Source organism: Pseudarthrobacter sp. NS4, assembly GCF_024758005.1.
Classification (GTDB): domain Bacteria; phylum Actinomycetota; class Actinomycetes; order Actinomycetales; family Micrococcaceae; genus Arthrobacter.
In genome coordinates, this window is sequence record NZ_CP103288.1 from 4,155,234 (window position 1) to 4,212,904 (window position 57,671).

At 63.5% G+C, this 57,671-nt stretch carries 37 protein-coding genes, 1 tRNA gene, 6 rRNA genes and 1 pseudogene (2 of these 45 cut by a window edge); 22 read left to right on the plus strand and 23 right to left on the minus strand.

All coding sequences use genetic code 11. From position 1 onward, the window contains the following. Nucleotides 1-2,175 carry the 5' portion of a Na+/H+ antiporter subunit A gene (locus NXY83_RS19540; RefSeq protein WP_258803855.1) on the minus strand. The gene continues 852 nt to the left of window position 1, outside the view, so the window shows 2,175 of its 3,027 coding nt (coding positions 1-2,175); it begins with the start codon at nucleotides 2,173-2,175; its stop codon lies beyond the left edge, outside the window. 192 nt (nucleotides 2,176-2,367) lie between these two features. Between NXY83_RS19540 and NXY83_RS19545 the strand changes: the two genes are divergently transcribed. From NXY83_RS19545 to NXY83_RS19570, 6 genes are all read left to right on the plus strand, one after another. Further along, nucleotides 2,368-3,771, plus strand: coding sequence for an MFS transporter (locus tag NXY83_RS19545; protein WP_258803856.1), 1,404 nt, complete (start codon nucleotides 2,368-2,370; stop codon nucleotides 3,769-3,771). A gap of 155 nt (nucleotides 3,772-3,926) precedes the next feature. Next, nucleotides 3,927-5,027 (plus strand): Gfo/Idh/MocA family protein, encoded by a 1,101-nt coding sequence (locus tag NXY83_RS19550; RefSeq protein ID WP_258803857.1) that lies wholly within the window; start codon nucleotides 3,927-3,929, stop codon nucleotides 5,025-5,027. Continuing rightward, nucleotides 5,024-5,992 (plus strand): PmoA family protein, encoded by a 969-nt coding sequence (locus NXY83_RS19555; RefSeq protein ID WP_258803858.1) that lies wholly within the window; start codon nucleotides 5,024-5,026, stop codon nucleotides 5,990-5,992. The genes NXY83_RS19550 and NXY83_RS19555 overlap by 4 nt, the downstream gene beginning before the upstream one ends. 134 nt (nucleotides 5,993-6,126) lie before the next feature. Next, nucleotides 6,127-6,756 carry a cupin gene (locus tag NXY83_RS19560; RefSeq protein WP_258803859.1) on the plus strand — a complete coding sequence of 210 codons (630 nt, stop codon included), beginning with the start codon at nucleotides 6,127-6,129 and terminating at the stop codon, nucleotides 6,754-6,756. A gap of 10 nt (nucleotides 6,757-6,766) precedes the next feature. Beyond that, nucleotides 6,767-7,249 carry a cation:proton antiporter regulatory subunit gene (locus NXY83_RS19565; RefSeq protein WP_258803860.1) on the plus strand — a complete coding sequence of 161 codons (483 nt, stop codon included), beginning with the start codon at nucleotides 6,767-6,769 and terminating at the stop codon, nucleotides 7,247-7,249. A gap of 5 nt (nucleotides 7,250-7,254) precedes the next feature. Further along, nucleotides 7,255-8,439, plus strand: a complete 1,185-nt coding sequence (locus NXY83_RS19570) for a cation:proton antiporter (protein WP_258803861.1) — start codon at nucleotides 7,255-7,257, stop codon at nucleotides 8,437-8,439. A gap of 16 nt (nucleotides 8,440-8,455) precedes the next feature. Here NXY83_RS19570 and dcd read toward each other — a convergent pair whose 3' ends face one another. Then, the gene (dcd, locus tag NXY83_RS19575; RefSeq protein WP_258803862.1) at nucleotides 8,456-9,031 is read right to left on the minus strand and encodes a dCTP deaminase; all 576 of its coding nucleotides are present in this window, start codon (nucleotides 9,029-9,031) and stop codon (nucleotides 8,456-8,458) included. 145 nt (nucleotides 9,032-9,176) lie between these two features. Between dcd and NXY83_RS19580 the strand changes: the two genes are divergently transcribed. After that, entirely contained in the window at nucleotides 9,177-10,886 is a 1,710-nt protein-coding gene (locus tag NXY83_RS19580; protein WP_309484105.1) for a CAP domain-containing protein, read from the plus strand. Between the two features lie 59 nt (nucleotides 10,887-10,945). Here the strand turns inward: NXY83_RS19580 and NXY83_RS19585 are convergent, their stop codons facing one another. Continuing rightward, entirely contained in the window at nucleotides 10,946-11,407 is a 462-nt protein-coding gene (locus NXY83_RS19585; protein ID WP_258803863.1) for an SRPBCC family protein, read from the minus strand. Nucleotides 11,408-11,645: 238 nt separating this feature from the next. Here NXY83_RS19585 and NXY83_RS19590 point away from each other — a divergent pair. From NXY83_RS19590 to NXY83_RS19600, 3 genes are all read left to right on the plus strand, one after another. Then, nucleotides 11,646-11,716, plus strand: a tRNA-Gly gene (locus tag NXY83_RS19590). A 104-nt stretch (nucleotides 11,717-11,820) separates the two neighbouring features. Further along, nucleotides 11,821-11,961 (plus strand): hypothetical protein, encoded by a 141-nt coding sequence (locus NXY83_RS19595; protein WP_167344651.1) that lies wholly within the window; start codon nucleotides 11,821-11,823, stop codon nucleotides 11,959-11,961. After that, nucleotides 11,958-13,112, plus strand: a complete 1,155-nt coding sequence (locus NXY83_RS19600; protein WP_258803864.1) for a N(5)-(carboxyethyl)ornithine synthase — start codon at nucleotides 11,958-11,960, stop codon at nucleotides 13,110-13,112. The genes NXY83_RS19595 and NXY83_RS19600 overlap by 4 nt, the downstream gene beginning before the upstream one ends. Here the strand turns inward: NXY83_RS19600 and NXY83_RS19605 are convergent. After that, nucleotides 13,091-14,521, minus strand: coding sequence for an MFS transporter (locus NXY83_RS19605; RefSeq protein WP_258803865.1), 1,431 nt, complete (start codon nucleotides 14,519-14,521; stop codon nucleotides 13,091-13,093). The genes NXY83_RS19600 and NXY83_RS19605 overlap by 22 nt on opposite strands. Nucleotides 14,522-14,664: 143 nt before the next feature. Between NXY83_RS19605 and NXY83_RS19610 the strand changes: the two genes are divergently transcribed. Then, nucleotides 14,665-15,519 (plus strand): LysR family transcriptional regulator, encoded by an 855-nt coding sequence (locus NXY83_RS19610; protein ID WP_258803866.1) that lies wholly within the window; start codon nucleotides 14,665-14,667, stop codon nucleotides 15,517-15,519. A gap of 165 nt (nucleotides 15,520-15,684) precedes the next feature. After that, nucleotides 15,685-15,999: a hypothetical protein gene (locus NXY83_RS19615; protein WP_258803867.1), complete on the plus strand. Its 315-nt coding sequence runs from the start codon at nucleotides 15,685-15,687 to the stop codon at nucleotides 15,997-15,999. Nucleotides 16,000-16,142: 143 nt separating this feature from the next. Here NXY83_RS19615 and NXY83_RS19620 read toward each other — a convergent pair whose 3' ends face one another. Then, a complete protein-coding gene (locus NXY83_RS19620) occupies nucleotides 16,143-19,649 on the minus strand; it encodes a bifunctional proline dehydrogenase/L-glutamate gamma-semialdehyde dehydrogenase (protein WP_258803868.1) in 3,507 nt (1,168 codons plus the stop codon). Nucleotides 19,650-20,014: 365 nt separating this feature from the next. Then, the gene (locus NXY83_RS19625; RefSeq protein WP_258803869.1) at nucleotides 20,015-21,478 is read right to left on the minus strand and encodes an amino acid permease; all 1,464 of its coding nucleotides are present in this window, start codon (nucleotides 21,476-21,478) and stop codon (nucleotides 20,015-20,017) included. A gap of 155 nt (nucleotides 21,479-21,633) precedes the next feature. On the opposite strand from NXY83_RS19625, the gene NXY83_RS19630 reads away from it, so the two are divergent. The 4 genes from NXY83_RS19630 (at nucleotide 21,634) to NXY83_RS19645 (ending at nucleotide 25,252) form a co-directional block, all read left to right on the plus strand. Beyond that, the gene (locus NXY83_RS19630) at nucleotides 21,634-22,548 is read left to right on the plus strand and encodes a LysR substrate-binding domain-containing protein (protein ID WP_258803870.1); all 915 of its coding nucleotides are present in this window, start codon (nucleotides 21,634-21,636) and stop codon (nucleotides 22,546-22,548) included. A gap of 104 nt (nucleotides 22,549-22,652) precedes the next feature. Beyond that, a complete protein-coding gene (gene panD / locus NXY83_RS19635; protein ID WP_258803871.1) occupies nucleotides 22,653-23,078 on the plus strand; it encodes an aspartate 1-decarboxylase in 426 nt (141 codons plus the stop codon). Between the two features lie 53 nt (nucleotides 23,079-23,131). Beyond that, nucleotides 23,132-24,058, plus strand: coding sequence for an AEC family transporter (locus NXY83_RS19640; protein WP_258803872.1), 927 nt, complete (start codon nucleotides 23,132-23,134; stop codon nucleotides 24,056-24,058). A 63-nt stretch (nucleotides 24,059-24,121) separates the two neighbouring features. Continuing rightward, a complete protein-coding gene (locus tag NXY83_RS19645; RefSeq protein ID WP_258803873.1) occupies nucleotides 24,122-25,252 on the plus strand; it encodes an FAD-dependent oxidoreductase in 1,131 nt (376 codons plus the stop codon). A 9-nt stretch (nucleotides 25,253-25,261) separates the two neighbouring features. Here the strand turns inward: NXY83_RS19645 and NXY83_RS19650 are convergent, their stop codons facing one another. The 3 genes from NXY83_RS19650 to NXY83_RS19660 all read right to left on the minus strand — a co-directional run bounded on the left by NXY83_RS19650 (nucleotide 25,262) and on the right by NXY83_RS19660 (nucleotide 30,629). Beyond that, on the minus strand, nucleotides 25,262-26,725 hold the full coding sequence (locus NXY83_RS19650; RefSeq protein WP_258803874.1) for an MFS transporter: 1,464 nt from the start codon (nucleotides 26,723-26,725) through the stop codon (nucleotides 25,262-25,264). 89 nt (nucleotides 26,726-26,814) lie between these two features. Then, nucleotides 26,815-29,445, minus strand: a complete 2,631-nt coding sequence (locus tag NXY83_RS19655) for a trehalase-like domain-containing protein (protein WP_258803875.1) — start codon at nucleotides 29,443-29,445, stop codon at nucleotides 26,815-26,817. A 194-nt stretch (nucleotides 29,446-29,639) separates the two neighbouring features. Continuing rightward, nucleotides 29,640-30,629 carry an LLM class flavin-dependent oxidoreductase gene (locus NXY83_RS19660; RefSeq protein WP_258803876.1) on the minus strand — a complete coding sequence of 330 codons (990 nt, stop codon included), beginning with the start codon at nucleotides 30,627-30,629 and terminating at the stop codon, nucleotides 29,640-29,642. Between the two features lie 141 nt (nucleotides 30,630-30,770). Between NXY83_RS19660 and NXY83_RS19665 the strand changes: the two genes are divergently transcribed. Continuing rightward, nucleotides 30,771-31,643 (plus strand): aldo/keto reductase, encoded by an 873-nt coding sequence (locus NXY83_RS19665; protein WP_258803877.1) that lies wholly within the window; start codon nucleotides 30,771-30,773, stop codon nucleotides 31,641-31,643. A gap of 24 nt (nucleotides 31,644-31,667) precedes the next feature. Further along, a complete protein-coding gene (locus NXY83_RS19670; RefSeq protein WP_258803878.1) occupies nucleotides 31,668-32,366 on the plus strand; it encodes a type 1 glutamine amidotransferase domain-containing protein in 699 nt (232 codons plus the stop codon). A gap of 92 nt (nucleotides 32,367-32,458) precedes the next feature. Here NXY83_RS19670 and NXY83_RS19675 read toward each other — a convergent pair whose 3' ends face one another. Further along, nucleotides 32,459-34,330, minus strand: a complete 1,872-nt coding sequence (locus NXY83_RS19675; RefSeq protein WP_258803879.1) for a PxKF domain-containing protein — start codon at nucleotides 34,328-34,330, stop codon at nucleotides 32,459-32,461. Between the two features lie 592 nt (nucleotides 34,331-34,922). Between NXY83_RS19675 and NXY83_RS21175 the strand changes: the two are divergent. From NXY83_RS21175 to NXY83_RS19695, 4 genes and pseudogenes are all read left to right on the plus strand, one after another. Beyond that, a pseudogene (locus tag NXY83_RS21175) lies at nucleotides 34,923-35,237 on the plus strand (ABC transporter substrate-binding protein); the annotation flags it as partial. Between the two features lie 170 nt (nucleotides 35,238-35,407). Next, entirely contained in the window at nucleotides 35,408-35,806 is a 399-nt protein-coding gene (locus tag NXY83_RS19685; protein ID WP_258803880.1) for a hypothetical protein, read from the plus strand. Between the two features lie 337 nt (nucleotides 35,807-36,143). Continuing rightward, nucleotides 36,144-37,862 carry a DUF853 domain-containing protein gene (locus tag NXY83_RS19690; protein WP_258803881.1) on the plus strand — a complete coding sequence of 573 codons (1,719 nt, stop codon included), beginning with the start codon at nucleotides 36,144-36,146 and terminating at the stop codon, nucleotides 37,860-37,862. 137 nt (nucleotides 37,863-37,999) lie between these two features. Then, nucleotides 38,000-38,992, plus strand: a complete 993-nt coding sequence (locus tag NXY83_RS19695; protein WP_258803882.1) for a hypothetical protein — start codon at nucleotides 38,000-38,002, stop codon at nucleotides 38,990-38,992. 131 nt (nucleotides 38,993-39,123) lie between these two features. Here NXY83_RS19695 and NXY83_RS19700 read toward each other — a convergent pair whose 3' ends face one another. From NXY83_RS19700 to NXY83_RS19760, 13 genes are all read right to left on the minus strand, one after another. Further along, nucleotides 39,124-41,130, minus strand: coding sequence for an NHL domain-containing thioredoxin family protein (locus tag NXY83_RS19700; protein ID WP_258803883.1), 2,007 nt, complete (start codon nucleotides 41,128-41,130; stop codon nucleotides 39,124-39,126). Next, entirely contained in the window at nucleotides 41,130-43,292 is a 2,163-nt protein-coding gene (locus NXY83_RS19705) for a bifunctional copper resistance protein CopD/cytochrome c oxidase assembly protein (protein WP_258803884.1), read from the minus strand. Before NXY83_RS19705 ends, NXY83_RS19700 begins: the two co-directional genes overlap by 1 nt. A gap of 115 nt (nucleotides 43,293-43,407) precedes the next feature. Continuing rightward, nucleotides 43,408-43,695, minus strand: coding sequence for an HU family DNA-binding protein (locus tag NXY83_RS19710; protein ID WP_258803885.1), 288 nt, complete (start codon nucleotides 43,693-43,695; stop codon nucleotides 43,408-43,410). A gap of 600 nt (nucleotides 43,696-44,295) precedes the next feature. Beyond that, nucleotides 44,296-44,412, minus strand: a 5S ribosomal RNA gene (gene rrf, locus NXY83_RS19715). Between the two features lie 213 nt (nucleotides 44,413-44,625). Continuing rightward, nucleotides 44,626-47,754: ribosomal RNA gene (locus NXY83_RS19720) — 23S ribosomal RNA — on the minus strand. 506 nt (nucleotides 47,755-48,260) lie between these two features. Next, nucleotides 48,261-49,786: ribosomal RNA gene (locus NXY83_RS19725) — 16S ribosomal RNA — on the minus strand. The 16S, 23S and 5S rRNA genes sit together here, the layout of an rRNA operon. Before the next feature lie 545 nt (nucleotides 49,787-50,331). After that, the gene (locus NXY83_RS19730) at nucleotides 50,332-50,577 is read right to left on the minus strand and encodes a hypothetical protein (protein WP_309484147.1); all 246 of its coding nucleotides are present in this window, start codon (nucleotides 50,575-50,577) and stop codon (nucleotides 50,332-50,334) included. A gap of 57 nt (nucleotides 50,578-50,634) precedes the next feature. Continuing rightward, nucleotides 50,635-50,949, minus strand: coding sequence for a hypothetical protein (locus NXY83_RS19735; RefSeq protein WP_258803886.1), 315 nt, complete (start codon nucleotides 50,947-50,949; stop codon nucleotides 50,635-50,637). Between the two features lie 47 nt (nucleotides 50,950-50,996). After that, nucleotides 50,997-51,389: a DUF4981 domain-containing protein gene (locus NXY83_RS19740; protein WP_258803887.1), complete on the minus strand. Its 393-nt coding sequence runs from the start codon at nucleotides 51,387-51,389 to the stop codon at nucleotides 50,997-50,999. Between the two features lie 165 nt (nucleotides 51,390-51,554). Then, nucleotides 51,555-52,562: a LacI family DNA-binding transcriptional regulator gene (locus tag NXY83_RS19745; RefSeq protein WP_258803888.1), complete on the minus strand. Its 1,008-nt coding sequence runs from the start codon at nucleotides 52,560-52,562 to the stop codon at nucleotides 51,555-51,557. A gap of 121 nt (nucleotides 52,563-52,683) precedes the next feature. Then, nucleotides 52,684-52,800: ribosomal RNA gene (rrf, locus tag NXY83_RS19750) — 5S ribosomal RNA — on the minus strand. Between the two features lie 213 nt (nucleotides 52,801-53,013). Next, a 23S ribosomal RNA gene (locus tag NXY83_RS19755) occupies nucleotides 53,014-56,143 on the minus strand. 504 nt (nucleotides 56,144-56,647) lie between these two features. Continuing rightward, a 16S ribosomal RNA gene (locus NXY83_RS19760) occupies nucleotides 56,648-57,671 on the minus strand; it runs 502 nt beyond the window's last position.

Genomic DNA, 57,671 nt, shown 5'->3' on the forward strand with positions numbered 1-57,671 from the left:
TGCAGTCCGTGCACCCATGGCGAAGATCGCGGCGAAGACCATGGTGGTACCGAATGCGAGCCCGATGATGACGCGGACAACCCGGTACTTTCCGCCGGTCCGGTCCCGGAGTTCGGGCGGCAGGCTGCGCATCGCCAGGACGAACGCCACCAGGATGATGGTTTCCACCAGCATCTGCGTCAGGGCCAGGTCCGGGGCGCCCTGCAGCGCGAACATCAGCGCAATTCCGTAGCCGCTTACCGCCACCATCAGGACCGCCAGGAAGCGCTTGTTCGCCTTGACCGCGGCCAGGGCGCCTATCACGATGCCGGCCCCCACCACGAGCTGAAGCGGCGAGCCCGGGTCCACCAGGTAGATGCCCTCCGGCAGCGGCTGGCCGGCCGCCAGCATGGCGGCCAGGGGCAGCACGAACGCCACGCTGAGGATGACGGCCAGGTAGTAGTACAGGGAACCGCGCTGGGTACGGCCGGTGACCCATACGGCAACGTCGTCGAGCGCACCGATGGTCAGCTGGTAGGCGCGATCGGCGTCCAGCCAGTCCGGCACCAGGGCCTGCAGCCGGGCCACTCCGTTGCGGGCGAAGTACATGGCCGCACCCAAGGCGAACGTGAGCGCTGTCAGGCCCAGGGCCGGGGTGAAGCCATGCCACAGGGCAAGGTGGCCGGCCTGCTCACCCGGAGTGCCGGCGTCGGACGCGGTGGAGGCGAACAGCGCCGCGTACGGCTGGATCCAGGCATCCACTGCGACGGGCCAGATTCCGTAGGCGACGGTGAGCAGGCTGAGGATGGCCGGGGCAGCCAGGAAGGAGGGCTTGATGGCCTTGAAGGGGGTCTGCTCCACGCCTGGCTTGGTGGCGAAGGCTCCCCACATAAAGCGCGCACTGTAGGCGAACGTCAGGACTGATCCGAGGACCAACCCGGCCAGGATGACCATTCCCCAAGGCCCGGCTGCGGGATCCGCGGCATGGTGCACGAAGGCTTCCAGTACGGATTCCTTGGCCACGAAGCCGGCCAGCAGCGGAACCCCGGCCATGGACGCGGCGCCAACGCCGGCCACGATGCCAAGGGCGCGTGCCGAGCTGAAGACGCCGGAAAGCTTCCGGACATCACGGGTTCCGGACTGGTGGTCGATGATGCCCACTACCAGGAACAGCGTGGCTTTGAACAGCCCGTGCGCCAGCAGCATCGCGAGGCCGGCCAGGGCGGCGTCCGGCGTGCCGAGCCCTACCACCATGGTGAGGAAACCGAGCTGGCTCACGGTGCCGTAGGCGAGGATGAGCTTGATATCCGTCTGCCGCAGCGCCCGGTAGCCGCCCACCAGCATGGTTGCCAGCCCCAGGCCCAGCACAACAGGCTGCCAGTACGCCGTCTCGGAAAAGCCGGGAGCCAGCCGGGCCACCAGGTAGATGCCGGCCTTGACCATCGCCGCGGCATGCAGGTACGCGCTGACCGGGGTGGGCGCGGCCATGGCGCCAGGCAACCAGAAGTGGAACGGGACCAGCGCGGATTTGGTGATGGCGCCGGCCAGGATGAGTACGACGGCGGCACTCACCATGGCGCCGGACGCGCCGCTGGCCAGCGCCGGTGCCTGCTCCAGGATGCTGGATATGCGGTAGGTGCCGGCGGTGTGGCCCAGCATGATCAGGCCCACGAGCATGGCCAGGCCGCCGGCCGTGGTGACCATCAGCGCCTGCAGCGCCGAGCGCCGTGCTGCCAGCCTGGTCCGGGCGAAACCAATCAACAGGTAGGACAGGATGGTGGTCAGTTCCCAGAAGATGAACAGGAGCAGCAGGTCATCAGCAACTACCAGGCCGAACATTGCCCCGGCGAAGGCCAGGAGCTGCGCTCCAAAACCGCCCAGGTCCTGGTCAGTCCGCTTGAAGTACCGCGCACAATAGATCAGCACCAGGGAGCCGACGCCCAGCACCAGCAGGGACATCACCCACGCCAGGGCATCCAGTCGGAAGGCGAACTCCAGGCGGAGGCCGGGAACCCAGTGAATGACCTCCGCGACTGCCCCGGATCCCGAGTAGACCGGGGCGTGCTGGAACAGGAGCCAGGCAAAGGAGGCGGCGGGAACTGCTGCCAGCGCGTAGAACGCGTTGCGGCCCCAGGTCCTGAACAGGAAGGGCGCCAGCACAGCCACCGTAAAGTGCACGGCAAGGACTGGGATCACTGGTATCTCCGCAACGTCAGGAATTCGATTGTCAAAAGTTGGAGCAGGCGGCAAAAAGTTGGGTTCGGGAGCCCACAGTTTATCAAGTGTCTTTAACCGTTGCGCACCTTCCGGAGCTGTCGCCGCCGCTCTCCCCGGGCGCCCCGGGGACAATGTCCTTTCCTGTTCGCCACCGGCGGATACGATGCACCTATGAACAGCGCCAGCGCCCAGGGAGCCATGCAGCCGGCTTCCGAACTCGAATCCGGCCAGCTGCCATCAAGCAAGGGCCGGATCGTGGCCTGGGCTTCCTGGGACTGGGGCTCCGCCGCTTTCAACGCCGTGATGACAACGTTCGTTTTCACCGTCTACCTGACATCCAACGCCTTTGGCGGTAAGGACCAGGCCTCGGCAGTCCTGGGCGGCGCCTTGGCGGTTGCCGGGTTCGCCATAGCGCTGTTGGCCCCGGTGACCGGCCAGCGCTCGGATGCCGGCGGACGGCGGAAGCTGTGGCTGGGAATCAACACGGCCGCCGTCGCCGTCCTTACCGCCCTGTGCTTTTTTGTGTTTCCGCGGCCCGAATTCCTGCTCCTCGGAGTGTCCCTGATCGCCCTGGGCAACGTCTTCTTCGAATTCGCCGGAGTCAACTACAACGCCATGCTCGCCCAGATCTCCACTCCCCGGAACATCGGCAAGGTCAGCGGGTTCGGCTGGGGCGCAGGGTACCTGGGCGGCATCGTAGCGCTGCTGATCGTCCTGCAGTTGTTCGTGCAGCCCAGCTTCGAATGGGCCGGTGCCTCCACCGAGGAGAGCCTGAACATCCGGCTGGTTGCTGTGTTCTCGGCCCTGTGGTTCTTCGTCTTCGCACTGCCGGTGCTGTTTGCGGTCCCCGAACTGCCGAGAACCACCCAGGCCACGCGGCTCGGCTTCCTGGCCAGCTACGGACTGCTGATCCGGCGGATCAAGGCCATCTACGCCACCAGCCCCCACACCATCTACTTCCTGTTGGCCAGTGCCGTGTTCCGCGACGGGCTGGCCGCCGTCTTCACGTTCGGCGGGATCATCGCCGCCGGCACCTTCGGCTTTGAACTGTCCGAGGTCATCTTCTTTGCCATCTTCGGAAACGTGGTGGCGGCCGTTGGCGCCATGATCGGCGGGTTCCTGGATGACAGGGTGGGTCCCAAGGCGGTGATCATCGGATCCCTGGTGGGCCTGCTGATCGCCGGCATGGTCATCCTGGTCCTCGGCAACGGCGACTACGTCTTTTTCGGCATGGCCTGGGCCGGCAGCACCACCTTCTGGGTGTTCGGCCTGTTCCTCTGCCTGTTCGTGGGGCCAGCCCAATCGTCTTCCCGCGCTTACCTGGCCCGCCTTGCTCCGCACGGCGAATCGGGCGAACTCTTTGGCCTTTACGCCACCACCGGCCGGGCCGTCAGTTTCCTCGCACCGGCCCTCTTCACCCTCTCCATCGCCTTGGCCACGCCGCTGGTTGCCCCCGGCGAGGCCCAGCGCTGGGGAATCCTCGGCATCATGGTGGTGCTCCTCGCCGGCCTCCTGGTCCTGCTCCCCGTGAAGTCGCCGGACAAGGCGCCCATCGCCGTCGTTCCCACCGCATGACAGCCCCGTAACGCCAGGGGAGCGCCCTTCGGGAGCGCCTCGTCTGTAGCCTTGGCGCGGATCCTGCGCTGCGAGGGCATTGACTAGTTTTGTTATCGATCACATAATTGGTTGAGATTGATTTGAATGCTTTCAATGACGAAGGAGCACTGCCAATGGAAAGCACGCAATTGCGCCCCCGGGCAGGGATTATCGGCACCGGCGGGATAGCACATGCCCATGCCGAGGCCCTCAAGCTGGCCGGCGCCGACCTTGCAGTCGCCGTAGACATCGACCCCGACCGTGCGGCCACGTTTGCGGCGGAGATGGGCGTCGCCCGGACTGCCCCTACCCTGGGGGCCGCAGCCGAAGCCGGACTGGACCTGGTCGCCGTCTGCACACCGCCGTCGTCGCACGCTACCCTCGCCCTGGAGGCACTCACACTTGGCCTGAACGTGGTCCTGGAAAAGCCGCCGGCCCTGTCGCTGCGGCAAATGCGTGAGCTGCAGGACGCGGAACGTGCATCGGGCAAGCATGTCAGCTGCATTTTCCAGCACCGCTTTGGCACGGGTGCCCGCAAACTCGCCGCACTGCAGGAATCAGGGACCCTCGGAAACCCGCTCACCGGGTTCTGCAACACGCTGTGGTTCCGCAACCAGGAGTACTTCGACGTTCCGTGGCGAGGCCAATGGGATGTTGAAGGCGGCGGACCCACGATGGGTCACGGCATCCACCAGTTCGACATGCTGCTCCACCTTTGGGGCCCGTGGCAGGAAGTCACCGCGTTCGCGGGACGCCTGGCACGGCGCACGGAAACCGAAGACGTCTCCACGGCCATCGTCCGGTTCGAATCCGGCGCCCTGAGTACGGTTATCAACTCGGTCATCTCACCGCGGGAAACCTCTGAGCTCCGGTTTGACTACGAAAACGCCACCGTGGAGCTCGAGCACCTCTACGGTTACGACGACTCACACTGGCGCTTCACCCCGGCTCCGGGCCAGGAGCACTTGGCAGCCCAATGGGCTGACGGTTCCGGCGTGATCCCCAGCGGCCACCCCGCCCAGTACGCGCACATCGTGGAGGCCATCAGCGCCGGAACGGTTCCGCCGGTCACCTTGGCCGAGGCCTATCCCACCATGGAGCTGGCAGCCGCCATCTACGCCTCGGCCATCACGGGCAAGACCGTGCGCCGCGGCGACATCACCGACGGAAACCCGTTCTTTGACCGAGCCGACGGCCGGCTGGAACCCTGGAAACTCGAAAAGAGCAACGCATGAGCACCACCTCCCCAGCCGCCTCCGCCTCCACCACCGGAAGCCCGTTCAGCTGGACGGACGACGGCACAGCCGTTGCTGTTTCGCTGGACGGCGTCCCCGTCCTCACCTATACCTACGCGGCGGACGACCCCCAGGAGGAGTCGCCGCGGCCGTATTTCCATCCCATCAGGACCAGGACCGGAGACCTGGTCACCGCCTACCGTCCCCACGACCATGTGTGGCACAAGGGCATCGCCTGGTCCCTGCCGCACCTTGGCCCGGACAACTTCTGGGGCGGACCAAGCTACCGGCGTGGGCAGGACTACCAGTGGCTGCCGAACAACGGCGCCATGCGGCACCGGGAACTCCGCCAGTCAGCGGACGACGGCGGCAGGTTCCGTTTTGCCCACGCGCTGCAGTGGGTCACGCAGCAGGGCTCCCTGGTGGTTGAGGAGGAGCGTTCCTTCCAGGTTGTGCCCGGCACGGACAGCAGCTACACCCTGCTCTTTGAAACTGCCATGACCAACGTGTCCGGCGAAGCCATCCACATCGGCTCGCCCACCACCGAGGGCCGTGAAAATGCAGGCTACGGGGGCCTCTTCTGGCGCGGGCCGCGGTCCTTCACCGGCGGAGCCATCATCGGTCCGGGCGGCGCCGGCGGCGAAGAGCTGCGCGGCCAGCGGGCACCCTGGCTGTCCTTCGTTGGCCAGCACGACGAAACCTGCAGTTTCTCCACTCTGGTCATGGTTGACGATCCCGCCAGCGAGCACCCCGAGCCCGAATGGTTCGCCCGCTCGGAGCCGTTCGCATGCATGGGGCCCGCCCCCTTCTTCAGCGAAGAAGTCCTGTTTGAGGCGGGCGCTACGCTGCGCTACCGGTTCGGCGTAGTAATCGCCGACGGCCAGTCCGACGCCGCCCGTTCCGAATCACTGGCGACGACGGCCCGGGAACTGCTTGCCGGCCTTCCGCGGCGGTCACAGCAGTGAATGCCGCCGCCGGCGTTCCCGGGTTTCCTGGCGGGACCGCCGTCAGCAGCCTTCGGGTGTATGACTGGGAGGCCTCAGACGGGCTCTGCGGGGGGTCGCCCCACCTGCACACCGTGTCCTCAGAGGCATACCTCGTGACAGGCGGCACCGGGCAGGTCCACACCATCTCAATGGCGGGCGCGGCGGAACACGACCTCGCCGCCGGCTCGCTGCTCTGGTTCAGCCCGGGTACTGTGCACCGGCTGGTGAATGCAGACACGCTCACGCTCAACGTGATCATGTCCAATGCGGGCCTGCCGGAAGCGGGTGATGCCGTCTTCACGTTTCCGCGGGCAATTCTGGAGGATGCGGAAGAGTATGGCCGGCATGCGGTCCTCCCCTCCGGCGCGGATGACCATGGCGTGGCCGCTGCCGCCCGGACACGCCGGGACCTTGCATTGGAAGGATACGCCGAACTGCATAAAGCAGTAGGCAGGGACGGCACGGAAGCGTTGCAGGAGTTCCACCGCCTGGCGGCAGCCCTGGTCCGCCCGCGCGTGGAGCGCTGGAAGCACGTCTGGCAGGACACTGTCCGCAGGCAGGTGGACGCCGCGGAGCAGGCCCTGGCAGACCTGGCCAAGGGTTCAGCGGAGCCCATGGCGGGAGCTGCTGTGGCAACTGCCACCCAGCGTCAGGGCGAGGGATATGGCATGTGCGGCAGGCTCACCACTTGGGCGACTCCCGCCTTGTGTGAGTCCCACGCCAACCGGGTCCCGGGCGACTAGGCTGGGGAGCATGAACGTGGATGAGACCAACCTTCCCGGCCTGGGCCGGCGGAAGGATTTCATGACAGCCTCCGGCCGCCGGATCGGCGTGGTGGAGCGGCGGGAGGGCCAGACGGAGCTCATCATCTCCGCCTGGGACGATCCCGATACCTGCCAGGCCTCGATTCCGCTTAACAGCGAGGAAGCAGCCACCCTGGGCAACCTCCTGGGCGGGCAGCATCTGACCATGAAGCTGACGGAGGAGCACAAAGACGTCCCGGGGATCGTCACCCGGCAGTTCTCCATCACTCCGGATTCCCCGTTCCAGCACCAACCCATGGGAAAGGCATGCATCCGCACGCGATGCGGCGTATCCATCGTCGCCATCATGCGTGAAGGCGAGGTCCTCCCCTCGCCCGGGCCCGACGTCGTCCTTCACACCGGTGACCTGCTGATCGCCGTTGGCACCCAGGAAGGCCTCGACACCGCGGCCGATATCCTGCGCAACGGATAAGCCCGGTGGACCCGTTGGCCCTGACCCTCATTGAACTGGGGGCCGTTGTGTTCTGCCTCGGCCTTTTGGCCAGGTTGGCCGGACGGATCGGAATGTCACCCATACCGCTCTACCTCCTGGGTGGACTCGCTTTCGGTGCAGGAGGCATCGTCGAGCTGGACGGCATCAAGGAGTTCTCGCACCTGGCCGGAGAAATCGGCGTAATCCTCCTGCTGCTTATGCTCGGCTTGGAATATACGGCGGCGGAGCTGTTCACGGGGCTCCGCCGGTCTTGGCAGGCCGGCGTGCTGGACCTGGTCCTGAACTTCCTGCCTGGCGTCCTCCTGGCCCTTTTCCTTGGCTGGGGTGGAGTGGGGGCAATGGTGATGGGCGGCGTCACTTACATCTCGTCATCGGGAATCGCAGCGAAGGTGATCACCGACCTCGGCCGCCTGGGCAACCGGGAAACCCCTGTGGTGCTGTCCATCCTGGTGTTCGAGGACCTGGCGATGGCCCTCTACCTACCCATCCTCACCACAATCCTTGCCGGGGTGAGCTTCCTCGGCGGCCTGACCACCGTGGGCGTTGCGCTGGCCGTGGTGAGCCTCGTCCTGTGGGTGGCGCTGCGGCACGGTCACCGCGTGTCAAAAGCAGTCCACAGCGAGAACTCGGAGATCTTCCTCCTCAACGTCCTCGGCGCGGCCCTGCTCGTGGCCGGTTTGGCCTCTGCCATGCAGGTCTCCGCAGCGGTGGGCGCCTTCATGCTCGGGATCGCCATTTCCGGCGCCACAGCCCATAACGCAACCCGCATCCTTGAACCGCTCCGCGACCTGTTCGCCGCCATCTTCTTCGTCGCGTTCGGACTCAATACCGACCCATCATCCATTCCACCCGTGCTGGGCTGGGCCCTGGTGCTGGCCGTCATTACGGCGGCCACCAAAATGGCAACAGGCATCTGGGCCGCTAAACAGGTTGGTATTGCCCGGCCCGGCCGGTTCCGGGCGGGAGCCACCCTCATTGCCCGCGGCGAATTTTCCATCGTGATCGCCGGCCTGGCGGTGGCGTCCGGAGCGGTACCGGGTGAACTCGCGGCACTGGCCACGGCCTACGTCCTGATAATGGCAGTTGCAGGGCCGCTGGCTGCCCGCTACGTGGAGCCACTGGCGAAGGCCGTCCCCGGAAAACCAGGCGTCGCTGCCGCCAAGGCTTAGTGTCCCGGGGTGTCCGCTAAATGCTGGTCCGGTGGAAGTTCAGGTGGCTGCGGCTGGCCGTAGGCCCGCGCTGGCCCTGGTAGCGGTTGCCGTACCCGCCCTGGCCATAGGGATACTCCGCCGAGGATGTCAGGCGGAAGAAACAGAGCTGGCCGATCTTCATGCCCGGCCACAGCTTGATGGGCAGCGTCGCCATGTTGGACAGCTCCAGGGTGACGTGCCCCGAAAAGCCCGGGTCGATGAAGCCGGCGGTGGAGTGCGTCAGGAGCCCCAGCCGCCCCAGGGAAGACTTGCCTTCCAGCCGGGCCGCGATGTCATCGGGAAGCGTGACAGTCTCATAAGTGGAGCCCAGGACGAACTCCCCGGGGTGCAGGATGAAGGCTTCGTCCTCTTCCACTTCCACGAGCCGCGTCAGCTCAGGCTGCTCCTGGGCCGGGTCAATGTGCGCGTACTTGTGGTTGTCGAAAAGCCGGAAGAACTTGTCGATCCGGACGTCCACGGAAGATGGCTGCACCATCGCCGGATCGTACGGTTCCAGAACGATCCGCTGGGAGTCTATTTCGGCACGAATATCACGGTCAGAGATCAGCACCGTCCCAAATTACCGTATGCATTATCCACAGCTGCATTTTCCCGTTGTTGCTGGCGCCTGGTGGGGCTATTGTTGCCTCTGATACACAGGCGCCGGATGGTCTCCCGGATGGCCCAACAGAGCTGGGGATGTTGTGAATAGATTTGTGGCGCCATCTTTTGTTGGCGTGCTCTGCACCTTGCTGCTGGTCTCCTCATCAGCGGGGACTCTGTCCGCGCCGAAGCCGGCCAGCCAGTCAGCAAGCGCTTCGGGTCCGCTGAGCGTCTCGCTCGGGCCCGCAATGTACGACGCCGGGACCTCCACCGCCGGGGAGGGTCCAGCCGCGTCACGGCTCACCCCTGCCGTGGAACCGGATATCCGGCCCGCGTCCCCGGCAGGCATTGCCCCCGCCACGGGGAGTGTTTCGGAAGCCGGCACCGCGCAGGCATCCACCGAAGCACCCGGACCTGCCCCAGCCCCTGCTGCCAGTGAGGAACCAGCCACGGAGGTCCCCTGGATCCCGCCGCTGTGGGCGCCGGACGAGGAACTGGCCTCGCCTTCGGCCCCTCGCCTGGCAACTCCGGAATCTTCCACCGCCGCGCCTGCCCCGGAGGCCCTGGTCCCGGACAGCAATGCGGCAGCCATCCTCACGGTATTCAACAGAATTAACGAGTACCGGGCGTCCAAGGGCCTGAAACCGGTGAAGTACCACCCAACCGTGGCCGGGCTGGCGCAGGAATGGTCCAACAGCATCGCCTCCCGGGAAGTCATTGAGCACCGGGCCAGTTTCTGGACCGACCCACGTGCCCTCAACCCGAACAACGGGGCGGGTGAAGTCATTGCCATCCGCACAGACCGCGACGCCGCACTCCTGGTCGAGTGGTGGAAAGGCTCCCCCGGCCACAACGCCATGCTGCTCGACCCCCGCTTCAACGTTATGGGCGCGGGGATCTCATACACGGACCGGACGTACAGGATCTGGGGTGTCGTTAACTTCTTCGGCTACACCACGCTTCCCGCAGGCACTGTTGATTCGCCGGGCGGCGCCGCCTCTGGCGGCGATGCCGCCTTGCCGGCGCCCCCGCCCAGCATGTGCGACGCCCCGGCCAAGCACATGCCGCCCACGCTGGACCTGACTGCAGCAGCGATCCGCGGCCCCGGAGACCTTGTCACGGTGGATTCCGCCGGCCAACTCCTCAACCGGCCATCCCTGGGTGCGCGCTCCTATGCTCCAGCCAAGGTGATCGGCTCCGGCTTCGGCGGCGCCAAGGAAGTTTTCGTGACCGACTGGGACCGCGACGGCGCCTACGACCTGCTGACCCAATGGACCAACGGGAACCTCACCCTGCACCGGGGCATGGCCGCCGGGGGGTTCCAGGCTCCCGTCACGCTGGGCGCGGGGGGATGGCAGTCTATGACGTTGGCAGTAGGCGGCTGGTGCGCCAACAACCGGATGCCCCAGCTCCTTGCGCTGGACACCGCCGGGAACCTTTATCTGTATCCGAACAAGGGCTCCGGTGATCTATCCGTCCGGGCACTGGTCTCCACCGGAGTCCCGGCCAACCGGCTCTCCATGGTGGACTACGATGCCGACGGCTTCCAGGACATCCTTGCCCTGCGGTCCGATGGCGCCGTGCAGCTGCACCGCGGCTGGGGAACCACCGCGCTGAGGGCGGAGGCGAGGCCGATAATCGCCACCGGCTGGCAGGACGTCACGGGTCTTAGGACCCTGCGGGACGTTACGGGGCTGAACTCGACCGGGCTGGCACTCCGACGCGCGTCGGACGCAGTGCAGTACTGGGACCTGACCGGCGGAAGCCTGGCGGCGCCGTCGAGCATTGCAGGTCCCTGGTCCGGCCAGCGGCTGGCGCAGTAGGGAACCCGGCCGGCGGCTGGCGGAGCCGGGAGCGGCAAGCTGGACGGCACCGCTGAATACTAGGCGGCCGGCTGGAGGTCCAACACGTCCCTCAGGCGTTCCAGCTGGGCCACCTCTGAGCGGACGGTCCGCTGAGCCATCCCGTTCAGCAGGCCGAACCTGTCCAGGAATCCGAACGAACGCTCCGGCTGGGCTTCAAGCGCGTAGCGGACCCGGGTTCCGGAGCTTTCCGTGCTCAGGTAATATCCCCCGGTACAGTTTGCAGGGCCGGAAATGACCTGGAACTCAATTTCCGCGCCGGGCCTGGCCTGCGTTATTTCGAGTTCGGCCGGAATGCTCAGCCCCGACCGCCCTGCCACCATTTTGCGGTAGACGGCGCCCCTGGTTCCGGCCGGGCCGTGAAGCAGCTTGACGCTGCGGACGCCGTCGCGCCAGTGCGGAAGGTTGGTTGCGTCGAGCAGGTACAGGTACACAGCCATGGCATCACGCCGGATGAGGACCTCGTGCTCCGCGAATGCCATGAAAAACTTTCTGTGGTGAAGTCGGCCTGCCGCAGTGGCCGTCTCCCCCTGACGCCGCAGCTATCCGGTTCAGGTTAGCCAGCGGACTGTGGCCCCACCTAGCCAGGGCCGGGGACGTTATTGAAGAGTTACTGGATGACGCGGCCGGTAACGGGACACGGCGCTCCGGGCCCGGGGTTGGGCGGCCGGGCCCCGCATCTGCGCTAAGCTAAGTTCTGCCCCGCGCGAGTGGGGCAGCGCGGCTGTAGCTCAATGGTAGAGCGCTAGCTTCCCAAGCTTGATACGCGGGTTCGATTCCCGTCAGCCGCTCAAGGGGATTAGCGGGACAGGCGAATGCCCGCCAGGGGCCATTAGGTACCGGGGTGTATCGTCAGGAGTCAGGAGCCCCTTCGGTTCCGCTACAGGAGCAATTCATGGCTGACAAGTCCCCGCGTCAAGCAGCATCCAAAAAATCCGGCAAATCCATCAAGGAAAAGCGCGCCGACAAGAAGGCCGCTGCCGCGCCGGCCAGCTCGCTGGACATCACGTCCAGCAAGGCCGCCAAAAAGAAGTGAGTGGCCAACAGGACCAGCTGACCCTTGGCGTCCTGGCGTCGACGAAAAAACCTGACGAACGCCGCCTCCCTATCCATCCGCTGCATTTTGAGCGCATCGCGCCGGAAATCCGGCAGCGCATCATCCTGGAAAAGGGCTACGGGGAGCGCTTCGGCGTCTCCGACGCTCACCTCTCCGGTGTGGTGGGCAGGATCGCAGGCAGGGAGGCCCTCCTGGCGGAGGCCGACGTCGTACTCCTGCCCAAACCGCAGCCGGAAGACCTCGCCGAACTGCGCGACGGGCAGGTCCTCTGGGGCTGGCCGCACTGCGTCCAGGACCGCGCCATCACCCAGCTGGCCATCGACAAAAAGCTCACGCTGATCGCGTTCGAAGCAATGAATCACTGGGCCAGCGACGGCGGCTTTGGGCTGCACGTGTTCCACAAGAACAACGAGCTGGCCGGTTACTGCTCGGTACTTCACGCGCTTGCGCTGACCGGTTCCACAGGCGATTACGGGCGCCGCCTCAGCGCAGTAGTGATCGGGTTCGGCGCGACAGCGCGCGGCGCGGTCACCGCCCTGAACGCCCACGGAATACATGACGTCCAGGTGCTGACCAACCGTGGCGTAGCCGCCGTCGGCGCCCCCATCCACTCAGTGAACATCGTCCAGTTCGATCATGACGACCAAGCACCCTTCCTGAGCCAGGTCATCACCGAGCGGGGCCGGGTGCCACTGGCGCCGTTCCTGGCCGGCAGCGACATCGTGGTCAACTGCACCCTGCAGGACCCGAACAATCCGCTGACTTACCTGCGGACGGAGGATCTGGACGCTTTCAATCCGGGCAGCCTGATCATTGACGTATCGTGCGACGAGGGCATGGGCTTCAGCTGGGCGCAGTCCACCACGTTCGCCGATCCGATGTTCACCGTGGGTGACCACATCAACTACTACGCGGTGGACCACAGCCCCTCCTACCTTTGGAATTCCGCCAGCTGGGAGATCAGCCAGGCCCTGCTTCCGTTCCTGGAAACGGTCATGGACGGTCCGGAAGCATGGGTCGGGAACGAAACCATCGCGCGGGCAATCGAGATTCGCGACGGTGTGGTCCGCAACAAGGACGTGCTGGAGTTCCAGAAGCGGGAAGAAGCCTATCCGCACCTGGAGCTGTAGCCCGGGCTCCCGGCCGCTCCCAAGCGCTCCCAGGCGGCTGTGCCGCTGACGATCTGCACTGGGCGCCGCCGGTCCCGGAGGTTGACCTGCAGCTTGAGTGAGCCTTTCCGGGCCAGGACGACGGCCACGGTCACGGCGGCGAGGGCCGGCACCCCGCCGGAGACCAGGAGTGCCACGTGCGGGTCGGCGTGCTCGGCAATCCAGCCAAGCATGGGTCCGCCGAGTGCCTGGCCACCGATCAGCACCATGATGTAGAGGCTCATCACGCGGCCCCGGATGCCCATGTTCGAGCTGACCTGGACCAGCTGGTTGGATCCCGTGAGGAACATCAGGCACCAGAATCCGGCCAGAACCATAACGATGCCGAACCAGAGCATCGACGGGGCCAACGCGGCGAGGCACAGCATGGCCCCGTACATGCCGGCGCAGAACACCACTGACCGCAGCCGGAGTTGCCGGCGGCGCGTGGAAGCGACCGCCCCGGCAAGGGCGCCCAGCGCAACCAGGGCATTGAGAAGGCCGTAGCCGCCGGCGCCCACCTTGAACACCTGGTCCGCGAAAGCCGCCAGCACTACAGGCAGGCTCATGGCAAATACGGCGATGAAACCGGCCATCAGCCAGGGCCAGTAGATGGTGGGCTTGCTCAAGGCATAACGGAGCCCCTGACGCAGCATCCCCTTGCTCTTGGGCGTTGGTGCACTGATGAAGAGCTGGTCCTTGCGGAGGATCAGCAGCATGGCCACCGTGGAACAGCAGGCCACGGCGTTGGCGGCAAAAGCCCAGCCCGCACCCACTGCCGTCAGGAGCAACCCGGCAAGGGCAGGTCCAATCAGGCCACCCAGCTGGAAGGTCGTGGAGTTCACGCTGATGGCATTCCGCAGGTACTTGGGGCCGACAAGCTCGTTGACGAACACCTGCCGGGCAGGCTGGTCAAGGACGGTGACGAGGCCCAGCACGAGTGCGATCACATAGACATGCCACACCTGGATGGCGCCGGTGAGGGCAAGGGCTGCGAGGGCGGCAGCAAGGACTGCAGCCATCCCCTGGCACAGGATCAGGATCTTCCGCTTGGCGAACCGGTCTGCGATCATGCCGCCCCACGGCCCCAGGAGCAGGGAGGGCAGGAATTGCAGCGCCACGGTGATTCCCACGGCCGTCACGGAACCGGAAAGCTGCAGCACCAGCCAGTCCTGGGCAATGCGCTGCATCCAGATGGCTACGACGGCGATGAAGTGCCCGATAGCGAAAATACGGAAGTTCGGGACCCTCAGGGAGATGAAGGTGTGCCTCCAGGGGAGGCGTTCGGAGAGGACCGGAAGTGGCTGGGTCTGGCTTTCCGCGGGTACGGTGCTCGCGGAATCGGCGACGGGCTGGGTGACGGTTGCCGATGAAGGCGGTGGGGGTGCCACAGTGGTGTCCTCAAAATTGCGGGCTGTCTGGGATGCCCTTAACGCTAGGCTGGGCCCAGCGGATTATGGGGGCCTATTGTCCCTATAACTCGTATTGCGAACCGCAATGAGGGTGCAGGCACCGAAAGTCCAAGGAGTACAAAGTGTTCGAACCGGCCCAGCTGCGCTCATTCCTGGCCGTGGCCGAAACCCTCAGCTTCACCAAGGCAGCCGAGCGCCTGGGACTGGCCCAGCCCACTATCAGCCAACACATCCGGAAGCTGGAAAAGGCAGCCAAGCGCGTGCTGATTACCAGGGATACCCGCGATGTCAGGCTCACGGACAATGGGGATGCGATGGCTGGTTTCGCCAGGAGCATCCTTTCCGCCCATGACGCAGCGGCACGTTATTTCTCCGGCTCCGCAATGCGGGGGCGGCTCCGCTTCGGCACCGCGGATGATCTTGCAATCACCGGCCTGCCCCGGATCCTGCGGGAGTTCCGGCAGATCTACCCGCAGATCAACCTCGAGCTCACCGTGGGGCAAAGCGACCAGCTGTACCGCAAACTCAACGCTGGCCAGCTGGATCTGGTCTTCGTGAAATGGGTGGCCGGCGCCAAGGACGGAACCGTGGTCCAGCACGATTCCTTTTCGTGGGTGGGACTGGAGCAGACCCTTTTGGAGCCGGGCGCTCCGGTTCCGCTGATCGCCTACCCCTCGCCCAGCCTAAGCAGGAAGCTCGCCATCGATGCGCTCGAAGCACACGGCAGGACCTGGCGCATCACCTGCACCACGCGCCAGATCAGCGGGGTGCTGGCAGCCGTCCGCGCCGGTATCGGCGTGGCCGTCATGCCGTCGTCGCTGGTTCCCGAGGACCTGAAAATCATAACCAGGCGCTTCGACCTTCCGCCCGTGGGGGATGTGGACTTCACGCTGATCCGCAACCCGCTGGCGAACCCGGAGGTGATCGACGCGCTGACGCAGTCGATCGTGGGACGGGCCATCAAACGCCAGGGCTAGGAACGCGGATAATCCCGGCGCGCGGAGGAGGGAAGACAACCCGGTCTCCATTGATGTCAGAACGTTGCATAATCTATGCTGATTTTCCCATGGTCAAGCAGCTGGCCGGTTCGGCAACACGAGCGTGCCCTGCACACAGGGCCTTTCGCTCGGGACAGGCAGCCAATGACGACAGCCAGGAACACCCGATCCAGTGCGGCCCATGCACGCCCGCAGACCACCGCCCGGCCTTCAACCCGGCAATCCACCCTCGGCGCCGGAATAGCAACCACGGATTCCGGCTACGTAGGCAAACCGACCTGCGACAAGTGCCGCACTGACGAATTCGTCTACCTCGAGTCCTACATCCCGCCCACCTACCGGCGTGACGGGACAGTGGCGGCCTTGGGGGAAGTCGCCTACACGTGCACCCGCTGCGAGGATTTCTCCGCCCACAGCGTCCCGCTGACATGGTCACCGCCGGGATGGTACCTGGGTTAATCCGCAAGGTCTCCAACAGCGCAGCCAGCGCGGACACTTGACAGCAAAAGAGGCCGGGCGGCCACCGAAAGGTGGCCGCCCGGCCTCTTGCTTTCCTGCCTATTGATTTGGGGCCTGTTGCTCGCCCCAGGACAGAAGTGGAGTTAGATCAGGGCATCCGAGAGGTGGTTCGGGGTACCGAACCGGTGCGCCGTGATGCTGACGGCCTGCTCGTGCAGGAACGGCAGCAGTTCAACGCGTCCGGCCTCGGTGACGGGGTGGGCGTACACCGCGAGGCCCGGGCGGCCACCGGTGGCCTTGGCCAGTTCGGTGGCGTCCCCGCCAATCAGCCGCACACGGCCGTTGGACAGCTTGCCCTCGGAGGCGAGGCGGCCTGCGGAAGCCAGCCAGCCGGCGTCGGACTCTACCTTCACGTCGATGTCCAGTGCAGTAAGTACCGGGCGCAGCTGGGCGGGAAGCTCGACGGCGGTGGACACCGTCAGTTCCGAACCGGCCAGAACGCCTGCTGCCACGGTCCGGACGAGGTGGGCCAGCGGCGCGCCTTCCGAGAGGCGGATCGTGACGGGCAGGTTCCGGTAGCGGAAGATGTTGCGTTCCGCGCTCAGGCCGGACACGTCCTTCGCGGTGCCGAACTCATCGGCCCAGGCTTCGGCGTCGGACGCCACAGCGCGCTGGACGGATTCCATCTCAGCTGGCTCCAGGGCGGCGCCTGCGGCGTTGAGGATCCTGCGGACGCCAGGGTGGCTGACGGAGGCTTTGGCGGTGCTGCGTCCGGAGACCCAGTCACCGAGGCCGGCCAGGTAGTTGGGTCCGCCTGCCTTGGTGCCCGCGCCGACGGCCGACTTCTTCCAGCCGCCGAACGGCTGGCGCTGCACTATGGCGCCGGTGATGCCACGGTTCACATACAGGTTTCCGGCCTGGATGCTGTCCATCCAGATTCCCAGCTCCCCGGAGTTCAGGGAGTGCAGCCCGGCGGTCAGGCCGTACTCGATCTGGTTCTGGATGGCGATTGCTTCTTCGAGGGTGTCCGCGGTCATCACGCCCAGGACCGGGCCGAAGAATTCGGTCAGGTGGAAGTAGGAACCGCGCTTGACGCCGTAGCGCACGCCCGGGCTCCACAGCTTTCCGGTGTCGTCCAGCTTCTTCGGTTCCACGGCCCAGTTTTCACCGTCGCCGAGGGTGGTGAGCGCGTTGAGGAGCTTGCCGTTGGCCGGTTCGATGATCGGGCCCATCTGGCTGGTGGGGTCCTGCGGGTAGCCCACCTTCAGGGAGGTGACCGCGTCGATCAGCTGGTTGTGGAACCGCTTGGACTTGGCCACCGAGCCCACCAGGATCACCAGTGAGGCCGCGGAGCACTTCTGGCCGGCGTGGCCGAACGCGGAATACGCCACGTCCTTGGCTGCCAGGTCCAGGTCGGCGCTGGGGGTGACGATGATGGCGTTCTTGCCGCTGGTTTCGGCCAGCAGCGGCAAGTCCTGTCGGAAGGACCGGAACAGTTCGGCGGTCTCGTAGCCGCCGGTGAGGATCACGCGGTCAACGGCGGGGTGCGAAATCAGCTGCTTGCCGAGTTCCCGTTCGCCCAGCTGCACCATGGTGAGCACGTCGCGGGGCACGCCGGCTTCCCACAGGGCTTCGATCATGACGGCGCCGCTGCGGGCGGCCTGCTTGGCAGGCTTGATAACGACGGCGGAACCGGCGGCAAGTGCCGCAAGGGTGGACCCTGCCGGGATGGCGACCGGGAAGTTCCACGGCGGGGTGACCACGGTGAGCTTCGCGGGAACGAACGTGGCGCCGTCGACCTTATCCAGCTTCCGGGCGGACTCGGCGTAGTAGTGGGCAAAGTCCACTGCCTCGCTGACCTCGGGATCACCCTGGTCGATGGTCTTGCCGGTCTCGCTGGCCATGACCTCGAGCAGGTCCGCGCGGCGGGCTTCAAGGACGTCACCGGCCCGGTGCAGGATTTCCGCGCGCTCGTCACCGGAGAGTTCACCCCAGGCCTTGCCCTTGTTCAGGGCGGTCTGGATAACGGTGTTGAGGGTGGCCTCATTATTGATGGACGCTGCTGCAACGGAGGCGTTGCCAAGGGTGGAGGACGGGACGCGCTCCAGGATGGCCCGGCCCCAGTCGCGGTTGGCAGGCAGGGACGGATCCGTGTCCGGGGTGTTCTCGAAGCCCTCGTGGGGCATCGGAACCGGTGGCAGGTTGCGGTCCTGCTGGCGGTTGGCCGGCGGAACGCTGTTGTCCAGTGCCTCCAGCGAGGACAGGAAGCGCTGCTTTTCACGCTCGAACAGGGCCTCGTTTTCGCTCAGCTCGAACACTGCAGACATGAAGTTGTCCTGGCTGGCGCCTTCTTCGAGGCGGCGGATCAGATAGGCGATGGCGACGTCGAACTCGGACGGGTGCACCACGGGTGTGTAGAGCAGCAGCGAGCCGACGTCCTTCTTGACGGCTTCGGCCTGGCCCTGCGCCATGCCCAGCAGCATTTCGAACTCGATGCCGGGTTCCACGCCGCGCTGCTTGGCCAGGAGCCAGGAGAAGGCGATGTCGAAGAGGTTGTGGCCGGCAACGCCGATGCGGACGTTCTTGATCCGCTCCGGGTGCAGGGAGTAGTTGATGACGCTCTTGTAGCTGGTGTCGGAGTCCTGTTTGGTGCCCCAGGTAGCCAGCGGCCAGTCGTGCAGGGATGCTTCCACCTGCTCCATGGGCAGGTTGGCGCCCTTGACCACACGGACCTTGATGCCGGCGCCACCGTTGGCACGGCGTCCGGCGGCCCAGTCCTGCAGGCGGATCATGGCTGAGAGGGCATCCGGGAGGTAGGCCTGGAGCACGACGCCGGCCTCGAGGTCCTTGAACTCCGGCTTGTCCAGGATCCGGGTGAAGACCGCGATGGTCATGTCCAGGTCCTTGTATTCCTCCATGTCCAGGTTGATGAACTTGGCCTTCTTGCCGGGTCCGGCGAAGGAGGCGGCGCGCTGGAACAGCGGGGCGAGCTTTTCGACGACATGCTCAACGGCTTCGTCGAAGGCCCACGCGGAGTGCGGGGCCACCGTGGAGGACACCTTGATGGACACGTAGTCCACGTCCGGGCGCGCCAGCAGTGTGTGCGTGCCCTCGAGGCGGCGGGAAGCCTCGTGCTCGCCGAGGACTGCCTCGCCGAGGAGGTTGACGTTGAGGTTGATCCCGTCCTTGCGGATCTTGGCGATGGCGGGACCAAGCTTGGCGTCGGTGGCGTCCACGATCAGGTGGCCCACCATTTCACGCAGGACCTTGCGGGCGATGGGGATTACGACCTGAGGCAGGACCGGGGCCATGGTGCCGCCCAGGGCCACTGCGCTGCGCATGTACCAGGGCAGGAACGCGGGAACCTTGGGGGCCAGCGCGGCGAGGTTGCGGGCGGCGACGTTAAGGTCTTCGGGACGGACCACGCCGTCCACGAAGCCAACGGTGAATTCCAGGCCGTTGGGGTCCTTCAGGACACCGGCCAGCTGCTGGGCGGAGGCGTCCACGGGAACCTTCGCAGCCTCGGTCAGCCAGCGGCGGACCAGGGCGACGGATTCGTCGGCGAGGGCCTTCGCCTGCGGCACATCGGCGTCGACGGTCTGCGGCGCGATCCCGCTGGCAACTGCCGACTCCATGGCAATGTGGGTCATGACTTTTCCCGTTCTTTCTTGGGGGTTTCGAGGGGTCTTATCAACCAGTATGAACCTCCAATCACATAAGATAAAGCGATCTTTTCTAAGCAATACAGGTTAGGAAAACCGAAGCTTTGCCGCGACCTTTCCCTGGCCGTATTTGCCACCCGCCCCCGTGACCCTCTCTCACGTCCTGTAGCCAAATCCCAACGCCCTCTCACTTCCCGCAGCAAAACGGGCAACGCTCCCGCCTCTTTCGGCGCATGGCAAAACAACGAACCCTCCCCCGCAGGAAAGTGGGAGAGGGTTCGTCGAAAACGCGTCAAAAGTGGGAGGGCATGACGGAAATACCCGCGAAAGGTGCGAGAGCGTCCCGGGGAGGGTCAACGGAGGGAGTGCTGCAGCTCCACACTTTCCTCGTGCCGCGGGCTGTTGGGGTTCATCAGTGAGTTCTTCTTGCCATAGAAGAAGTAGATCGCCAGGCCAACGAGCAGCCAGACGCCGAAGCGGGCCCAGGTCTCCCAGTACAGCTGGAACATCAGGAACGCCGACGCCAGGACGCCGAAGGCCGGGATGAACGGCATGAACGGCAGGCGGAAGGAGCGGGGAGCGTCCGGCTTCTTGTAGCGGAACACGATCACAGAGAAACAGACGACGACGAACGCAGCCAGGATGCCGATGTTCGTGAGGTCTGCAACGGCCTTGATGGGGAACACGCCGGCCAGCAGTGCGGAGGCGACGCCGGCAATCCAGGTAACGCGCTGCGGAGTGCCGTGGCGGTCAGTCTTGGAGAACCAGCCGGGCAGCAGGCCATCGCGGCTCATGGAGAACCAGACGCGGGTGACGCCCAGGAGGAAGGTCAGCATCACGGTAAGGATGGACAGAACGGCGAACACGGAGATGATGGTGGCGATTACCGGCAGGCCTACACCCGTGAAGGCGGAGGCAAAACCGGCTGTGGGGTCGATGTCCTGGTAGTTCTGCATGCCGGTCAGGACCAGCGTGGCGGCCACATAGAGCAGCATCGCAATGATCAGCGAAAGGATGATGGCCTTGGGCATGTGCTTCTTGCCGTCCTTAGCTTCTTCCGCGGCAGTACTCATGGCGTCGTAACCGAACACGGCGAAGAAGACTGTGGCCGCGCCGGCGAGGACCGGCCCGAAGCCGCTCGGCATAAACGGGTTGTAGTTGTTGGTGTCGATATAGAAGACGCCCAGGCCAATGATGAAGAGGATCAGGATGACCTTGATGGCCACAGCCACGAGTTCGAACCGGCCAAATGCCTTGGTTCCGCGGGAAAGGATCCAGGTCACCAGGAGGCACACCACGATGGCCGGGATGTTCACGATGCCGCCCCGGCCCTCATCAGCAGTGGAGGTCATCCAGATGGGCATGTTGACGCCGATCCCGGAGAGGAAAGCGTCGAAGTAACCGGAGATGCCAATGGCTACCACGGCCACGATGGCAATGTACTCCAGCAGGAGGTCCCAGCCGATGAACCAGCCGACGATCTCGCCCAGCGCCACATAGCCGTAGGTGTAGGCGGAACCGGCGCGCGGAATCATGCCCGCGAACTCTGCATAGGACAGTGCCGCGGCCGCTGAGGCAAGTCCGGCGATGAGGAAGGAAATCAGCACCGCGGGCCCCACCCCGGGCGTGCTTTCACTTCCGGCCGCCACCAGCCCCGCGAGGGAGAAGATGCCGACGCCGATGATGCCGCCTACGCCAATAGCGGTGAGCTGCCACAGCCCGAGTGACTTGAAGAGCCCACTGTGCTTGTTCTCTTCCTCAATGTCATCGATCGGCTTGCGCCTCATGATCGACTGGGTCATATCTCTAGTGCTCATCAGGAACTCCTGCTTTGGGGTGCGACCCCGCCGCGGCGCGCCAAAAGAGGCTGTGACGGGGGGGAACTCGGTCCCAACAGTATGCAAGCCTACTTGCATTAGATAAAGTGAATACTTCTAACCTATATTCGTTAGTTTCGGTAAGGAATGGCCCAATGCTTGATGTCCGCAGGCTTCGACTTCTCCGCGAATTAAGCATCCGCGGGACACTCGCGGAGGTCGCGGACGCACTGCAGTACAGCCCGTCGTCGGTATCGCAGCAGCTTGCCCTCCTGGAAAAGGAGGTGGGCGTGGAGCTGCTACGGAAGACCGGCCGCCGGGTACAGCTGACGCCGCAGGCGGAAGTGCTGGTGGCGCATACGGCGCAGCTGCTTCAGACCCTGGAACAGGCCGAAGCGGACCTGGCGGCGTCACTGACCACGGTCACCGGAACCGTGCGCATCGCGGTCTTCCAGTCTGCAGCCCTGGCGATGATGCCGGAAACCCTCACCCGGATGTCCGCCACGTACCCGGAGGTCCGGATCGAGATGATCCAGCGGGAGCCTGAAACCGCGCTCCATGAGACATGGGCGCGCGACTTCGACCTGGTCATCGCCGAGCAATACCCTGGCCATGCCGCACCCCGTTATCCCGAACTGGACCGTGTGCGGCTCACCACGGATGCCATCCGGCTGGCTGTTCCCCCTGCGTCCACCGGCGGCCCGGCCATCCGAGGGCTGGCGGACACCGCGGAACTCGCCTGGGTCATGGAGCCGCGGGGTGCCGCCTCGCGCCATTGGGCGGAACAGGCATGCCGCAGCGCCGGCTTCGAACCGGATGTTCGATTCGAAACCGCCGACCTGCAGGCCCAGATCCGCCTGATCGAGTCCGGCAATGCGGTGGCGCTGATGCCGGACCTGGTGTGGACCGGGCGCGGCACCACTGCCCAACTGCTGGAGCTCCCGGGCAAGCCATACCGCACGGTGTTCACCTCCGTGCGCCGTTCAAGCGCACAGCGGCCCGCCATCCTCGCCGCAAGGGAAACCCTGGCTGCGGCCGCGGCCGCCGTCGGAGGAGACCACGCCGGGTAACCGCCCGCCGTCGTCCGTTGCTTTGCAATGGCTCTGAAGGCACCCGCGCTGGTGTTCCCTGCGTCACTGCGGGGAACCGGGCCCGGCGCTAGACTGGTGCCGTTATGAATCGAACAATGTTCAAGTCCAAAATCCACCGGGCAACCGTCACCCATGCTGACCTGCACTATGTAGGTTCGGTGACCATTGACCTGGACCTGCTTGACGCTGCCGACATCCTGCCCGGCGAACTGGTGTCCATTGTGGACGTGACCAACGGCGCCCGCCTGGAAACGTACACCATTGCCGGCGAGCGCGGCTCCGGTGTAATCGGGATCAACGGTGCCGCGGCCCACCTGATGCAGGAAAACGACATTGTCATTCTCATTACCTACGCGCAGATGACCACCGAAGAAGCGAAGGCTTACGAGCCCAAGGTGGTCCACGTGGACGAAAACAACCGTGTTGTCCAACTCGGCAACGACCCCGCCGAGGGCATCACACCCGGGCTTTTGCGTCCGCCGTTCGCCCTCAACAACGCCGCACTCTAACCCCGGAGCGTGAGCCCCGGTCCCCACGTCCGCCGCACCCGGCAGCCTGATCCTTGCTAGGAGTACTGGCGGGTTTCTTCGTGGTGTGGTGCATCATCCTGGTGGGCTGGTTTGTGGGCCGGCGGAAAATCCTGGGTGACAACGCACGCCAGGTCCTCAGCGCCCTCACCTTCTTCGTGGCCAGCCCGGCGCTGCTCTTCGAAACGCTCAGCAAAGCCCGCCTCCAGGAAGTATTCGCGGCGCCCCTGCTCGTCATAGCGGTGGCGGCCATGGCCACGGCGGCCATCTTCTTCGCCATCGCCAAGTTCTGGCTTAGACGTTCGCTCCCTGAATCCCTGATGTCCTCGATGGCCGCATCGCTGGCCAACTCTGCCAACCTGGGCATCCCCATCGCCGTGTACGTCCTGGGCGATGCCAGCTATGTGGCCCCGCTGCTGATTTTCCAGCTCGCCTTTTTCACCCCGCTGTTCCTGATGATCCTGGATTCAAGCACCAGCTCGCACCGCACCACTCCCTTGGGCTTCATCGTGATGATCCTGCGGAACCCCATGATCGTGGGTTCCGCGCTGGGCCTGGTGGTGGCCGGGACCGGCTTTCAGGTCCCGCCTCTCGTCATGGAGCCCATCCACCTGATCGGCGGAGCGGCGATCCCCGCCATGCTGATCGCATTCGGGATGAGCCTGAACGGCAGCCGGCCACTGCAGGCATCCGCGGCGCGGCGCCTCGATACCCTGCTGGCGAGCGGTTTCAAGCTGGCCATCCAGCCTGCCCTGGCGTACCTTTTTGGCCGGTTTGTACTGGGCATGGAGGGCCATGCCCTGTTCGCGGTGGTGGTGGCTTCGGGACTGCCCACCGCCCAGAACGTCTTCGTGGCTGCCAACCGGTATAAAACAGGACTTACAGTGGCTAAGGACACCGTGCTCATCACCACCGTTGTGGCTGTCCCCGCGATGATCGGCACCGCGCTGCTGCTGGCGTAGGAACTGCCGCAATCCACCAACGGGGCACCCCGGACCAGGACTTAGACGGAAATTGGAGAACCGATGGGAACCATCCTTGACACCGTGGTGATCGGCGGCGGAGCCATGGGCTCGGCTGCCGCGTGGGCACTGTCGGGCCGTGGCCGCCAGGTGACGCTGGTGGAGCAGTTCGGGCCGGGGCACCGGATCGGAGCTTCGCACGGCACCACCCGGAACCTGAATCCCGGCTACCACCGTCCGGAGTACGTGGACATGCTGGCCGAGGGGCTGGCACTGTGGGACGAACTTGAGCAGGAAAGCGGCGAGAAGCTGCTCGCCCGCACCGGCATCGTCAACCATGGCCCCGAGCCGCTGCTTCCCGAGGTCGCCGCCGCGCTCACCCAGGCCGGCATCCGCGCGGAATTCCTTCGTCCGGAGGAGGCGGCCGAGCGGTGGCACGGCATCCGGTTCGACCAGCAGGTCCTGAACATGCCCGACGGAGGCCAGCTCAATCCGGAAGCTGCACTTCCCGCCTTCCAGCGGCTCGCCGTCGCCCGGGGCGCCGAGATCCGGCACCACACCAAGGTGGTGGACTTCGAGGTGATGGACGACGGCGTCCGGTTAAGTTTCGAATCCGCAGCAGGCACGGAGGTGGTCACCGCAGCCCAGGTGGTGGTGACTGCGGGCGGCTGGACGGAGAAGCTGCTCGGTGCCCGGGGAAGCGGAACGCTGCGGATTCCGAAGCTCACCGTCACGCAGGAACAGCCTGCGCATTTCCGGATCACCGATGGGGCGGCAGTGTGGCCGGGGTTCAACCATTACCCGGGCGCCGGCGCGGACTATCAGGGCTGGTACTCCCCCGTCTATGGAATGCAAACCCCGGGCGAAGGAATCAAGGCCGGGTGGCACGGTGTGGGCCCCGTTGTGGATCCGGACCGGCGCTCCTTCCAGCCGGAGCCGGTGCAGCTCGCGGCCCTGAGGGACTACGCCCGGTCTTGGCTTCCCGGCGTGGACGCCGACTCATTTGAGGCCATCAGCTGCACCTACACCACCACCCCTGATGAGGACTTCATCCTGGACCGGATCGGACCGGTGGTCATCGGGGCGGGGTTCTCCGGCCACGGCTTCAAGTTCACACCGGTGGTGGGCCGGATCCTTGCCGATCTTGCCACCGGCACCCGCCCCGCGCCTGAAATCTTCCGCGCCTCGCGTTAGGCATTGCGGCTAGTGCTTGCTGTCCTCCGCATCGGCAAGGACCGGCCCTGCACTCCCCGCACCGCCTGCGCCCGCACGGACAGCAGGCATGGCCAGGACCGCGGCGACGGTAAGCAACCCTGCCACCAGCGTGGCCAGGAAGACGGCTCCGGAAGCAGCCACAACAGCCGGGCCGTCGCTGTCCCCGCCAGATGTACCGGCGTAGACCGCATTGGCTACCGCGCCGAACACCGCTACGCCCAGGGCGCTGCCGATGGACCGGGCGAACATGTTGGTGCTGGTGACCACACCGCGCTCATTCCACGGGACGCTCGACTGGGCTGAGATCAGGGTGGGGGTGGCCACCAGCCCCAGGCCGAGTCCCACCACGAAGCAGCTGGCGGCGACCAGCGCCACGTCGGGAGCAGGTGCCGTCAGGGCAAGGACCAGAAGTCCCGCCACGGTGACCGAGATGCCGATCAGGGCCGTGGGCTTAAACCCGAGCCTCAAGTAGAAGCGGCCCGCCTGCGAGGCGCTGATCGGCCAGCCGAGCGTCAGCGCTGCCAGGGCGAGCCCGGCAACCAGGGGCGAAGTGGATAGCGCCCCTTCAAGGAAGGTGGGCACGTAGGAGGTCAGCCCCATCAGCACTGCCCCTACGCCAAAGGACACCAGGGCGGTGGTGCCAAGCAGGCGCCTGGACACTACCCAGGGCGGCAGGACCGGCTCCGCTGCCCGGCGCTCCACCAGCAGGAACAGGGCCAGGAGCACGCCGCCCACCGCAAAAACGCCGATGCTGACGGGCGAGTTCCACTCCCACGCCTGCCCGCCCTGCAGGGCTCCGAGGATGAGCAGGCTGAGCGAGACAGCCAGCAGGGCCGCCCCGGCGTAGTCCACGCGGTGTTTTGACCGCTCCACCTTCTCGTGGAGGGTCCGGACCAGCATCCACCCTGCCAGCAGGCACAGTGGGATGTTGACGAGGAAGATGCCGCGCCAGAGGCCCATTGACGAGAAGATTCCGCCGAGGCTTGGCCCCACCACGGAGGATACCGCCCAAACACTCGCGAGATAGCCCTGGACCTTGGCGCGCTCCTCCACCGAATAGATGTCCCCGGCGATGGTAATGGAAACCGGCAGCACTGCACCTGCGCCGAGTCCCTGCAGGGCGCGGAAAGCGATCAGTGAGGGCATGCTCCAGGCGATGCCGCACAGGACAGACCCGAGCAGGAACAGACCAATGCCTGTCAGGATGATTGGCTTGCGGCCCACCATGTCGGACAGCTTGCCGTAGATGGGCACTGAGACGGCCTGTGCCAGCAGGTACGCCGAGAAGAGCCAGGGGAACGACGAGAAACCGCCCACGTCCCGGACGATGGATGGGACGGCAGTGGCCACGATGGTGGAATCGATGGCCACGAGTCCGGTAGCCAGCATCAGGGCAATGAGGATCGGCCCGCGGTCGGAGCGGAATCCCACACCCTCGGCTTTGGTTGTCATGGTTCGTTCCCGCCTCGGTCTCCGTCGCCCGGAACCCTGCGCTGCAGGCGGCCGGAATCTCCACTCTAGGCAGTGACCGGGACAACCGGCTACCTTCTGCCCTCCAACGCGTCCAGAAGACGGGCGCACCGGATGAAGCCCAGGTGGGAGTATGCCTGCGGGTGGTTTCCCAGATGGGTTTCGGTGCCGGGATCGTATTCTTCGGGCAGCAGGCCCGTGGGTCCGAAAAGGTTCACCAGCTGGTCGAAGAGATCCCAGGCCTCCTCAATCCTTCCCACCGCGACGTAAGCCTCGATCAGCCAGGTGGTGCAGACGTGGAAGCCGCCCTCCAGGCCCGGCAGGCCGTCGTCGTACCTGTATCGGAAGACGGTGGGCCCCACCCGCAGTTCCCGTTCCACGGCCGTGACGGTATCCAGGAAGCGCTGGTCCGAGACATCCAGCAGGCCGGACAGCCCGATGTGCAGGACGGCGGCGTCGAGGTCCGGGCTGTCGTAAGCGACAGTGTACGAGGACGCGGATTCATCCCAGCCCTCACTCAATACTTCTTCCCGGATGGTTGCGGCCGTGGCTTCCCAGGACGGTTCGGGGCGGCGGCCGTGCCGGGCGGCGGTCCGCAGCGCCCGGTCAAGGGTCACCCAGCACATCACTTTGGTATACACATGGTGCCGGGGAGCCCGCCGTGCTTCCCAAATGCCGTGGTCGGGTTCGTGCCAGCGCGCCAGCACTGCCGAAGCCATCTGGACCATCAGTTCCCAGTGGCCATCGGCGAGCGCGGATTCCCTCTCACTGAGCGCATCGATCAGTTCCGCAATGGGGCCGAACACGTCCAGCTGGACCTGGTGGTCCGCGGCATTGCCGATCCGGACAGGCCGGGAGCCGGCATAGCCGGGAAGACTGTCGATGACCGCTTCGGTGGAGAGCGGCGCACCCGTGACCGAGTACAGGGGATGCAACCATTCGGGCCCGGGGGCGTGCTCCAGGATCCGCCCGAGCCAGTCCAGGAAGCCTGCCGCTTCCTGCGTCGAGCCAAGATCCACCAGCGCATTGACTGTCATGGACCCGTCCCGGAGCCAGCAGTACCGGTAATCCCAGTTGCGCGTGCCGCCGATCCCTTCCGGCAGCGAGGTGGTGGGAGCAGCCAGCACCGCACCGGTGGGCTCGTGGACCAGCGCGCGGAGCACCAGGGCGGACCGGCGCACCAGGGATGGTTTGACGCTGGGCAGGTCCAGGCCCTGCACCCAGCTTCGGGAGTGGAGTGCCACCCCGGCCCGCCGTTCAGTTTCACCGCCGGGATCTGCCGGCTGGTGCCCGGTGTCGCCGCACCTCAGGTTGAGGACTATGGGGCCGCCCTGCAGGTTGGTTACCGCTGTGGCCGTAGCGTGCCGGCCGTCCGAGGCAACGGCGAACTTCACGCCCGGGGCGAAGAGGATGAGCGGGTCCGAGGTCCCCACCACATGCAGCTCCTCTCCACGGACCTCCATGCTGAACGGGGCATTGGCGTAGTCAGGACGGGGGGCAAACACGATCCTCGCCGCACCGCTTCCGGAAAGCACCCGGACGAGGCTGGTGATGCCTTCGGGGGCTGGTTCCAGGTAGTCAGTGACTGTGACGTCGGCCCAACGGGTCTCCACGATCATGGTGCTGTCCACGTAACGCTGGCCCAGCACCTGTGAGGCCTTGACGGGCTCAATGGAAAAGTGGCCCGCCGCGTCGCCGCCAAGGATGTGCGCGAACAGCGAACCGGAGTCCGGCAGCGGGTGGCTCATCCAGCAGATCCGGGCGTCCGGAGTGACAAGGGCAGTGGAAGAACCGTTGCCGATCATTGAGTGCCGCTCAAGCCCCACGGCGTCCTCGCCGAACAGCCACGCCCGCCGCAGTTCGAACAGGATGGCCAGGACCCGGGCAAAGCACTCCGGGTCGCGCAACCGGTGTGCAGCGCCTGTCTGCCCGGCGCCCACGCGCAGACCCATGTCCGGCCCCCGGAGTGTGGCAATGGCAAGCTCGTCACTGTACGCATCCCCGGCATAGAGGGCGGCGCTGGTCCCGAGCCGCGAGCGCAGGTTCTCCAAGGCCTCAGCCTTGGAAGGTTCCATGAAAGACAAGTCCAGAACCGATCCATCGACGATGAAGAAAAGCCCGTGGTCCCGGGCAATCTCCCGGGCTGTTTCGGTGACGGCCTCCACAACCTCTGCGGGGGCCGGGCGGGTGTGGATCGAAACGGCCGCGGGCTTACGCTCGATCCAAATGCCCTTGTGGAAACCCACCGCTTCAGTGAGTGCCGCGTTGACTCTATGCAGGACCGCTTCCGTGGCCAGGGGCTGGACGTGCGCGAATTCCATGTCAGATTCGGCGCCGTGCGAACCGATGAGGTGCACCTCCGCCGGCAGGCGGGACACGGCGGCCAAGTCGCGGAGGGAGCGGCCTGATATGACGGCGGCGTGGGTATTGGGCAGTGCCGCCAGTGCGCGCAGGGCTATGGCCGCGCTTCCGAGCGGGAGCGTTTCGGTGGAGATCCCCTCGGCATCACACAGCGTTCCGCCGTAATTGCACGCCACGAGCAGCCCCGGAACCCGGGCGAGGACCTTAAGTTCCGCCAGCAGGGTGGGCGTCAGCCCGTCGTCGGGCGCGTCAGGCCGGACGAAGGATCGGAGCAGCCCCAGCGGAAGGGACCGGGTGAGCAGCGCGGAATCCGCCACGCTTTGGTTCAACGGCATAGCCATTCGTGCACCCCTTAGGCAGGACGCACCCGGTAAAACAGCCGCGGGATTGCCCGCGGCTATCGGGTGGCGCCCCTCCCCCGAGGTCCGGAGGGATTCCGGGGAGGGGCATCCCTCATGGTCCGCCCGGCCGGTTTCCCCCGGAAGTCCTCATCATTGCGTATGTGTAAAAGTGCGGTGCAGGCCGCCGCCCGCCGCTATACCCGGGCCAGGCCAGCAGCTTCAGCAAGCAGTTCGACGGACCGCAGCCGCGCCCCGGTGCCGGTGCTTTGGTGCGCCACGATGAGTTCGTCCGCGTCGGCGTGCCTGCCGAATTCGTCGAGGTAGTCCATCACGACGTCGGGGGTGCCCACCGCGGAATAGGTCATCATCTGCGAGACGTGCTGGCCCTGCGGCGAGTCGAGGATCATGTCCGCCTCGTCGTCGCTGAACTCGCGCCCGCCGCCAAAGAACAGCGAAACCCTGGCGCGCTTGGTCTCCTGCAGCATGGCCTGGGCTTCAGCGGCGGAATCCGCGGCGATCACGTTCACGCCGGCGATCACGTGCGGTGCGTCCAGCTGCGCGGAGGGCTTGAATTCGCGGCGGTAGATGGACACGGCATCCTGGAGCGCGTTGGGGGCAAAATGCGAGGCAAAGGCATAGGGCAGGCCCAGCTGGGCAGCCAGCCGTGCACCGAACAGGGACGAACCCAGGATGTAGAGCGGAACGTTGGTGCCCTTGCCCGGGGTGGCTTCCACGCCCTGCATCCGGGTGGGTCCCGTGAGGTAGCCCTGCAGTTCGAGCACATCCTGGGGGAAGCTGTCCGCGGACATCGGGTCACGCCGCAGCGCGCGCATGGTGTTCTGGTCGCTGCCGGGCGCGCGGCCCAGGCCCAGGTCGATGCGGCCCGGGTGCAGGGTTTCCAGGGTGCCAAACTGTTCGGCAATGGTCAGTGGCGAGTGGTTGGGCAGCATGACGCCGCCGGCGCCCAGCCGGATGCTCTCGGTGTGTGCGGCCACGTGGGCGATCAGGACGCTGGTGGCGGACGAGGCGATGGAGGACATGTTGTGGTGCTCGGCGTACCAGACCCTGCGGTACCCCAGCTTCTCGGCGCTTTGCGCCATTGCCACGCTGCCTGCGAAACTCTCCGCCGCCGTCTGGCCTTTGCCGATGGTTGCCAGGTCAAGGATGGAGAGCGGGAGAGTCACGTTGGGTGCCGGCCTTTCGAAGCATTGCGTAGAGTTTTGCCGGCCGGGTCACGGCGGGCACTTGAGGCATAACGACGGCGGGGCCCGGCTTATTTCGCAACGTCCCGGAATACTCAGCAGGCTGATGAGGTTGCCGCCCCTATGAGTCTGAATACGTCGAACCAGTTGGAACTGTCCGCAACGATTGACCTGAAAGACCTGGGAACCGTGCACCGGCTGGGCTTCGGCGCGATGCGCATCGTGGGCGACGGCATCTGGGGTGAGCCCGCCGACCGGGTGGCCGCCGTGGATGTGGTGCGCCGCGCCGTCGAACTCGGCGTTGATTTCATCGACACCGCAGATTCCTATGGCCCCAACATCAGCGAGGAAATCCTTGCCGAGGCCCTGCACCCGTACAAGGAAGGGCTGAAGATCGCCACGAAAGTAGGTTTCACCCGGACCGGCCCGAACAAGTGGATCCCGGTGGGCCGTCCCGAATACCTGCGCCAGCAGACGGAACTGAGCCTACGGAAGCTCAAGGTGGACACGCTGGACCTGCTGCAGCTGCACCGGATCGACCCGAAGGTGGACGCCGAGGAGCAGTTCGGCGTGCTGCGTGAACTGCAGGACGAGGGCAAGGTCCGCGCGCTGGGACTGTCCCAGGTGAGCGTCGAGGAGCTGGAGGCCGCCGGGAAGCACTTCACGGTGTCCACCGTGCAGAACCGCTACAACCTGACGGACCGCAGCTCGGAGGACGTGCTGCGGTACTCGGAGGAAAACGGAATCGGTTTCATCCCCTGGGCGCCGATTTCCGCGGGTGAGCTCGCGCAGCCGGGCGGGCCGCTGGACGAGGCAGCAAAGCGCCTGGACGCCACCACCTCCCAGGTGGCACTCGCCTGGCTGCTCCGCCGCTCCCCGGTGATGATGCCGATCCCCGGCACCGGTTCCGCCAAGCACCTGGAAGAGAACATGGCCGCGGCCGGTGTCACTCTCGACGACGACACGTACGCAGAGCTCGAAGCCGCCGGTGAGTAGGGAAATACAGACAGGAGCAACACCATGGCAAATATTCTGATGGTTGTATCAGCAGCCGATTCCCTCACCATGAAGGACGGCAGCGAGCACCGCACCGGATTCTGGGCGGAGGAACTGGTGGTTGCACACCAGACCCTGCTTGCCGCCGGCCACACCATCCACATCGCTACCCCTGACGGTGCACGGCCAACTGTGGACCAGGTGAGCCTGGCATCCGAGTCGGCCGGTGGCGAGGAGCGGGCAAAAGGCTTCCGGGACTACCTTGCTTCCATCGACGGCGAGCTCTCGCACCCGCTGGTACTCGCCGGCGTCGACATGGCAGCGTATGACGCAGTGGTGATACCCGGCGGGCACGGCCCCATGGCTGACCTCTACAAGGATGCGGACCTGGGCCGGCTTCTGGTGGCGGCAAACCAGGACGGCAAAATCATCGCGCCCTTCTGCCACGGTCCCGCGGGGCTGCTCAGCGCAACGGACGACGGCGGCGCTTTCGCATTCCTGGGGCGGCGCCTCACCGTATTCACCAATGAAGAAGAACTGGGCGGCGGCACGGGAGAGAACACCCCGTGGATGGTGGAGGACGCGCTGAAGGAGAAGGGCGCCGTAGTGGAGAACGCTGCTGCCTGGACATCCCATGTGGTCCGGGACGGCAACCTCATCACCGGCCAGAACCCGCAGTCCAGCGAGGACGTTGCCAAGGAAGTCATTAACGCCCTGGGCTGATTCTTCGCCCAGCAGCCGGCACAACCGAGGGGGCCCGGCCGTGATGACCGGGCCCCCTCCCTGCGGCGCGCGTCCTTGGGCGCCGCAAGCTGCTACTTCAGTTTGAAGTTGGCAGTGATTGAGCTGCCGTCCTTCGCGGTCATCGTGAGCTTGTAGCAGGTTCCTGCTCCGATGGGCGTCTTCCAGTTGTAGACGAAGTGGCCGGCTACGGAGTCGTAACGCAGGGACGTGCTGCCCGTGGCGGTGGCCTCGATCGCATCCTGGAGTTCCAGCAGGGAGCACTGGATCTGGGCTGACTTGAGGCTGGACACCGCGGTCAGGTCCGTCACTTCCTGGTCACCTGCGAAGATCTCGAACTTGGCCGGGACCGTGCTGCCGCCCTTGACCGTGTTCAGCACCCCGCCCATGTCCACCGGCTGGTAGAAGCCCTTGAGGGTCCACGCCTTGATTTCATAGTTTTGGGTAACCGAGGTGGTGTTGCCGGCCAAGTCAGTAGCCTCGGCCACCAGCGTGTGAGCGCCCACCGACGTGCTGTAGCCCGTGACCGCACAGTTTCCGTTCACTCCCGACAGTGCGTCCGAGGCAGTGCACGTAGGCGCTGCCGGCGTCGATCCGTAGTAGCTTTCGCCGAGCACTGAGTCGAAGGACACTGATGGCGCGGTCTTATCGATCTTGTAGCTTTGGGTAGCCGCACCCGCGGGAGTGATATTCCCGGCGACGTCTTCAAATGCAGGGCTGCCGACTACCACCGCTGCGCCTTCGCCAGATGACGTCACCTGCTTAGTGGCTTCTAGGGGCCCCGACACGAGGTCCGTCGCGGAGAAAGTGGCCGTCACGTCGGCGTTGTACCAGCTGTCAGTTCCTGCCTCGGGGCTGGCGCTGACGTAGGTGACCGTCGGGGCAGTCTTGTCAATCTTATAGGTCCGCGAAGCGGTACCTTCTGCGGCAGTGTTGCCGGCAATATCGGTGAACACGGGGCTCAGTACTGCCACGTTCGAGCCCTCGCCACTGGATGTGGCCGTTTTGGTGCTGGTCAGCAGGCCGGATGTGGCGTCCGTCGCTGTGAAAGTGGCCTCGACATCAGAGGTGTACCAGCCGTTGGTGCCCAGTGTGCCCGCCGCCTTGTCACCATAGCCCACCGTAGGCGCAGTGCCGTCCTTCTTGAGGGACAGCGTAACCGGATCCGCAGAGCCGCCGCTGCTGGTCGCCGCGCAGCTGTAGTCCGTGGCCACTTGGTCGGCGGTAATGGTCCGGTCCTCGCAGCCGGTGAGGACGAGAGTGCTTGGCGAGTCCCCTTCCGTCACAGTCCAGTCCAGCGTGACGTCACTCGTGTACCAGTCAGCCAAACCATTAGGCGCGGCGGGGCTAAGTGTGTAGCCGATAGTGGGGGCGGTTCCGTCGGTGATCCCGTAAGTGACGGAACCGGAGGCGGTAAGACCACCGGCGTCCTCGTGGTAGCAGGAAGCCTCCTGGGAACCCACGCCGTCGGCAGCATCCGGCCCTGTTATGAGACTGAGTGTGGCGGGGAATGAACTGTTGCCCTCCTCGGCGTCGCTCACCTCGCACATCGCCTGTGGGACGAAGCCCTTGGTGTATGAGCCACCAGGTGTGACTCCGGAGATGCCAAGGACCGGCGCTGTGTTGGATGGGGCGGGAGCAACCACCGTCACGCCGAAATTAACAGGTGAAACGTCGTAGGGTTCACCCGTATTGTTGGCCGTGAGTGAGGCGAGGATGTTGGTCGTTCCGATGCCTTTGGGCGTTACCGTGACAGTTGCCGTGGCATCACAACTGTCGAAGGTTGCGGTGGCCGGAGAGACAGCAGCCACGGCAGGATCGCTCGAGACCAGGCTGAGGGTAACGGCTTCCCTCCCCTGAATTGTGCAGCCGTTAGTGCCATGATCCGGCAGCTTGACGACGTACAGCAGGGTTGTTCCATTGGATCCCCCGAGATTCAGCGTCATTGTTTCAGCAACAGAATCTACTGACGCGTCCAACGTGTTCGTGATGGCGTCCGCGTACGCAACTCCCCCGCCCGCCAGCACCAGCGTTCCAGCCGCTACCGCCGCTGCCGCTCTGGTGCTTGTCCGCCGTAGCAGGCTCTTCCCCTCAGCATAAGTTTTCCCACCCGGCGAATTATTCATGTGCGTCTCCTCAAGGCCATGCGCCCACCTTGGGCGCAACGATTTCACCGTACGGTTCGGCGTAGGCGGAGCACACGCGTAATCCCCCACCCGTCTTCGCCCCTTAAGTACTCGTCTTTTCGGGCCGCTCCTAAGCGGCACTACTTGGTTTCACCTGCCGGGACGGTCCGAATGTGACCGCCGCGGTTGCCCGGTTAACCGCCGTTACTCCCTGTATCTCCGGTTTGCGTCCGCCTTTGATTCCCCTGTTGGCGCTGCCGGATAGTTGCCGCAACGCATCCGTTCCGCGCATCAACTGGCTACTTCCAGGGGGAATCCTGACCACCATCACAACGAAACCCGCCGCCGTCGCGCCCTTGGCAGCACGCTGCTGGCGCCGGTTGCCTGAGCAGAATGACAGTCGTGAGCACCGGGCACCGCCCCGCCCAGCACGTTTGCCAACGGACAACAAGACACTCCTTGGCAGCGAGATGGACAACGCCTACGCCACCTACCGCAACGACCTGCTGGAGTTCTACGCGAAAAGCGATCCAGATTTCATGGAGATCAAGGAGGCCAAGGATGTGGCGGGCAAGCGCGTCATCGTTGGGTCCGGCAACAACCAGGAAGCCATCCTGGCTGGTGCCGGGATGAGGAGAACAGGAAGAACGGCCTGAAGCCGGTCGAGTTCCAGCGTTACGACGACGGTTCCGCCTCCACACTCGCCCTGCAGTCCGGCCGTGCAGATCGCCTTCACCACCAAGAAGGACAACGACCCCGGCAGGCCTGCCGAATGAATCCCCCCGGGCACCAGCCAGGCCCATTCTCGCTGCCCAACGCCCGTCGTGCCGGCACCACCGGATTAAGCTGAATGCGGGAGAGGATCCAGGGCCAGAAAAGCCATGAAAGGGACGGTCTATGGCGGAGGAGAAGCATGACATTGACAGCCGCCTGGCGCAGCTGTTGGCCCAGACCGTTCGGCTCGACCCCGACGCAACCATTGAGCTGACTGTTGTAGTTGACGGCACCATCATTTCGGGGTCTGTGGTGTCGGAGCAGGCTTGGGTGCAGCGGCAGAATGACCAGATCCGCATCGGCAACCCCGCTATCGCAGCTGCCTTCGACTCCGCGGCGTCGACCGTCCAGGAACCAACATTGAATGAAGATCCGTACATTCACTTTCTTGGCCCCGTGCTCGTCACAGGGGGACGGCAGGTACGTCTGCAGGCAACCAGGGTCAGTCTTCGGAAAGTCTCCGCTTGGAGCATCGGGCGGATGCCCGCTGACCAGGAATGGCACCGACCAGCATACGAATGAAGCCACTCATCGCCGGGGTTCAGAAGCTGTAAGGGCCGAACCGCAAGACAGCCACCCCTGCCGCAAGCAGCCCCAGCACAGCGTTTACGACGACGTTTGGCACCTCCCGCCGTCGGGCGTCTTCCGCAGCTCGTCCGCATCGCATCTTCGATTGGTTCGTACGCTTTTTGTTGACGCCCTGGCACCCGAGGACCTTGCAGCGGCCGGCAGGGTTGCGGCGAAGCTTCGGCAGCACCTGAACGAGACGAATGCCAAGCAGTAGGTTCGGAGATGCATCGGACCCCACTCGGGGCAGCAGTAACGTGGGCTGGCGTCCGGCCACCGCTAAGCTGGCGCCATGGCCAACAAAACCACAGCAGAGAAGCTTGCCGCCATCCAGAAGGGATACACGCTGGACGGTGCCACCATCGAACTGGGGGCCGCCATTATTGACGGCGAACTCCACAAGGACGCGCCGGTGCGCCTGCCGCTGGCCATGATGAACAGGCACGGACTGGTGGCCGGCGCCACCGGCACCGGCAAGACCGTCACGCTGCACATGATGGCCGAGCAGCTGTCCGCTGCCGGCGTCCCGGTCTTCCTGGCGGACATCAAAGGCGACCTCTCCGGGCTGGCCACCGCCGCCGTCGGAAGCGAAAAGCTCGCTGCCCGCACAGAAGGCATTGGACAACCCTGGCAGGGGAAGACGTTCCCGGTGGAGTTCCTGGCCCTGGGCGGCGACGGGAACGGAGTCCCGGTGCGGGCCACGGTATCGTCCTTCGGTCCCATCCTGCTCTCACGCATCATGGAGCTGAATGACACGCAGGAGTCCAGCCTGCAGCTGGTGTTCTACTTTGCGGACAAGAACGGCCTGGAACTCATCGACCTCAAGGACCTTCGGGCAGTCATCCAGTTCCTCACCTCCGCCGAAGGCAAGGACCAGCTGGAAGAACTCGGCGGGCTGTCCAAAGCCACCGCCGGAGTCATCCTGCGGGAACTCGTAAACCTTGAGGCGCAGGGACTCGAGAAGTTCTTTGGCGAACCTGAATTCGATACCGCCGAGCTGCTGCGCACCGCGCCGGACGGCCGCGGCGTCATCACCTGCCTGGAGCTGCCGACGCTCCAGACCAAGCCGATGCTGTTCTCCACGTTCCTGATGTGGCTGCTCGCGGACCTGTTCGAGGACCTCCCGGAGGCCGGAGACCTGGACAAACCGAAACTGGTGTTCTTCCTCGACGAGGCCCACCTGCTCTTCAACGGTGCATCGAAGGCCTTCCTGGAGGCCATCACCACTAACGTCCGGCTCATCCGGTCCAAGGGCGTGGGCATCTTCTTTGTCACCCAGACCCCCAAGGACGTTCCGGCCGACGTACTGGGCCAGCTGGCCAACCGCGTGCAGCACGCGCTCCGTGCTTTCACGCCGGAGGACGCCAAGGCTCTCAAGGCGACCGTTTCCACGTTCCCGGTCAGCGACTACGACCTGGAAGAAACCCTGACCTCCGCAGGCATCGGTGAAGCTGTAGTCACCGTCATGAATGACAGGGGTGCCCCCACTCCCGTGGCGCTCACCCGCCTGCGCGCGCCCGAGTCCGTCATGGGACCCAGCGATGAAACCCTGGTCCGGAGCACGGTGGCCGGATCCGCCCTGCTTCCCAAGTACGGAACCGCCGTGGACAACCCCTCCGCCTATGAAAAGCTGACCGGCAAGGCTGCAGCGCCCACCGGCCCTGCAGCACCGGGTGAACCGCCGGTTCCGGATTCCGGCGATCATGGTCAAGGTGCTTCCGACGACGGCTCGGGGGACCTCGACGCCGAGGCCCGCAGGATCGAGGAGGAGATCCTGGGCCGTCCCAGCAACAGGCCGGTTGCCCGCCGGGACACTGCACGCCGGGACAGCGCGCCCCGCACGCCGAGGGAGGCCCCTTCCCGGCAGGAGGCGGGCGTTGGGATGATGGACGATCTGGGTGGCGCGCTTGGCGGCGGGCTGAAAAGCATGGCCCGGTCCATCGGCACCCAGCTGGGGCGTGAACTGCTGCGGGGCGTGTTCGGCACGTCATCCCGGCGTCGCCGCCGCTGACCCGGCGCTGACCAACGGGCCGCTGGCGCCCGTCCCGCCCGCCGCCGTCGGGCGTTAACCCGGTGATTTTCTTCTACAAAGGGTAGACGCCAACTTCAGTGTGCGTTCGCACTAACGTTAGTGTAAGGAACGTGCAGATGAGTCAAGCGTTGGTGAGGATAGCGGCCGGATGGCTGCTGGGCCTCATGCTTGCCGTCGCCGGAGCCGTTGTTGCCGTGAATATGGTGAACAACACGGTCGCGAGCCCGCAACAGCCGGTGCGTGAATATCTGGACGCGCTGCGGAGCGGCGACGGCGGCAAGGCGCTGGGACTGTTGCGCGCCACGGTTCCGCCCAGCAACGCCGCAATGCTGGACGGGACAGGGCTGCAGACCGCCGCCTCCCGCCTCGAGAACGTGGAAATCGGAGACCCGGAGGAACGCCCCGGCGACCAGGTCATCGTGCCCATGGAATACACCATTGACGGCAGCAGGCAGCGCACCGAATTCCTGCTGGAGAAGACCGGAACCGAATGGATCTTCTTCAACACCTGGGCGTTTGTCCCGGGCCGGCTCCCCACGCTGGACATCACAGTGGTCAATGGCAGCGAAGCCAACGTTAACGGTGTGCCCGTGAACATGCCCAACGGCAGGAACTCCTTTGCTGTGTTCTACCCGGGTGAGTACGAGGCCTCCCTCAACGGCCAGTACTTCGCCGCCGCCCCAACCCGTGCCACAGTGACAGCCCGCGACCGCCCCGTGGCGCCGCTCAACCTGCTGACCCAGGCGACCGGCAGCCTCAAGAAAGACGTTGCGGACAAAGTCAGGGAGTTCCTGGACGGCTGTGCGGCGGAAGCGGTCAAAGAGCAGAAACTCCAGCCGGACTGCCCGTTCTACTTCGCCAGCAACAACAGGGTCCAGGACGGCACCATCAACTGGACCGTCACCGAGTACCCGAACGTATCCATCGAACCCTTCGACGGCCGCTGGCTGGTGGCCCCGCTGGACGGCAAGGCCAAGGTGGAAGCGCTCCAGCAGAACCTGTTTACCGGCGCCTGGTATCCGCTCGAGGAAGAGGTGGACTTCAGCTTCACCACCCGCCTGGACGTCTCCGGAGACACGGTCAAGGTCACGCCGCTGCTGAGCTTCTAGGCGCCCGCCGGCTCAACGCCCTGACGCTGCGGGCTGCTTCAAACGCAAAAGGCTGCCGCCCGTGACGCTTCCGTCAGGGGCGGCAGCCTCTTCAAACAGCTACGGCCTAAACAATGTACGACGGCGGCGCGTCAGTCCATGCCGCGAAGGTCGAGTACCAGCTCGGTATCCCCGTCGCCCTGCAGAACCACCGGAATGCCCCAGTCCTGCTGGTACAGGTGGCACGCGGCGTGGTCGGGGATCTCGCCGTCCTCGGTCTCCGGACCGTCACAGGCCGCGGCACGGGCGGTGATGTGCAGGACGCCCTCCGGAACGTCGGAGGCGAGCTCCACGGTACGGAGCAGCCCAACTGAGGTTCCGCCGCCGGATACCAGCAACTCCGGCGGGGTAGACGAAACCTTCAGCTGAGTGGGATCCCCCCAGCGGTCATCCAGCTTCTGCCCGGTGGGGGCAGTGAAGCGGACCGCCAGCTCCAGCGGGCCGGGTGCCACCGGGCTCTTGGGCCGGTGGGTCTGCGAGGCGCCCTCGTCCACCTGCTGGGCTTCCTTAGGAATGGGGACGTACACCAGCTGGTGCTGGTTCGCCTCAACCACCACCAGCAGCGGCTCGGAACCGGCCGACTGCGTGTGGTCCACGATGACGTCGGAAGGCTCGGCCAGACCGCGGGCCAGCGTTGATACCGTGCCGGCGGCCGGGTCGTAGCGGCGGACCGCACCGTTGTAGGTGTCCGCGATTGCCACCGAGCCGTCCGGCAGGACCGTCACACCCAGCGGGTGCTGCAGGCGTGCCTCGGCTGCGCTGCCGTCCCGGAACCCAAAGTCGAACAAACCCTTGCCGACGGCAGTCTCCACGGTGATGGAACCGTCGTCGCCAATGACCAGCTTGCGGAGCGCAGATGTTTCGGAGTCCGCCACCCAGATGTTGCCGTCTGCATCCTCGGCCAGGCCTGAGGACTGGGCGAACCAGGCTTCATGGGCGGATCCGTCCAGCAGGCCTTCCAGACCATTGCCGGCGGCGATGGCCACGTCCCCGGTGATGGGGTCGAAGCTGAAGATCTGGTGGGTGCCCGCCATGGCCACCACCACCGCGTTGAGCTTGCGCGACCACACCAGGTCCCAGGGCGAGCTCAGGGAGACTTCCAACGGGTGGTCGCTGAGGCGGCCGGTGAACCCGGCGGCGTCCTCGTCCACCCGTGCGGGGCCTGTCTCCAGCAGCCGCTGCACACCGTTGCCCGCCAGGGCCGAGGCCTTCCCGTCGGTCAGGGACAGCCCACGAAGGCGGTGGTTGACGGAGTCGGCAATAACGACGTCGTAGCCCACCTTGGCTGCCACCTCTTCCGGCAGCAGGACCAGGCCCTGGGGTTCGTTGAACTGGGCAGTCGCCGTGTCACCGGCGGCCGGACCGTCCGCGTAACCCTTGGTGCCGGAGCCGAAGGTGGCCAGGACGGTCTGGAAGTCGGTGCCCAGCTCCACCAGCCGGTGGTGGCCCGTATCGGTGACCAGCCATGAACCGTGTGTTGCAGCACGTGCTGCTGCGCCGCCGTCGGACGCCTCATCGGGACCGGAACCGCGGCCGGCGGGAAGGAAGAGCGCCTTGCCGGGGAAGCGCAGGGTGCCGGAGGTCGGCTCGGGCGCCACATAGGGGCCGGAGCCGCGGTGGAGGGTGCCTTTGGCCTCGTGTTCGGCGATGAGCTCGGGAATCAGCACGGACAGCCCATCGGCGTGTCCTTCACCGGAGAGGTGCGCCACGATGTAGCCCTCGGGGTCGATGACCACCAGGGTGGGCCAGGCGCGGGCGGTGTACGCCTTCCAGGTTTCCAGCTCAGGATCGTCCAGGACCGGGTGGTGGATCTCGTAGCGCTCCACGGCGGCGGCCAGCGCAACCGGATCCGCCTCGTGCTCGAACTTGGGCGAATGGACTCCGACTGTGACCAGCACGTCAGAGAACTCCTCCTCCAGCGGCCGCAGCTCGTCCAGCACGTGCAGGCAGTTGATGCAGCAGAAGGTCCAGAAATCCAGCAGCACGATCTTGCCGCGCAGGGCTTCAAGGTCCAGTGTTTTGCCGCCGGTGTTCAACCAGTTACGGCCCACCAGTTCGGAGGCGCGGACCCGGTGGTGGGTGCGTACGGTTTCGCTCATCAGCGTCCTTCCAGCTTTGAGTTGCGTTCAGCCAACTTGGCGTCGCGTTCGGCCAATTTGGCAAACATATCGTTGTAAGCGGTGAGATCGGCGTCGTTATTCCTGTCCGCCGCCCGGTCCACGCGCTTTGTCTCCCGTTGGTCTGACCGGGACCACATGACGGCCACGCCGATCGCCACCAGGAGCGTGGGCACCTCGCCAATACCCCAGGCCACTGCACCGCCCGTCTGCTGGTCCATCAGCGCGGACTGTCCCCAGTCCCGGCCAAGGTTGCCGAAGTAATCGGCGGCCAGGAGATTGGTGCCGCCCATGATCGCCACGCCAAAGAACGCGTGGAAGCCCATGGTGGCCAGGAGCAGGAGCAGCCGCATGGGGTACGGCGCACGGCGCGGCAGCGGGTCCGTACCGATCATGCTCAGCACGAAGATGTATCCGGTGAGCAGGAAGTGCACGATCATCAACTCGTGGCCCACATGCTCGCGCATCGCGAACCCGAACAGGTCAGAGTAGTAGAACAGCACAATGGAGCCGGCAAAGTTGGCGGCGGCGAACAGCGGATGGGTGACCACCTGCGAGAACTTCGAATGCACGAAGACCAGGATCCATTCGCGGGCCCCGCGCGAGCCGTCACCACGGGGTTGCAGGGCACGGAGTGCGAGCGTGACCGGGGCGCCCAGCACCAGGAAGATGGGTGCCACCATGGTCAGGGCCATGTGGTCCACCATGTGCGCGGAGAACAGCACGCGGCCATAGACCGACGGCGGACCGGAGGTGATGTAGGTGAGCACCAGCAGCCCGATCACCCAGTTTATGGACCGGAACCACTGCCACTTGTCGCCACGGCGGTAGATCTTTGCCACGCCCAGGAAGTAGGACACCAGCCCGAACAGGGCCGCGGCGATCCAGAGCCAGTCCAGGCGCCACTCCGTCAGCCAGCGCTCCGGCGTCAGCTCCGGGGGAAGTTCGTAGCCGGTCAGGATGAAGGCAGGCGATGCGTCCGGCGCGAACGTTGTGGGCTGCGGCGGGGCGGAGCGGCTTAGTGCGACGGCCACGCCCGAGGTAGCGCCCATCAACAGGAGCTCCGCCAGGACCAGCTGCCAAAGGACGCGGCGCGAGGACATCGTGGAGCCCTTGCCGCCCAGCTGCGGGATCACCCACTGGCGGTGCATGAATCCGATCCCACCCAGGACCAGGGTGGCTGCGGATTTGGCCAGGATCAGCTGACCGTAGTCGGAGCCAAAAAAATCACCCCAGTTGGTGATCCGGATACTGGCATTGATCACCCCGGAGGCGAACACCAGCACGAAGGCGAAGCCGGCAAGGGAGGAAAACCGCCGGAGGGTAGGTTCCGTGATGTCTCCGGCCGCCCCTGCCTTGGGGCCGGTAAGGATGCCGGACAGCAGTGCCAGCAGGATGATGCCACCCACCCAGGTACTCACTCCCACCAGGTGCAGGCCGAGGGAGTTGATGGCCCCTTCATGGTCCGACGAGCTTGAGGAATGCCCGATCAGTGCCGTGGGGACGAGTCCAATGAGCGCCAGGATCAGGGTCAGCGCCAGCCCGCCGAGGGACCTGACACCGAACAGCGCGGTGGTCACCACGGCGGCGATGATGATGACGGTAAGCCAGGCGCGGCCCGTCTCGATATCCGTCATGAAGTACACGAGGGCCTGCGTGAACTCGGCGTCCCCGGATAGCGCCTGCCCTGCTACGTCTGCGTAGGTGAGGACCAGGACTGCGATGGCCGAGAGGGTCCAGGCGGCGCCTGCAGCAGCCGCGACAGCCAGCGCTCGGCTGAAGGCAGGGTGCTCGCGGCTTTCGTTGCCGTCGTCTTCCCTGTCCCTGCTGCGCGGTGCCAGGCTCCTGGGCAGGATGGCGACGGCGAAGATCAGTCCGCCGATGACGGTAGCCAGCGAAACGTTGTGGATGGCCTTGCTGATGGGCAGGCCCCAACGCACCAGCGCACCGGGATCCGATACGCCGCGGGCTGCCGCCGCCCCGGAAAAGATCAGGGCTGCGACGAGACCCAGGAACAGGGCTGCCAGTCCGGCAACCTGCCAGGGACGTGATATTCCCACGGCGCCGCTGTCCTGGCCCCGGGCTCCCTTACCGGGAGCGGACTGGGGCGTTGTGGAACGTGGGGTTGCGGCAGAAGACACCATTCCATTGTCCGCTACGCCTGCCCGGGCCGCGAATCGGCCTTCAATGCAAAAGGAGCGGCGACCAATCAGGCCGCCGCTCCTTTTTCCACGCCGGCTTATGCCGGGAGGAAGAAGCTTACTTCTTGTTGGAAACCGCAGCCTTGAGCTTGGAGCCGGCGGTCAGCTTGACGCTGTGGCCTGCTGCGATCTGGATGGTTTCACCCGTCTGGGGGTTGCGGCCGGTGCGTGCAGCACGGTCGGTGCGCTCGACGGCGAGCCAGCCGGGGATGGTGATCTTCTCGCCCTCGGCGACAGAAGTCTCGAAAACCTCGAACAGTGCGTCGAGGACGGAGTTGACGGCTGCCTGGCTGGTGCCGGCCTTGCCCGCTACCTCTGCAACAAGTTCACTACGGTTCTTAGCCATTTATGTCCTCCTGGACGGTCATGATTCTGGAGCCTGCACGCGGCATGCGCACAAGCCACTGTTCGAAAACTTACCAGCTTGGGAGGTCCCGGTCCGCAAATTCCGCGTGTTTCCGCGACTTTTTGAGGTTAATCACCAGATTCTTGAGGGTTTTTGGCCCTCCCAGCCCGCACAGCCTCCAACGCTCTCACTTCCTGCACCGTCCCCGAGGACGCTCTCTCACCTCCTGCGGTTTTCCGGGTGACGCTCTCTCACTTCCTGCCGCATTCCTGGGGATGCTCTCCCACCTCTTGCGGTTTTCCGGGTGACGCTCTCTCACTTCCTGCCGCACTCCTGGGGATGCTCTCCCACCCCTTGCGTCTCCGGGGGATGCTCTGTCATCGGGAAGGAGTTCGACGGCGGGTGTTGCCGTTGGGTGTTACCCGCTGTGAGGGAGGGTGGTGGCTTTTCCGGCGGGATGTGCCAGAGGGTCCGGGGTGTTAACCGGTCGTGGGTGGGGGGCCGGGTTTTTCCGGGCGGGGTGTGTGTGGGGGTTTGGGGGTGGTGGTTAAAGTGGGAGAGCCTCCAAACGTGTGTTTGGAGGCTCTCGACCTAATGGTTGTCCGGCGGTGACCTACTCTCCCACACCCTCCCGGGTGCAGTACCATCGGCGCTGTGGGTCTTAGCTTCCGGGTTCGGAATGGGACCGGGCGTTTCCCCCACGCTATGACCGCCGTAACCCTTTGACCCGTCACCGGCCCCCTGTGGGGTGGTGTGGGAAGTTTTTGGTTACAACAATTGTGGTGTTGTTATTCAGTTGTGTTCCCGTGGCAACGAACCGTGGTTTGGTTTGTTGTTTGGGAACCACATAGTGGACGCAAGCAGTCTTGTTTATCTTTTTACCGACCCCGTGGTGCAAACGCTTTTGAAGGATCGTTTGCGGGGTGGTGTGTGGTGTAAGTTATCGGCCTATTAGTACCGGTCAGCTTCACGAGTCGTTAGTCCTCGCTTCCACATCCGGCCTATCAACCCAGTGGTCTGGCTGGGGGCCTCTCACACACGAGGTGTATGGAAATCTCATCTTGAAGCGAGCTTCCCGCTTAGATGCTTTCAGCGGTTATCCCCATCCGAACGTAGCTAATCAGCGGTGCACTTGGCAGTACAACTGACACACCAGAGGTTCGTCCGTCCCGGTCCTCTCGTACTAAGGACAGCCCTTCTCAAATTTCCTGCGCGCGCAGCGGATAGGGACCGAACTGTCTCACGACGTTCTAAACCCAGCTCGCGTACCGCTTTAATGGGCGAACAGCCCAACCCTTGGGACCTACTCCAGCCCCAGGATGCGACGAGCCGACATCGAGGTGCCAAACCATGCCGTCGATATGGACTCTTGGGCAAGATCAGCCTGTTATCCCCGAGGTACCTTTTATCCGTTGAGCGACGGCCATTCCACAATGTACCGCCGGATCACTAGTCCCGACTTTCGTCCCTGCTCGAGATGTCTCTCTCACAGTCAAGCTCCCTTGTGCACTTACACTCGACACCTGATTGCCAACCAGGCTGAGGGAACCTTTGGGCGCCTCCGTTACTTTTTAGGAGGCAACCGCCCCAGTTAAACTACCCATCAGCACTGTCCCTGACCCGGATTACGGGCCGAAGTTAGATGTCCAAAGTGACCAGAGTGGTATTTCAACGATGACTCCACCCGAACTGGCGTCCGGGCTTCAACGTCTCCCACCTATCCTACACAAGCCACTCCGAACACCAATACCAAACTATAGTAAAGGTCTCGGGGTCTTTCCGTCCTGCTGCGCGTAACGAGCATCTTTACTCGTACTGCAATTTCGCCGAGTTTATGGTTGAGACAGCGGGGAAGTCGTTACTCCATTCGTGCAGGTCGGAACTTACCCGACAAGGAATTTCGCTACCTTAGGATGGTTATAGTTACCACCGCCGTTTACTGGGGCTTAAATTCTCAGCTTCGCCGTGAGGCTAACCGGTCCTCTTAACCTTCCAGCACCGGGCAGGAGTCAGTCCGTATACATCGTCTTGCGACTTCGCACGGACCTGTGTTTTTAGTAAACAGTCGCTTCCCCCTGGTCTCTGCGGCCCCGATCCCCTCCCACCAGCAAGTGGTGTTCAAGGTTGGGGCCCCCCTTCTCCCGAAGTTACGGGGGCATTTTGCCGAGTTCCTTAACCATAATTCTCTCGATCGCCTTAGTATTCTCTACCTGATCACCTGTGTCGGTTTGGGGTACGGGCGGCTAAAACCTCGCGTCGATGCTTTTCTCGGCAGCATAGGATCACCAAATCCCCCCAAACGGGGGTCCCATCAGATCTCAGGCATCATGAACAGCGGATTTGCCTACCGTTCGCCCTACATCCTTAGACCGGGACAACCATCGCCCGGCTTGGCTACCTTCCTGCGTCACACCTGTTAATACGCTTGCCTCCCAGGATCAGGTCCTGCGCTCCACCAAAACCCTTCCACCACAAGGGCGGTCAGGCAGGTATCGGGCAGTTAGTATCCCCTGTTCAGCATGGACGGTTTTTCGCCGGTACGGGAATATCAACCCGTTGTCCATCGACTACGCCTGTCGGCCTCGCCTTAGGTCCCGACTTACCCAGGGCAGATTAGCTTGACCCTGGAACCCTTGATCATTCGGCGGACGGGTTTCTCACCCGTCTTTCGCTACTCATGCCTGCATTCTCACTCGTGTAGGCTCCACCGCTGGTTTACACCGCGACTTCACCGCCCACACGACGCTCCCCTACCCATCCAAACGCCTGAACCACAAGGGCTTAGCTAATATTTGAATGCCACAACTTCGGCGGTGTACTTGAGCCCCGCTACATTGTCGGCGCGGAATCACTTGACCAGTGAGCTATTACGCACTCTTTTAAGGATGGCTGCTTCTAAGCCAACCTCCTGGTTGTCTGAGCAACTCCACATCCTTTCCCACTTAGCACACGCTTAGGGGCCTTAGTTGGTGGTCTGGGCTGTTTCCCTCTCGACTATGAAGCTTATCCCCCACAGTCTCACTGCTGCGCTCTCACTTACCGGCATTCGGAGTTTGGCTGACGTCAGTAACCTTGTAGGGCCCATTAGCCATCCAGTAGCTCTCTACCTCCAGCAAGAAACACGCAACGCTGCACCTAAATGCATTTCGGGGAGAACCAGCTATCACGAAGTTTGATTGGCCTTTCACCCCTACCCACAGCTCATCCCCTCCATTTTCAACTGAAGTGGGTTCGGTCCTCCACGACGTCTTACCGTCGCTTCAACCTGGCCATGGGTAGATCACTTCGCTTCGGGTCTAGATCACGCCACTGCAACGCCCTATTCAGACTCGCTTTCGCTACGGCTGCCCCACACGGGTTAACCTCGCGACGTAACACTAACTCGCAGGCTCATTCTTCAAAAGGCACGCCGTCACAACTACAAGGCTGCTCCGACGGATTGTAAGCACACGGTTTCAGGTACTGTTTCACTCCCCTCCCGGGGTACTTTTCACCTTTCCCTCACGGTACTGGTCCGCTATCGGTCATTAGGGAGTATTTAGGCTTATCAGGTGGTCCTGACAGATTCGCACGGGATTTCTCGGGCCCCGTACTACTTGGGATACTCTCACAGGCGGCACAAACGCATTACGGTTACGGGGCTAACACCCTCTCTGGCCGGCCTTTCAAGACCGTTCACCTATGCGCGCACATCACACCCCACCAGCCCGGCAGAACTGGTATGGAAAGTCCCACAACCCCGACCATGCAACGCCCGCCGGCTATCACACATGGAACGGTTTAGCCTGATCCGCGTTCGCTCGCCACTACTAACGGAATCACTATTGTTTTCTCTTCCTGCGGGTACTGAGATGTTTCACTTCCCCGCGTTCCCTCCACGCACCCTATGTGTTCAGATGCGGGTCACCGAGTCACTCGCGCGCTCGGCGGGGTTTCCCCATTCGGACACCCTGGGATCACAGTCCGGTTATCGACTCCCCCAGGCTTATCGCAGATTCCTACGTCCTTCTTCGGCTCCTAATGCCAAGGCATCCACCGTGTGCTCTTAAAAACTTGACCACAAAAGATCAAAAAACTAATTCACGAGAGAACCACGAAAACCAACCCCACACCCCAACACCCCAAAGGGCATCAACAGCGCAGCCAGATCCAGGTTCATATTCTTGGAAATTGCTTCTTATAAAAGATGCTCGCGTCCACTATGTAGTTCTCAAACAACAACCCCAAACCACACACCCCACACACACAAACGCGCATGATCGATGCAGCCAGGAAACCAGAAACAAACAAACCCGGAAACCACCACAGCCAAAGCCGCAGCAACCCCGGTCCTGTTGCCTCAGGACCCAACAGTGTGCCAAACACTAAACCACTTCCACCCCACCCCACCGTTCCAGGACACCAAAGCATCCGTACTAAACGAGGAGAAGAACAAGCAGCCGCTATTTGTTGATATTCCACCCATGAGCACCCGCCGCAGAACAATCGTCTGCGCAACGGGCATTACTCCTGACAAACCCCCGCACCCCGCATACACGAGGCCGGCGCTTGTAGGTGCTCCTTAGAAAGGAGGTGATCCAGCCGCACCTTCCGGTACGGCTACCTTGTTACGACTTAGTCCCAATCGCCAGTCCCACCTTCGACAGCTCCCTCCCACAAGGGGTTAGGCCACCGGCTTCGGGTGTTACCAACTTTCGTGACTTGACGGGCGGTGTGTACAAGGCCCGGGAACGTATTCACCGCAGCGTTGCTGATCTGCGATTACTAGCGACTCCGACTTCATGGGGTCGAGTTGCAGACCCCAATCCGAACTGAGACCGGCTTTTTGGGATTAGCTCCACCTCACAGTATCGCAACCCTTTGTACCGGCCATTGTAGCATGCGTGAAGCCCAAGACATAAGGGGCATGATGATTTGACGTCGTCCCCACCTTCCTCCGAGTTGACCCCGGCAGTCTCCTATGAGTCCCCACCATCACGTGCTGGCAACATAGAACGAGGGTTGCGCTCGTTGCGGGACTTAACCCAACATCTCACGACACGAGCTGACGACAACCATGCACCACCTGTGAACCAGCCCCAAAGGGGAAGGACTGTTTCCAGCCGTCCGGTCCATGTCAAGCCTTGGTAAGGTTCTTCGCGTTGCATCGAATTAATCCGCATGCTCCGCCGCTTGTGCGGGCCCCCGTCAATTCCTTTGAGTTTTAGCCTTGCGGCCGTACTCCCCAGGCGGGGCACTTAATGCGTTAGCTACGGCGCGGAAAACGTGGAATGTCCCCCACACCTAGTGCCCAACGTTTACGGCATGGACTACCAGGGTATCTAATCCTGTTCGCTCCCCATGCTTTCGCTCCTCAGCGTCAGTTAATGCCCAGAGACCTGCCTTCGCCATCGGTGTTCCTCCTGATATCTGCGCATTTCACCGCTACACCAGGAATTCCAGTCTCCCCTACATCACTCTAGTCTGCCCGTACCCACCGCAGATCCGGAGTTGAGCCCCGGACTTTCACGGCAGACGCGACAAACCGCCTACGAGCTCTTTACGCCCAATAATTCCGGATAACGCTTGCGCCCTACGTATTACCGCGGCTGCTGGCACGTACGTAGTTAGCCGGCGCTTCTTCTGCAGGTACCGTCACTTTCGCTTCTTCCCTACTGAAAGAGGTTTACAACCCGAAGGCCGTCATCCCTCACGCGGCGTCGCTGCATCAGGCTTGCGCCCATTGTGCAATATTCCCCACTGCTGCCTCCCGTAGGAGTCTGGGCCGTGTCTCAGTCCCAGTGTGGCCGGTCACCCTCTCAGGCCGGCTACCCGTCGTCGCCTTGGTAAGCCATTACCTCACCAACAAGCTGATAGGCCGCGAGTCCATCCAAAACCACAAAAAGCTTTCCACCAACCACCATGCGATGATCAGTCATATCCGGTATTAGACCCAGTTTCCCAGGCTTATCCCAGAGTTAAGGGCAGGTTACTCACGTGTTACTCACCCGTTCGCCACTAATCCAGGAGCAAGCTCCCTTCATCGTTCGACTTGCATGTGTTAAGCACGCCGCCAGCGTTCATCCTGAGCCAGGATCAAACTCTCCGTTGAAGTAAAACAAAAACAGACACAACATGGCACCACGGGAAAACGCGGCCACCACACTGCAAAATTTGAAACCAGCTGTAAAAACCAGACCACCCACAGGGGCGGACGATCCAGTCAATTCAACCAATTCATAAAACAAATCGGTATCAACAAACTTGGCACACTATTGAGTTCTCAAACAACAGACACACCCGGCACCACCCAAACCAACGTTCAGGATCGCTCCGGAGCAACCTCTCAAACCTACCCGATCCCCCACCCCGACGCAAACCCATATCTCAGGATTCTCATCGGCAGGAAAACCATCCCCACCACTTTCCAGCGCCCTAAAGAGCCACCAGATTTTGGATTCGATTTCGGGGGTTTGGCCGCTATTTTTCCGCATCAGCGGCGGCGACTCAGAAAACAATACACCCACTCCGGCCCCCCGGCAAATCGCACCCCGGACAGGGCAGACGCCTTCAAAACCCGCGTAGTTGCAGGAGTTTTGTAGGCGCCACCCCAGGCACGGCAGCAGTACGCAGTGTCAGCTTCCTCTATGGAGTGGCTCACATCCCGGAAGCTTCGCCGTTCACGCGAAGAATGACAGTGAAGTCGGCCTCCCTGGGATTCAGCCGGCAGGACTCACGGACACCGGGTCCGCAGGCGCCGGTTCCTACCCAACGCAGGACATGGTCCAGATACACGTAGGTGCGCCCATCGGGCAGGAGTTCCGGCCGGTGCGTGGCCGCATCGAGGACTCCCATGCTGTACGGCCGCACCGTGAGGGCAAACGGTTCACCTGAAATCTCCAGTTTGTATCCGCTGACTACGAGGGCAGCAGAGCGGACACCCGAGCGGGCACCGGATTCCTATGGGCGGACCTGCGTCCGGAGGGCCAGGGAGTAGCCGTCGCTGGTCCAGGTGTAGTCCACGAGCACGCCGTACTGCTTGTCGGCGGCACTAACCCGTGTGCGGACCTTGAGCCGCTCTCCGTTGGCAGCAGCTTCGGCGCTGATGCCCAGAAGCGTCGTTTGCGGCCGGTCAAGTCCTGCCTCCTTCCACTGCCTGGCAAGCGGACGCTCATCGGCACCTCCCCACTCCCGACCAAGGTCATTGTCGGTCGACGGCCACCACAACACCAGCCCAAGCTTCTCCACGGGAACGCCCCCAATGAAGGTGGGCATGCCGGTGATACGGCTGAAAACGGCAGGACCGAGCCGGAGTTCGCCGTTCAGGACGGAAACGCGTTCGCAAGGGCGGGGCGGAGCAGCCGCGGAAGGTTCGCGGACAGCCTGGCCCCAGGCAATCTCATGCCCAGCGGCAGCACAGGAGAAATCAGCGGCCAGGACTGCGCTGACGGTAAGTACCGCAGCGCGGCCTCAGGCCCCGCTGCGGCGAGCCCGGCAAGGCGCGGAGGCAGGGGCACCACGGCCTCGGACCGAGGTGCCAGCGGCGCAACGTTCGCTGTTCCGGCGTCGAGCGTGGCGCCGTCGGACTCCACGACATACCGGAAGCTGAACGCGGATGTGTCCGCAAAGTCGTAGCCGTTGCGGCGCCTGAAGCCGGACCAGTCCCCCGCAACGTGAATCCGAAGCGGCTCGATAACCTTTTTGAAGTCCAGCAAGCCTGCCGGTCACCTGGGCAGTAACGTCGGCCGATGCGATGCCGACGGTTGCGGAGGGGGACTGGACAGGCATCTGTGTTCCTTGCTGCAGGTCGTCGATAGATACGTGAACGTTCACGAACGATCTCCAGCCTAACTGCTTCCCTGTACTTTGAGTAGGGGTGTTCAGGCTGACTGACGGACGACCAGCCCGTGGCGAAGGGTCAGGGAAGCGGCAGGGCTCCCTGCTTCCAGCGAACCGGAAAGCAATCCATCCAGGAGGTCGACGGCGGCCCGGCCCACACTGCGCAGGTCAAGCGAGAGCGTGGTCAGCTCCGGAGTCACCAGCTCCCCGAGGGGTATCCCGTCCATGCCAATCACAGCGCAGTCACCCGGGACGGACCTTCCGGAATTCTGCAGGGCTTTGAGGGCTCCTGCCGCCATGAGGTCATTGAACGCCAGAAGCCCGTCGAATTCGATCCCACGGCCCAGCAGTGCCTGTACGGCATTCTTTGCGGCCATTGCGGACGGGGCAGCCTGTATGAGCGTCAACTCGATCCCGGCTTCGGCCACCACCGCAGCTACTGCCGCACCGCGGCTGGCAGCAGGGCCACCCTGGTCCGAATCCAGAAAAGCGATTTTGCTGCGTCCAGCTGAGGACAGGTGGTCCAGGGCAAGCCGGGCGGCGTAGGGATAGTCGAAGGAGATGCCCCCGGCAGCCCCGCTCTCCGGGTAGTCCAGGCCGACCACCGGGCGCCGGCCCATGAGGGATTGCGCCTCGTCCGAGTGCTGGCCGAGGTACCCGATCACCGCGTCCACTTGGGGTCCCAGCCGGGTAACGGCGTCAAGGGCGCTGCCGGTGCCATGGCCGTAATCGTCCACCACTACATTCCAGCTCCGCTGGGTGGCGGCTTCCACCACGCTCGAGGCGAACGCCGGGAAGTAGGGGTTGCTCAGGTCAGGGATAGCCAGGCCAACAGAAGTGCGGGCACCCTGGACCAGGCCTTTCGCAAAGCGGCTGGGGGTATAACCCAGCTCCGCGGCGAGCCTCTGGACCCTCTCCCTGGTTGCCTGGCTGATGCCGGTCATGTCATTCATGGCACGGGTGACAGTCTGGCGGGAGACGCCCGCCGCCGCCGCGACGTCCAGGATGGTGGCGCGCCGGCCGGTCGGAGCTGCGGGACGGGAGGTCATAAACCGAGCCTAGGGGTGTCCGTTGTTGCTTTGTCGGTTGTGGTTGTTTCCCGGGGTGCAGGTTGTGGTGGTTAAAGTCGTAGGGCCCTGACATTGCTTGTCAGGGCCCTACGTAATTTATGTCCGGCGGTGACCTACTCTCCCACACCCTCCCGGGTGCAGTACCATCGGCGCTGTGGGTCTTAGCTTCCGGGTTCGGAATGGGACCGGGCGTTTCCCCCACGCTATGACCGCCGTAACCCTTTGACCCGTCACCGGCCCCCTGTGGGGTGGTGTGGGAAGTTTTTGGTTACAACAATTGTGGTGTTGTTATTCAGTTGTGTTCCCGTGGCAACGAACCGTGGTTTGGTTTGTTGTTTGGGAACCACATAGTGGACGCAAGCAGTCTTGTTTATCTTTTTACCGACCCCGTGGTGCAAACGCTTTTGAAGGATCGTTTGCGGGGTGGTGTGTGGTGTAAGTTATCGGCCTATTAGTACCGGTCAGCTTCACGAGTCGTTAGTCCTCGCTTCCACATCCGGCCTATCAACCCAGTGGTCTGGCTGGGGGCCTCTCACACACGAGGTGTATGGAAATCTCATCTTGAAGCGAGCTTCCCGCTTAGATGCTTTCAGCGGTTATCCCATCCGAACGTAGCTAATCAGCGGTGCACTTGGCAGTACAACTGACACACCAGAGGTTCGTCCGTCCCGGTCCTCTCGTACTAAGGACAGCCCTTCTCAAATTTCCTGCGCGCGCAGCGGATAGGGACCGAACTGTCTCACGACGTTCTAAACCCAGCTCGCGTACCGCTTTAATGGGCGAACAGCCCAACCCTTGGGACCTACTCCAGCCCCAGGATGCGACGAGCCGACATCGAGGTGCCAAACCATGCCGTCGATATGGACTCTTGGGCAAGATCAGCCTGTTATCCCCGAGGTACCTTTTATCCGTTGAGCGACGGCCATTCCACAATGTACCGCCGGATCACTAGTCCCGACTTTCGTCCCTGCTCGAGATGTCTCTCTCACAGTCAAGCTCCCTTGTGCACTTACACTCGACACCTGATTGCCAACCAGGCTGAGGGAACCTTTGGGCGCCTCCGTTACTTTTTAGGAGGCAACCGCCCCAGTTAAACTACCCATCAGGCACTGTCCCTGACCCGGATTACGGGCCGAAGTTAGATGTCCAAAGTGACCAGAGTGGTATTTCAACGATGACTCCACCCGAACTGGCGTCCGGGCTTCAACGTCTCCCACCCTATCCTACACAAGCCACTCCGAACACCAATACCAAACTATAGTAAAGGTCTCGGGGTCTTTCCGTCCTGCTGCGCGTAACGAGCATCTTTACTCGTACTGCAATTTCGCCGAGTTTATGGTTGAGACAGCGGGGAAGTCGTTACTCCATTCGTGCAGGTCGGAACTTACCCGACAAGGAATTTCGCTACCTTAGGATGGTTATAGTTACCACCGCCGTTTACTGGGGCTTAAATTCTCAGCTTCGCCGTGAGGCTAACCGGTCCTCTTAACCTTCCAGCACCGGGCAGGAGTCAGTCCGTATACATCGTCTTGCGACTTCGCACGGACCTGTGTTTTTAGTAAACAGTCGCTTCCCCCTGGTCTCTGCGGCCCCGATCCCCTCCCACCAGCAAGTGGTGTTCAAGGTTGGGGCCCCCCTTCTCCCGAAGTTACGGGGGCATTTTGCCGAGTTCCTTAACCATAATTCTCTCGATCGCCTTAGTATTCTCTACCTGATCACCTGTGTCGGTTTGGGGTACGGGCGGCTAAAACCTCGCGTCGATGCTTTTCTCGGCAGCATAGGATCACCAAATTCCCCCAAACGGGGGTCCCATCAGATCTCAGGCATCATGAACAGCGGATTTGCCTACCGTTCGCCCTACATCCTTAGACCGGGACAACCATCGCCCGGCTTGGCTACCTTCCTGCGTCACACCTGTTAATACGCTTGCCTCCCAGGATCAGGTCCTGCGCTCCACCAAAACCCTTCCACCACAAGGGCGGTCAGGCAGGTATCGGGCAGTTAGTATCCCCTGTTCAGCATGGACGGTTTTTCGCCGGTACGGGAATATCAACCCGTTGTCCATCGACTACGCCTGTCGGCCTCGCCTTAGGTCCCGACTTACCCAGGGCAGATTAGCTTGACCCTGGAACCCTTGATCATTCGGCGGACGGGTTTCTCACCCGTCTTTCGCTACTCATGCCTGCATTCTCTCACTCGTGTAGGCTCCACCGCTGGTTTACACCGCGACTTCACCGCCCACACGACGCTCCCCTACCCATCCAAACGCCTGAACCACAAGGGCTTAGCTAATATTTGAATGCCACAACTTCGGCGGTGTACTTGAGCCCCGCTACATTGTCGGCGCGGAATCACTTGACCAGTGAGCTATTACGCACTCTTTTAAGGATGGCTGCTTCTAAGCCAACCTCCTGGTTGTCTGAGCAACTCCACATCCTTTCCCACTTAGCACACGCTTAGGGGCCTTAGTTGGTGGTCTGGGCTGTTTCCCTCTCGACTATGAAGCTTATCCCCCACAGTCTCACTGCTGCGCTCTCACTTACCGGCATTCGGAGTTTGGCTGACGTCAGTAACCTTGTAGGGCCCATTAGCCATCCAGTAGCTCTACCTCCAGCAAGAAACACGCAACGCTGCACCTAAATGCATTTCGGGGAGAACCAGCTATCACGAAGTTTGATTGGCCTTTCACCCCTACCCACAGCTCATCCCCCCCATTTTCAACTGAAGTGGGTTCGGTCCTCCACGACGTCTTACCGTCGCTTCAACCTGGCCATGGGTAGATCACTTCGCTTCGGGTCTAGATCACGCCACTGCAACGCCCTATTCAGACTCGCTTTCGCTACGGCTGCCCCACACGGGTTAACCTCGCGACGTAACACTAACTCGCAGGCTCATTCTTCAAAAGGCACGCCGTCACAACTACAAGGCTGCTCCGACGGATTGTAAGCACACGGTTTCAGGTACTGTTTCACTCCCCTCCCGGGGTACTTTTCACCTTTCCCTCACGGTACTGGTCCGCTATCGGTCATTAGGGAGTATTTAGGCTTATCAGGTGGTCCTGACAGATTCGCACGGGATTTCTCGGGCCCCGTACTACTTGGGATACTCTCACAGGCGGCACAAACGCATTACGGTTACGGGGCTAACACCCTCTCTGGCCGGCCTTTCAAGACCGTTCACCTATGCGCGCACATCACACCCCACCAGCCCGGCAGAACTGGTATGGAAAGTCCCACAACCCCGACCATGCAACGCCCGCCGGCTATCACACATGGAACGGTTTAGCCTGATCCGCGTTCGCTCGCCACTACTAACGGAATCACTATTGTTTTCTCTTCCTGCGGGTACTGAGATGTTTCACTTCCCCGCGTTCCCTCCACGCACCCTATGTGTTCAGATGCGGGTCACCGAGTCACTCGCGCGCTCGGCGGGGTTTCCCCATTCGGACACCCTGGGATCACAGTCCGGTTATCGACTCCCCCAGGCTTATCGCAGATTCCTACGTCCTTCTTCGGCTCCTAATGCCAAGGCATCCACCGTGTGCTCTTAAAAACTTGACCACAAAAGATCAAAAAACTAATTCACGAGAGAACCACGAAAACCAACCACACCCCAACACCCCAAAGGGCATCAACAGCGCAGCCAGATCCAGGTTCATATTCTTGGAAATTGCTTCTTATAAAAGATGCTCGCGTCCACTATGTAGTTCTCAAACAACAACCCCAAACCACACACCCCACACACACAAACGCGCATGATCGATGCAGCCAGGAAACCAGAAACAAACAAACCCGGAAACCACCACAGCCAAAGCCGCAGCAACCCCGGTCCTGTTGCCTCAGGACCCAACAGTGTGCCAAACACTAAACCACTTCCACCCCACCCCACCGTTCCAGGACACCAAAGCATCCGTACTAAACGAGGAGAAGAACAAGCAGCCGCTATTTGTTGATATTCCACCCATGAGCACCCGCCGCAGAACAATCGTCTGCGCAACGGGCATTACTCCTGACAAACCCCCGCACCCCGCATACACGAGGCCGGCGCTTGTAGGTGCTCCTTAGAAAGGAGGTGATCCAGCCGCACCTTCCGGTACGGCTACCTTGTTACGACTTAGTCCCAATCGCCAGTCCCACCTTCGACAGCTCCCTCCCACAAGGGGTTAGGCCACCGGCTTCGGGTGTTACCAACTTTCGTGACTTGACGGGCGGTGTGTACAAGGCCCGGGAACGTATTCACCGCAGCGTTGCTGATCTGCGATTACTAGCGACTCCGACTTCATGGGGTCGAGTTGCAGACCCCAATCCGAACTGAGACCGGCTTTTTGGGATTAGCTCCACCTCACAGTATCGCAACCCTTTGTACCGGCCATTGTAGCATGCGTGAAGCCCAAGACATAAGGGGCATGATGATTTGACGTCGTCCCCACCTTCCTCCGAGTTGACCCCGGCAGTCTCCTATGAGTCCCCACCATCACGTGCTGGCAACATAGAACGAGGGTTGCGCTCGTTGCGGGACTTAACCCAACATCTCACGACACGAGCTGACGACAACCATGCACCACCTGTGAACCAGCCCCAAAGGGGAAGGACTGTTTCCAGCCCGGTCCGGTCCATGTCAAGCCTTGGTAAGGTTCTTCGCGTTGCATCGAATTAATCCGCATGCTCCGCCGCTTGTGCGGGCCCCCGTCAATTCCTTTGAGTTTTAGCCTTGCGGCCGTACTCCCCAGGCGGGGCACTTAATGCGTTAGCTACGGCGCGGAAAACGTGGAATGTCCCCCACACCTAGTGCCCAACGTTTACGGCATGGACTACCAGGGTATCTAATCCTGTTCGCTCCCCATGCTTTCGCTCCTCAGCGTCAGTTAATGCCCAGAGACCTGCCTTCGCCATCGGTGTTCCTCCTGATATCTGCGCATTTCACCGCTACACCAGGAATTCCAGTCTCCCCTACATCACTCTAGTCTGCCCGTACCCACCGCAGATCCGGAGTTGAGCCCCGGACTTTCACGGCAGACGCGACAAACCGCCTACGAGCTCTTTACGCCCAATAATTCCGGATAACGCTTGCGCCCTACGTATTACCGCG

Bases quoted from the DNA above. Each gene is read 5' to 3' on its own strand.
- NXY83_RS19655 (WP_258803875.1), bottom strand. From the start codon at position 29,445: ATGGCTATGCCGTTGAACCAAAGCGTGGCGGATTCCGCGCTGCTCACC.
- NXY83_RS19645 (WP_258803873.1), top strand. From the start codon at position 24,122: ATGGGAACCATCCTTGACACCGTGGTGATCGGCGGCGGAGCCATGGGC.
- NXY83_RS19670 (WP_258803878.1), top strand. From the start codon at position 31,668: ATGGCAAATATTCTGATGGTTGTATCAGCAGCCGATTCCCTCACCATG.
- NXY83_RS19665 (WP_258803877.1), top strand. From the start codon at position 30,771: ATGAGTCTGAATACGTCGAACCAGTTGGAACTGTCCGCAACGATTGAC.
- NXY83_RS19735 (WP_258803886.1), bottom strand. From the start codon at position 50,949: ATGCCCACCTTCATTGGGGGCGTTCCCGTGGAGAAGCTTGGGCTGGTG.
- NXY83_RS19595 (WP_167344651.1), top strand. From the start codon at position 11,821: ATGGCTGACAAGTCCCCGCGTCAAGCAGCATCCAAAAAATCCGGCAAA.
- panD (WP_258803871.1), top strand. From the start codon at position 22,653: ATGAATCGAACAATGTTCAAGTCCAAAATCCACCGGGCAACCGTCACC.
- NXY83_RS19550 (WP_258803857.1), top strand. From the start codon at position 3,927: ATGGAAAGCACGCAATTGCGCCCCCGGGCAGGGATTATCGGCACCGGC.
- NXY83_RS19695 (WP_258803882.1), top strand. From the start codon at position 38,000: ATGAGTCAAGCGTTGGTGAGGATAGCGGCCGGATGGCTGCTGGGCCTC.
- NXY83_RS19555 (WP_258803858.1), top strand. From the start codon at position 5,024: ATGAGCACCACCTCCCCAGCCGCCTCCGCCTCCACCACCGGAAGCCCG.
- NXY83_RS19700 (WP_258803883.1), bottom strand. From the start codon at position 41,130: ATGAGCGAAACCGTACGCACCCACCACCGGGTCCGCGCCTCCGAACTG.
- NXY83_RS19625 (WP_258803869.1), bottom strand. From the start codon at position 21,478: ATGAGCACTAGAGATATGACCCAGTCGATCATGAGGCGCAAGCCGATC.
- NXY83_RS19620 (WP_258803868.1), bottom strand. From the start codon at position 19,649: ATGACCCACATTGCCATGGAGTCGGCAGTTGCCAGCGGGATCGCGCCG.
- NXY83_RS19585 (WP_258803863.1), bottom strand. From the start codon at position 11,407: ATGGCATTCGCGGAGCACGAGGTCCTCATCCGGCGTGATGCCATGGCT.
- NXY83_RS19650 (WP_258803874.1), bottom strand. From the start codon at position 26,725: ATGACAACCAAAGCCGAGGGTGTGGGATTCCGCTCCGACCGCGGGCCG.
- NXY83_RS19685 (WP_258803880.1), top strand. From the start codon at position 35,408: ATGGCGGAGGAGAAGCATGACATTGACAGCCGCCTGGCGCAGCTGTTG.
- NXY83_RS19690 (WP_258803881.1), top strand. From the start codon at position 36,144: ATGGCCAACAAAACCACAGCAGAGAAGCTTGCCGCCATCCAGAAGGGA.
- NXY83_RS19675 (WP_258803879.1), bottom strand. From the start codon at position 34,330: ATGACGCTGAATCTCGGGGGATCCAATGGAACAACCCTGCTGTACGTC.
- NXY83_RS19630 (WP_258803870.1), top strand. From the start codon at position 21,634: ATGCTTGATGTCCGCAGGCTTCGACTTCTCCGCGAATTAAGCATCCGC.
- NXY83_RS19705 (WP_258803884.1), bottom strand. From the start codon at position 43,292: ATGGTGTCTTCTGCCGCAACCCCACGTTCCACAACGCCCCAGTCCGCT.
- NXY83_RS19565 (WP_258803860.1), top strand. From the start codon at position 6,767: ATGAACGTGGATGAGACCAACCTTCCCGGCCTGGGCCGGCGGAAGGAT.
- NXY83_RS19710 (WP_258803885.1), bottom strand. From the start codon at position 43,695: ATGGCTAAGAACCGTAGTGAACTTGTTGCAGAGGTAGCGGGCAAGGCC.
- NXY83_RS19545 (WP_258803856.1), top strand. From the start codon at position 2,368: ATGAACAGCGCCAGCGCCCAGGGAGCCATGCAGCCGGCTTCCGAACTC.
- NXY83_RS19745 (WP_258803888.1), bottom strand. From the start codon at position 52,562: ATGACCTCCCGTCCCGCAGCTCCGACCGGCCGGCGCGCCACCATCCTG.
- NXY83_RS19615 (WP_258803867.1), top strand. From the start codon at position 15,685: ATGACGACAGCCAGGAACACCCGATCCAGTGCGGCCCATGCACGCCCG.